Source organism: Mycobacterium sp. MYCO198283 (assembly GCF_021213805.1).
Classification (GTDB): Bacteria; Actinomycetota; Actinomycetes; order Mycobacteriales; family Mycobacteriaceae; genus Mycobacterium.
Map to the genome: position 1 here is coordinate 341,551 of NZ_JAJQJI010000003.1, position 54,933 is coordinate 396,483.

Sequence of the window (54,933 nt, forward strand, 5' to 3'; positions counted from 1 at the left end):
CCAGCGCGCTGCGCACCCGCGTCGCCGATTCGGTGGTGCACATCGGCGAATCGCTGCGCGACGACGCCGAACTGCAGGTCAAGGTCGACAACTGGATCGTGCGCGCCGCGCAGCACCTCGTCGGGCAGTACGGCGGCGAGATCACCGCGATCATCACCGAAACCATCGAGCGGTGGGACGCCGAGGAGGCGAGCCGTCGCATCGAGCTGCACGTCGGACGTGATCTGCAGTTCATCCGCATCAACGGCACGGTGGTCGGCTCCCTGGCCGGTCTGACGATCTACACGGTGTCGCAGCTGCTGTTCTGACCACCGGTGCTAGCTGAGTGCTTGCAAAAGTTAGCACTTGCGGTAACCTGGTATGCGTCAGTACCGGATACCCGTGCACCGAGGTGAGAACCATGCCGCAGGACGGTGACATCGCTGTTGCGGTGTCCACGGCTGCGCAAGACATCGGCGGCTTCATCCGAGCGCAGCGCGAAGCGGCTCAGGTATCGGTGCGGCAGCTGGCCGAAAAGGCCGGCGTCAGCAACCCGTACCTCTCCCAGATCGAACGCGGGTTGCGCAAACCGTCCGCCGAGGTGCTCAACCAGATCGCCAAGGCGTTACGGGTGTCCGCCGAGGTGTTGTACGTCCGGGCCGGGATCCTCGAGCCTGCCGACAGCAACGCGGTACGGGACGCGATCGTCAACGATCCGGCGATCAGCGAGCGGCAGAAAGAGGTCCTGCTGGACATCTACGCCTCCTTTTGTCAGCAGAACGAAGCCGCCCGGGAGGAGTCACAGCCTGCCTGACCTTCGTTCCAGCACGACGACATCACCGAGCATCACAGCCTGAAAGGAGCCATCACATGGCGCAAGAGCACAACAACCCCACCGCCGACGACCTGCGAGCCCCGCTGCTCGCCGCGGTCGGCGCCGCAGATCTCGCGCTGGCGACCGTCAACGAGATCCTCGCGAACCTCCGCGAGCGCGCGGGTGAGGCCCGCAACGACGCCGAGTCGCGCGTCGAGGAAACCCGCGGCCGGTTGAACACCCGCGTCGACGAGACCCGCGGCCGGCTCACCGAGCTGCAGGAGGACCTGCCCAAGCAGCTGGAGGACCTGCGCGGCCGGCTCAACTCCGAGGAGCTCCGCCGCGCCGCCGAGAGCTACGCCGAGGCCGCCCAGAGCACCTACGCCAACCTGGTCGAGCGGGGCGCCGCCGCGCTGGAGCGGCTGCGCAGCAACCCGCAGTTCGAAGACACCGCATCGCGCGCCGAGGGTGCGATCGACCGTGGCGTCGAGCTGACGCAGGAGGCGCTGGGCAGCGTCGCGGCGCAGACCCGCGCCGTCGGTGAGCGCGCCGCCAAGCTGGTCGGCGTCGAACTGCCGCGCAAGACGCAGGAGGCCGCCGAACCGGCGAAGCAGGCCGTCGAGCAGGCGCCGGTGAAGAAGGCGCCGGCCAAGAAGGCCGCCGTCAAGACGCCGCCGCCGGTGCCCGCGACCAAGGCGCCGACCAAGTCGCCGGCCGCGAAGACCCCCGCGGCCAAGACGCCGGCCGCGAAGACCCCCGCCGCCGAGGCCCCGATCACGCCGGCGAAGGTCGCGGCCAAGACCACGGCCAAGAAAGCCGCGCCGGCCAAGAAGGCGCCGGCCAAGAAGGTCACCCAGAAGTAAGCAGTCGGGTTCGACGGCCAGGCCGATATCCGCATAGGCTGCGTTCGTGGCAGCGTCTATGACCATCGTGGCTATCGTCTTGGCCGTCGTCCTGTTCGGCGTGCTGATCGCCGCCTGCTACGCCTTCGTCCACGCGGCGATGCAGCGGCCCGACGCCTACACCGCCACCGGCAAGCTCACCAAGAACGCCTGGCTCGCGATCAGCGGCGGCGCCTTCCTCGTCGCGATCCTCGCGTTCTTCACCACGAGCATCTTCCTGGGCTCGATCGCGGCCGTAGCCGCCGGTGTCTACATCGTCGATGTCCGGCCCAAACTGCTGGAGATCCAAGGGAAGTCGCGCTGACCATGCGTGCCGTCCTCGCCGCCGTGGCGGTGCTCTTCGCCCTGGCGACGCCCGCCACCGCGGCCGCCGAGCCCGTCCCGCCGCCCCCGTACGTCGAACGCGCCGAGTGGGTCCACTGGGGCGACCTGTCGAGTCTGCGGGTGTACCCCACCGCCGCCGCCCGCGCGGCGTCGGCACAGCGGGACCACTCGCCGGCCGGCGACGCCGCCTGGGCCGAAGTGCTGGCCGCCGCCCCCGACGCCGACCTGCCCGGCATGCGGGCGCAGTTCCTGTGCCACTGGCAGTACGCCGAATGGGCGCAGCCGGGCAAGACCAGCTGGAACCTGGAGCCGTGGCGGCCCGAGGTGAGCGCCACCGAGCTGGTGGAGTCGGGCTGCAACCCCGGCGGCACCGAGGAACCGTTCTGACGCACCGCACGCGCGCCGAACTCGCCGCGGTCGTCGACCACACCCTGCTCAAACCCGAGGCGACCGTCGACGACGTCCGCCGGTTGGTCGCCGACGCCGTCGAGCTCGGGGTGTTCGCGGTGTGCGTGTCGCCGTCACTGGTGCCGGCCGCCCGCGCCGCCCTGCCCGCCTGCGGACCGGCGCTCGCGGCGGTGGTCGGCTTCCCGTCCGGCAAGCACCTGCCCGCCGTCAAGGCGCACGAGGCGGCGCTCGCGGTGGCCGCCGGCGCCGCGGAGATCGACATGGTGATCGACGTCGGCGCAGCCGTTGCGGGCGAGCACGCCGCGATCGCCGCGGACATCGCCGCCGTGCGGGCCGCGGCGCCCGCCGCCACGCTCAAGGTGATCGTCGAGAGCGCGGCCCTGCTGACCCTTTCCGATGCGGACAACCTCGCGTCGGTGTGCCGGGTCGCCGAGGCCGCCGGCGCCGACTACGTCAAGACGTCCACCGGCTTCCACCCTGCCGGCGGCGCGTCGACCGCCGCGGTCGAGGTGATGGCCGGCGCGGTCGGCGGCCGGCTCGGCATCAAGGCCAGCGGCGGGATCCGCACGGCCACCGATGCGTTGGCGATGCTCGACGCCGGCGCGACCCGGCTCGGGCTGTCCGGCACCCGGGCCGTCCTCGACGGACTCTGACCGGCGGTCACGTCGCCGGCGGCGCGGCCTGCCGGTCGGCCGACAGCTGCGGCAGCACACCGGCGGCCACCAAGCCGTGGTAGCCGCCGGCCACGTCGGTGGCGTGACGCAGGCCGAGGTCCTGCAGCGCCGCCGCGGCCAAACTGGACGTGTAGCCCTCCGAGCAGAGCACCACCCACTCGACGTCGTCGCCGGTGGCCTGGGGCAGCCGGGCGTCGCTGGTGGGGTCGAGTCGCCACTCGAGGACGTTGCGCTCGACGACCAGCGCGACGGCCACTTCCCCCTCGCGCAGCCGTTGCGCGTGCGGCCGGATGTCGACGAGCAGCGCGCCGCGCGCCAGCGCCGCCGGCACGTCTTCGGGCCGCAGCCGGTGCAGCCGGCGGCGGGCAGTCGACAGCACCTCGTCGATGCGGCTCACCCTTCCGGCCCGTCGGTGAGCTCGGTTCGGCTGCGGCGCAACGTGTTTCGCTCAGTCACCTGGTAGTAGCTCATCACCGTCAGCGGCGGTGAATAGGCGTGCAGGCTGAGTGTCGACGTGCTTGTCGCCGGTGCCGGCTCGGGCGCCCAGACGACGTCGTGCACCCAGCCGAGCGGGAAGGCGGCTTGATCGCCCGCCACCAGCCGTCGCCGGCGCAACTTCTCGCCGTCCCAGCGGTGTTCGTCGAGCGCGCCGCTGAGCAGCGTGAGCGCACCCAGCGAGCCGCCGTGATCGTGCAGTTCGGTGCGGTGATCGGGCACCCAGCTGATCAGCCAGATGTCGAGCTCGTCGTCGCCGTGGATGCGGGCGTACCAGCGCTCATCGCGCGGGATGCCGGCGGCCGGCAGCAGGTGGGCGTAGCGGCCGCGCAGGTAGTCGTCGGCGGCACGGTCGGTGGCGTGGAGCAGGTCGGCCGGCCGTAGCCGGGTGGGCGCGGAGACGGCGGGCACGGCGACGGGGCGCGGTGAGGTGATGGCAACCATCGGGGGAGCTCCAGGGCGGGCAACGGGGGCAGGGCGGCGGCGGTTACGGCGCCGGACAACACTCCCGGTTGCAGCTGCGCTCCATCACACGGCGAAGTGTGGCACATGACGGCGGTGGCCGCAGGCACCGTTCGCACGGCATCGTCGGCTCAGCACTGCTCGGCACCGTCCCGGCGTCGCGCTCGTCGTGCGGTCAGCGGCGGGCGACGACCAGGTGACGCAGTTCGCGCCCCGTCCCGCGACGGGTGCGGTAGGGGAGCGTGCGCCGAGACCGGCAATTTCGGCGCAGGCTGGTCGAAATCCGGGCCGGCGGCCGCCGCGGCGTGCTCAGCAGACTGCTAGATCCCGGCGAAGCAGGGGTCTTCCTGCGACTTGGGCAGCTTGGCGTCGCGCGAGGCGAACTGGCTCACCACGCCGTCGGAGGTCACCTCGATGGTCTGCGGCGTGATGCCCAGCGGCAGGCTCTGCGCGATCTGCTCGGTGAACGCGTCGACGAACGGCTGCAGGCTCTCGCGGGGCAGCGAGAAGCCGAGCCCGGTGACGTTGAGCACCTCGAGCGACACCGCGTTGTTCACCACCTGCGGCCGGGCGGTCACCGTGCCCACCACGCCCTGCAGCGTCAGGGTGCCGTCGTCGGGGTTCGTCGTGACCCCGCTGACCGCGGCGCCGCCGATGAACGGGATCGAGCTCGCGACGGTCTGCTGGATGCCGGTCGTCGTCCAGGTGATCGTGGCGTCGACCGACCCGACCGTGCCGCCGGAGTCGGCGGTGTCGGCCACCTCGACGTCGTCGAGGCGCAGGTCGAGCTTCATGCCTTCTGCGTCGCGCAGCCGGTTGCCCGCCGTTTCGATCGAGATGCCGTCGTAGTGCTTGGTCAGGTGCTGCCAGAGGAACGGGGTGGCGCCGAAGGACACGGTGGCGTCGTCCTTGGCCACGCAGGACACCACCCGGGCGACGACGTCGTCGGCCCGGTTGCGGGCGTAGAGCTCGGCGCCCACCAGCCCGGCCAGCACCAGCGCCATCACGATCACCGCGATCAGCACCCACGACAGCGGGTCCTTGGGGGTGAACCGCCGGCGGCGTGACGAGGGCGCCGCGCCGCCGGCCGGATGGTCGGCCGGCGCGGCCGACGGGTCCTGCGGCGGTAGCGGCCGGGGCGCGTCCGGGGCGGGACGGCCCCACGCCGTGGCGTCGTCAGGTCCCTGCGGAGTGGTCACGCACTCGTTCCTTCCGGGTCGTCGCTCGGTGGTCGGTCCTGCGGCGATGCGTCGAGCTCGGCGAAGTATCTGCGGTTGCGGAGCACCCCGAGCGTGTCGCGCGCCTCGGTCACCTTAGCGAGGTCGACGTCGGCGACCACCAACTCCGGGTCAGCGCCGGCCTCGGCCACCACCTCGCCGTACGGCGACGCCAGCAGGCTGCCGCCCACCCCGGTCGGCGCCGACGTCGACGCCGCAACGTCGTCGCCGGGGTAGGCCTGCCCGGCGGCCGCGACGAAGCTGGAGCTGTCGAGCGCGCGGGCGCGGGTCAGGACGGTCCACTGCGCGAGTTTGCCCGGCCCGGATCCCCACGACGCGCTGACCGTGATCACCTGCGCACCGCGGTCGGCCAGCGCGCGGTACAGCTCGGGGAACCGCACGTCGTAACAGGTCGTGAGCCCGACCCGCACCCCGGCGACCTCGATGACGACGGGACGTCGACCGGGCGCCACCGTGCGCGACTCGGTGAACCCGTAGGCGTCGAACAGGAAGATCTTGTCGTAGTGGGTGTCGACGCCGTTTCCGGTGGCCAACAACGTGTTTCGCACCCGGCCGTCGGGCGCGGGGACGAACATGCCGGCCACCACCGTGATGCCGGCGGCCGCGGCGATCCGCCGCACCCCGCTCGCCCAGGGGCCGTCCAGCGGCTCGGCGACCGGCCCGAGCGACACCCCGAAGCGGCACATCGTCGCCTCGGGGAACACCACCAGGTCCGCGCCGGCGGCCGCAGCGCGCGACGTGTGGTCGGCGACCAGCTCGAGGTTCGCCGACGGATCGGTGCCCGCCGCCAGCTGTGCCAGCGCTATGCGCATCCCACGTCCTCCCGATCGGTGCGGGTGCGCCTGTCGGCCAGCGCGAACCACAGCAGCAGACCGAGCGCCACGAGCGCCCAGGCGTTGCCGACCGCGTGCTGCAGCGGCGACCACAGCCGCTCACGGTCGTCGGCGCTCGGCAGATAGGTCCACGGCGCCGCCACCGTCACCGCCGTCACCGCCACCGCCGCGACCGCGGTCCCGGCGCCGCCGGTCGCCGCCCAGCGCATCAGCAGGTACACCATCGCCGCGCTCAGCCACACCCAGTGATGCCCCCACGACACCGGCGAGCACAGCAGCCCGATGAACGCCGCCGAGAGCACCGCCGCGGGTACGTCCCCGCGACGGCGGCTGGCCAGGATGGCCGCGATCGCCAGCGCCAACACCAGCGCCACCGCGACGAGCCACAGCACCCCGCTGTGCGCATCGACCGCCGGAAAGCGTTCCAGCACACCGCGAATCGACTGGTTGGAGGCAAACGCCAGGCCGCCGATGCGCTCGGTGTCGAACAGCGTGGTACTGAAGTAGCGCACGGTGTCGGCGGGGATCACCAGCCAGGCGACGAGCACGGCGGCGGCGGCGGTCAGCAGCGACGTCACCATCGCCCGCCACTGCCGGGTGACGAAGAAGTAGCCGATGAACACCGCCGGTGTCAGCTTGACCGCGACCGCGATCCCCACCAGCAGGCCGCGCGGCCACCGCACCGTCGGCAGCAGCAGATCCACCGCCACCACCGCCGCCAGGATCATGTTGACCTGACCGTGGTTGAAGTTCTCGCGCACCGGCACGCTGAACCAGAACAGCACCGCCGCGGCCGCCAGCACCGACCCCGTGCGCACGCTGATCGGCGCGGTGAGCGCACCCCAGCTGCGCAGCCGCTGCCACCGGCCGGAGATCGCGAGCACGAACACCGCGAAGAACACCAGCCCGGCCACCGCGTTCGCCAGCGCCATCAGCACTTTCGCCGCCGACACCGGCACCAGCGCGAACGGCACGAACAGCAGACCCGAAAACGGCGGATAGGTGAACGGCAGGCCGTTGGGGGAGTCGTTGACACCGGCGAAATCGCCGGCGTAGATCGAGTTGCCGTGCAGGATCGCCGAGCCGCCGGCGCGGTAGACCAGCAGGTCGATGTAGCCCAGGTCGTCGCCGTGGACGGCGCTCAGCGCGACGGCGAGGTGGCCGAGCCACGCCACGGCCACCACCGCCAGCGTCGTCAGCGTCACCCGGCGATGCGCCGGCGCGAGGCGCCCGCCGCTCAGCGGCCCGCTGCGATCCACGCCGTCGTGAAGCGCTGCTCGGCGATCAGCAGCTCCACCAGGTTGTTGCCGATGAAGGACTCGATCTTGCCGCCCACCAGCGGAATGCGCACCTCGACCCGGGCGGTGAACCGCAGCCTGCAGCCGCCGGCCGTCGGTTCGAGCACGGCGTCGCCGGTGAGCGCCACCGGCGCGCCGGGGATGGAACCGGCGACGGCCGCGGTCGCGGTGCCGTCGACCACCGGCGACCAGCGTTCCTCCCGCACGATCGCGAGGTCGCCGCGATGGAACTGCGCGACGACGCCCGGGAGCCGGTCGGCCCGCAGCACCTGCGTCGTCCGGACGTCCACCCCGCCGTCGGCGTCGGCGACCAGCGCGTCCAGCGTCGCTTCGTCGGCACCGGAGTCGTCGAGCCGCGCCTGCCAGTAGTGCCGGTCGCGGAGCGCCTGGTGAACCCGCTCGACGCTGGCCGGATAGTCGGCCGACATGTCGAATGAACGCGGCATAGCTGGCCAGGCTACCGTTACGGCCCGTGGTCAGTTCGCCGCCGGGCACCGACGTCGCGGAGGCGGTGGCGCTCGGGCCGTTGACCACCCTGGGCGTCGGCCCGGTGGCCGACCGCGTCTACACCTGCCACACCACCGAGGCGTTGGCCGCGACGGTGACGGCGCTCGACCGCGCGGGTGCGGCGCCACTCCTGCTGGCCGGCGGCTCGAACGTGGTGCTGAACGACGAACTGACGGATCTCACCGTCGTGCGGGTGGCCAACGACGCCATCGAGGTCGACGGCGCGGCGCTGCGGGCCGAAGCCGGCGCCGGGTGGGACGACGTGGTTGTCGCGGCGCTGGGCGCCGGGCTCGGGGGCCTCGAATGCCTGTCGGGCATCCCCGGATCCGCCGGTGCCACGCCGGTGCAGAACGTCGGCGCCTACGGCGTGGAGGTGGCCGACACGCTGCGGCGGGCCCTGCTGCTGGACCGCGCGACGGGCCAACGGCGCTGGGCGGTCGCCGCGGAGCTCGACTTCGGCTACCGCACCAGCCTGCTGCGGAAGGCGCCGGGCCGGTATGTGGTGCTCGAGGTGGAGTTCGCACTGGACCCCGAGGGCCGCAGTGCGCCCATCCGCTACGGCGAGCTGGCCCGGGCGCTCGGCGTGCCGGCCGGCGCACGCACCGATCCGGCGCGGGTGCGCGAGACCGTGCTGGCGTTGCGGGCGGCGAAGGGCATGGTGCTCGACGCCGCCGATCCCGACACCGCCAGCGTCGGCTCCTTCTTCGTCAACCCCGTGGTGCCGGCGGAGGTCGTCGATGCCCTGGAGCGCCGGTTCGGCAGCGTCCCCCGGTTCCCGGCGCACGGCGGCGTCAAGCTGGCCGCCGCGTGGCTGGTGGAGCAGGCCGGGTTCGGGCGCGGCCATCCGGGCGCCGGCCCCGCCCGGCTGTCGACCAAGCACACCCTGGCGGTGACCAACCGCGGCGGCGCGACCAGCGCCGATGTGCTCGCGCTGGCGCGGGAGATCCGCGACGGCGTGGTGCGCGCGTTCGGGATCGAGCTGCACCCCGAGCCGACGCTGGTCGGTTGCCGGCTCTGACGCCGGTATCCTCGACCCACGTGACTGCCGCCGATCCGTTGCCGCCGATGAACCGGCGGCGAGCTCTCGCTGTGCTCGGCCTCGGTTTCGTGGCGCCGGGCGTGCTCGCGGCCTGCGGTGACGGATCGGTGCTCACGCCCGACGAACCGCCCCCGCCGCCCAAGCCCACGGTCACGCTGCGGCCCGCGGACCGCGCCGCCGACGTGGTGCCGACCGCGCCGGTCAGCGCCGAGGTGCGCGACGGCACGTTCGAGCGCATCGCGCTCACCAACCCCGACGGCAAGGTGGTCGCCGGGCGGCTCAACCCGGAGCGGACGGCGTTCACCACCGCCGAACCGCTCGGCTACGGCGTCGTCTACACCTGGAGCGGATCGGCCGTCGGCGTGGACGGCTCCACCGTGCCCGTCGCCGGCAGCTTCACGACCGTGCAGCCCGAGACCACCGTCAACGGCCAGTTCCAGCTCTCCGACGGCCAGGTCGTCGGGGTCGCCGCGCCGGTCATCCTGCAGTTCGACGCCGCGATCCCCGACGACGCCCGCGCCGCCGTCGAGAAAGCGGTCACCGTCACCTGCGAGCCCGCCACCGAGGGCAGCTGGGCCTGGCTGCCCGACGAAGCCGGCGGCTCCCGCATGCACTGGCGCAGCCGCGAGTACTTCGCGCCCAACACCAGCGTCCGGGTCGACGCCCGGCTCTACGGCGTGCCGTTCGGCGACGGCGCGTTCGGCGCGGCCGACTCCACGCTGCAGTTCAAGATCGGCCGCCGCCAGGTGGTCAAGGCCGAGGCGTCGTCGCACCGCATCCAGGTGCTCGACGAAGCCGGCGCGGTCGTCATGGACTTCCCCTGCAGCTACGGCGAGGGTGACCTCGATCGCAACGTCACCCGCAGCGGCATCCACGTGGTGACCGAGAAGTACGAGGACTTCTACATGAGCAACCCGGCCGCGGGCTACGCCAACGTCCGGGAGCGGTTCGCGGTGCGGATCTCGAACAACGGCGAGTTCATCCATGCCAACCCGGCGAGCTCCGGCGCCCAGGGCAACAGCAACGTCACCAACGGCTGCATCAACCTGTCGATCGGCGACGCCCAGCAGTACTTCAACACCGCGATCTACGGCGATCCCGTCGAGGTCACCGGCACCCGCATCGACCTGTCCTACGCCGACGGCGACATCTGGGACTGGGCGGTGTCCTGGGACGAGTGGAAGGCCATGTCGGCCGCATCGAACGCCGCGCCGCCCGCCGGCATGCCCGCATCGGCGCCGGCCACCCCCTCCGGTGCCCCGGTGCCCGGCCGCCCCGGCGGCTGAGCGCTCCCGCCGAGATCGACGAAAAGGCGGAATCCACTCGCACTTTCGCGCCCGTTCGTCGGTTTCGGCGCAACGGCTAGCGGCGGAAGAACCGGGTGGCACTGGCCTGGTCGCGCGGTCGGATGACGATCTGGTCGAGGTTGACGTGCGGCGGCCGCGAGGCGACGAACCCGATCACCTCGGCGACGTCCTCGGCGAGCAGCGGGGTGATGCCCTCGTACACCTTCTCGGCGCGTTCGGTGTCGCCGTCGAAGCGCATCAGCGAGAACTCCGTCTCCACCGCACCCGGCGCGATCTCGGTGAGCCGCACCGGTTTACCGAGCAGTTCGCCGCGCAGCGTGCGGTGCAGCGCGCCCTGGGCGTGCTTGGCGGCGGTGTAGCCGGCGCCGTTGTCGTAGGTCTCGAACGCGGCGACCGACGTCACGGTGACGATCAGGCCGTCCCCGGAGGCGATGAGCTTCGGCAGCAGCGCGCGGGTCACCCGCAGCGTGCCGAGCACATTGGTCTCCCACATCCACCGCCAGTGCTCCAGGTCGGCGTCGGCGACGGGTGCCAGCCCCCGCGCGCCGCCCGCGTTGTTCACCAGGACGTCGACGCGATCGAGGTCGGCGAGCGCCGCGACGTCGTCGTCGCGGGTGACGTCTGCCACAACGGCGCGCCCGTCGAGTTCGTCGGCGAGGGCGGTGATCCGGTCGGCGCGGCGGGCCACTGCCACGACGTAAAAGCCTTGCGCGGCAAGCGTTCTGGCCGTCGCGAGACCGATGCCCGAACTGGCTCCGGTGACGACGGCGACCCGGCGGTCGGCGGGGAGGTGCGTCATCGACACCACTCTAGTGAGCCGTGTTAAGTTTCTTCTCGTGTCCGTGAGTCGCAACCACTGTTGTTGCCCCTGTCGCCGTCGCGCCTGACCGCGCCCGCAGGGTAGTCACCGAGAGTCCCCTCGAGCCGGTCGGCACCGAAGCCCGCCCACGCCTCCGACTCGATTCCAAGGACATCCCCATGCTGCTCACCCGTCACCACGTCGTCGCCCCCTCGCTCCACATCGCTGACGCGGCGGCATCGCTGGTCTTCACCGCGGCCCGCGCCCGCGGCCCGATCGCCCGCGACAGCATCGCGCAGGTCACCAAGCTCAGCATCGCCACCGTGAACCGTCAGGTCAGCGCGCTGCTCGAGGCCAACCTACTGCGGGAGCGCGCCGACCTCGCCGTCTCCGGCGCCATCGGCCGACCGCGGGTGCCCGTCGAGGTCAACCACGAGCCGTACCTGACGCTCGGGGTCCACATCGGCGCCCGCACCACCAGCATCGTCGCCACCGACCTGTTCGGCCGGACGCTCGACGCCGTCGAGACACCGACGCCGCGGGGCAGCCAGAGCCAAGCGCTGGCGTCGTTGGCGACCAGCGCCCGGCGCTACCTGGCGCGCTGGCACCGCCGCCGCCCGCTGTGGGTGGGTGTCGCGATCGGCGGCGTCGTCGACGGCGCCACGGGCAGTGTCGACCACGAGCGGCTCGGCTGGTACGCCGCGCCGGTGGGACCGGTGTTCGGCGAGGCGCTCGGGTTGCCGGTCTCGGTGGCGTCGCACGTCGACGCGATGGCGGGCGCCGAACTGTTGCTGGGCATGCGCCGTCCCGGCAGCCAGAAGCTCACCAGCCTGTACATCTACGCCCGCGAGACGGTGGGCTACGCGCTGGTGATCGACGGCCGGGTGCACAGCCCGGCCAGCGGGCCGGGCACCATCGCGAACCTGCCCGTCGAGGCGGACCTGCTCGGCGGCTCGGGCCGGCTGGAGACCACCGTCAGCGACGAGGCGGTGCTGGCGGCGGCGCGGCGGCTGCGGGTGGTGCCGGCCGACGGCACCGGCTCGACCATGGCCGCGGTGTACCGGCAGGCCCGCGACGGCCAGCGCACCGCGATCGAACTGCTCGGTGAGCGTGCCCGGGTGCTCGGCGGCGCCGTGGCGCTGCTGCGCGACATGCTCAACCCGGACGACCTGGTGGTCGGCGGGCAGGCGTTCACCGAGTTCCCGGCGGTCATGACGGAGGTCGAGGCCACCTACACCGCACGCTCGGTGCTGGCCCCGCGCAGCATCCGGGTGACGGCCTTCGGCAATCGCGTCCAGGAGGCCGGCGCGGGCGTGGTGTCGCTCGGCGGGATCTACGCCGATCCGCTGGGCGCGATGCGGCGCGCGGCACACCGCCGCCCCGACGTCTCCGCCTGACCCTGGGGTAGACATGGCAGTGTGCGGACTTCCGACGCGGGACTCGACGGGCGCGCGGTTCCGGCGCGGGTAGCCGTGCTCTCGGTGCACACCTCGCCGCTGGCGCAGCCCGGCACCGGAGACGCCGGCGGCATGAACGTCTACGTGTTGCAGACCGCGCTGCACCTCGCCCGCCGCGGCGTCGCCGTCGAGATCTTCACGCGCGCCACGTCGTCGGCCGATCCGGCGGTGGTGCAGGTGGCGCCCGGTGTGCTGGTGCGCAACGTCGTCGCCGGCCCGTTCGAGGGGCTCGACAAGTACGACCTGCCCACGCAGCTCTGCGCGTTCACCGCCGGCGTGCTGCGGGCCGAGGCCACCCACGAGCCCGGCTATTACGACATCGTGCACTCGCACTACTGGCTGTCCGGACAGGTCGGCTGGCTGGCCCGCGACCGCTGGGCGGTGCCGCTGGTGCACACCAGCCACACATTGGCCGCCGTCAAGAACGCCTCGCTGGCCGACGGCGACGCCCCCGAACCGCCGTTGCGCGCCGTCGGCGAACAGCAGGTGGTCGACGAAGCCGACCGGCTCATCGTCAACACCGAAGACGAAGCGCAGCAACTCATCTCGCTACACCGCGCGCACCCGGCGCGCATCGACGTCGTGCACCCGGGCGTCGACCTCGACGTCTTCTCACCCGGCGACCGGACCGCGGCGCGGGCGGCGCTCGGGCTGCCGGCCAACGAGCCGATCGTCGCGTTCGTCGGCCGCATCCAGCCGCTCAAGGCGCCCGACGTGCTGCTGCGTGCGGCCGCCCGGCTGCCGGGGGTGCATGTGGTCGTCGCCGGCGGGCCCTCCGGCGCGGGTGTGATCCCGCACTCCGGCGCGGGCGGCCCGGGCGGGCTGGTGCAATTGGCGCACGAACTGGGTATCTCTGCGCGCGTGACGTTCCTTCCGCCGCAGCCGCGCGACGCGCTGGCCCAGGTGTACCGCGCCGCCGACCTCGTGGCCGTGCCCAGTTACTCGGAGTCCTTCGGGCTCGTCGCCGTGGAGGCCCAAGCTTGCGGCACCCCGGTGGTCGCGGCCCGTGTCGGCGGCCTGCCGGTCGCCGTCGCCGACCGGCGCAGCGGCACCCTGGTCGACGGCCACGACGTCGGCCGCTGGGCCGACGCCATCGACGGCGTGCTGACCGGCGACCGCGCGGCCATGAGCGCGGCGGCCGTCGAGCACGCCGCCACGTTCTCCTGGGACCACACGGTCGACGCGCTCCTCGACGCCTACGGCCGCGCGATCGCCGATCACCGGGCCGCGCGCGAGCGCAGTACCGCCGGAACGACGCCGGCCACCCGCCGCGCCGGCCGGCGGTGGACCCGGCGCCGCGGGGTGCGCGCATGAGCACCGAGCGGAGCCAGATCGTCGAGGACATCATCGAGACCGCGCTCATCGAGCGGGAACTGCCCTACACCCGGCATCGCGGCGCGCACGGCGGGCTGCCCGGGCTGATCGTGGCGCTGCCCGGGGAACGGCGGCTCAAGACCAACACGATCCTCACCGTCGGCGAGCACTCGGTGCGCGTCGAGGCGTTCGTCTGCCGCAAGCCGGACGAGAACTTCGAGGGCGTCTACCGCTTCATGCTCAAGCGCAACCGGCGGTTCTACGGCGTCGCCTACACGCTCGACAACCTGGGTGACATCTACCTGGTCGGGCGCATCGCGCTGGAGGCCGTGAGCGCCGACGAGATCGACCGCGTGCTCGGCCAGGTGCTCGAGGCCGTCGACACCGACTTCAACACCCTGCTGGAGCTCGGCTTCAAGTCGTCCATCCAAAAGGAGTGGGAGTGGCGCGTCAGCCGCGGCGAGTCGCTGAAGAACCTGCGGGCGTTCGCCCACCTCATCGACGAGGACGACGACGATGATCAGGGCGAGCGAAGCGACGGGGCTCGATAGGTCGCGACGCCGGGCCCTCGTGAGAAGATCCTGCGCATGGCTGACTCGACGCTGATCCTGCTTCGCCACGGCGAGAGCGAGTGGAACGCGCTGAACCTGTTCACCGGCTGGGTGGACGTCGACCTCACCGACAAGGGCCGGGCCGAGGCGGCGCGCGCCGGGGAGCTGATCGCCGAGCTCGACCGGCAACCCGACGTGCTGTACACCTCCCTGCTGCGCCGCGCCATCACCACCGCCAACATCGCGCTGGACAAGGCGGACCGGCACTGGATCCCGGTGCACCGCGACTGGCGGCTCAACGAACGCCACTACGGCGCGCTGCAGGGACTCAACAAGGCCGAGACCAAAGAGAAGTACGGCGAAGAGCAGTTCATGGCATGGCGGCGCAGCTACGACACGCCGCCGCCGCCGATCGAGGCGGGCAGCCGCTACAGCCAGGACACCGACCCCCGCTATGCGGGCATCGGCGGCGGCCCGCTCACCGAATGCCTCGCCGACGTCGTGGCGCGGTTCGTGCCGTACTTCGAGGAGACCATTGCCGCCGACCTGCGCGCCGGCAAGACCGTCCTGATCGCCGCCCACGGCAATTCGCTGCGGGCGCTGGTCAAATACCTCGACGGCATGAGCGACGAGGACGTCGTCGGCCTGAACATCCCGACCGGCATCCCGCTGCGCTACGACCTCGACGGCGATCTGCAGCCGCGTGTGGCCGGAGGTGTGTACCTCGATCCGGAGGCCGCCGCCGCCGGTGCTGCCGCGGTCGCCGGCCAGGGCGCCAAGTAGCTGCGGCAAACACCGCGTTAACGCCGACCGAACAGCCGCGCCGCGCGGTGTGACGTCTGACCGTCGGCGCGCTTGCGGCTGGGTTGACGGCGAACCGTCTGCGTACGATCTCGACGTGACTGTTCCGGCGGCCGTGGTCGTGGCCACCGTCTCGGCACTGCTCGCGCTGGCGATCGGTGTGGCTGTCGGCGCGCTCCTGCTGCCGAAGCTCGCCGAGCGCAATCGCCGCCAGGCCGCCGCCGAAGCCGGGATCACGATGTCGCAGATGCTGCAGCGGCTGGTGGCGCTGGCCCCCGCCGGGATCGCGGTCGTGGACGTCTTCCGCGACGTCGTCTACATGAACGCCCGCGCCCAGCAGCTGGGCCTCCTGCACGGCAGGCTGCTCGACGACCGGGCCTGGGCCGCCGCCCAGCGCACGCTCACCAGCGGGCAAAGCGTCGACTTCGAGCTCGGCCCGCCGCCCGAGGGGAGCTTGCTGGCGGTGCGGGGGCACGTGCAGTTGCTCACCGACTCCGACCGCCGGTTCGCGGTGATCTACGCGCTCGACGACTCCGAGCATGCGCGGGTCGAAGCCACCCGGCGCGACTTCGTGGCGAATGTCAGCCACGAGCTCAAGACGCCGGTGGCGGCGATGCGGGTGCTCGCCGAGGCGCTGCTGGAATCGGCCGACGACCCCGACACCGTCCGGTATTTCGGTGACAAGATGGTCGCCGAGGCCGAGCGGCTGGGCAACATGGTCAGCGAGTTGATCGACCTGTCCCGGTTGCAGGGCGCCGAACGGCTGCCGGAGCTGGAGGTGGTCGACGTCGACACCGTGGTGGCCGAGGCGGTCTCGCGGTCGAAGGTGGCCGCCGACGCCGCCGACATCGCGATCACCACCGACGCCCCGCAGGGATTCAAGGTCCTCGGCGACCAGACGTTGCTGGTGACGGCGCTGACGAACCTGGTGTCCAACGCCGTCAACTACTCACCGCCCGGATCGCCGGTGTCCATCAGCAGGCGGCGGCGCGGGGACGTCATCGAGATCGCGGTCACCGACCGCGGCATCGGCATCGCGAAGGAGAACCAGGAGCGCGTCTTCGAGCGCTTCTTCCGGGTGGACAAGGCGCGCTCCCGCGCCACCGGCGGCACCGGCCTGGGGCTGGCGATCGTGAAGCACGTCGCCGCCAACCACAACGGCAGCATCCGGCTGTGGAGCCAGCCGGGCACGGGCTCGACGTTCACGCTGTCGATCCCGGTGTATCGCGACATCGACGCCAATTCGGGTGCCTGACCAAACTGGAAGGAACAAAGCCGTGACCAGTGTGCTGATCGTGGAGGACGAGGAGTCCCTGGCCGATCCGCTGGCCTACCTGCTGCGCAAGGAGGGGTTCGAGGCCACCGTCGTCGCCGACGGGCCGTCCGCGCTGGCGGAGTTCGACCGCAGCGGACCGGACATCGTGCTGCTCGACCTGATGCTGCCCGGGATGAGCGGCACCGACGTGTGTCGGCAGCTGCGCGCCCGGTCCAGCGTGCCGGTCATCATGGTCACCGCCCGCGACAGCGAGATCGACAAGGTGGTGGGCCTGGAGATCGGTGCCGACGACTACGTCACCAAGCCGTACTCCGCCCGCGAGTTGATCGCCCGGATCCGGGCGGTGCTGCGCCGCGGCGGTGACGCCGACGACGCCGGTCTGGACACCGGTGTGCTGGAGGCCGGGCCGGTGCGGATGGACGTCGAGCGGCACGTCGTCAGCGTCAACGGCACGCCGATCACGTTGCCGCTGAAGGAGTTCGACCTGCTCGAATATCTGATGCGCAACAGCGGCCGGGTGCTCACCCGCGGCCAGCTGATCGACCGGGTGTGGGGCGCGGATTACGTCGGCGACACCAAGACGCTCGACGTGCACGTCAAGCGGCTGCGGTCGAAGATCGAGGCCGACCCGGCCAACCCGGTGCTGTTGGTGACGGTCCGGGGGTTGGGCTACAAGCTGGAGGGCTGAACGGAGTCCACGAACGCTCGGTGCAGCCGGTCGCCGAGCGCGATGAGCTCGGGGTCGAAGGTCGCGGTGTGCGCGGTGTCGACATAGAGGCACTGCTGGACGAGGCGGCCGCGCCCGGGGAGCGGTGAGCCGATCGCGTACAGGTTGTACTGCGCGCGGACCTCGCGGTCGCCGGCGCGGAACAACCCGCTGCCGCTCACCGCCGCAACGCCCGCCCCAGTCGGCACCGCGAGTTCGACGATCACGACGTTGTCGGCTCGAGAGGCGCGCAGCGCCGCCGTGCATTCGTCGACCTCACCGGTCAGCGCTTCACGCCGGGCGGCCAGCACCTGCAAGCCCGCGACGTCGACTCGCATTGATTTCACGGAAAGCCGCGTAAGCCTGTACGGAGGGCCGATCCGCGCACTAATCTCGCGTCGTCGGTCAGACCGTCAGCGGCATATCATCGGTCAGTGAGCAATGGTGTCGAGCCGACCTCCGCCCGGGACGAGGTGCTCCTTTGGGGACTGGTCGATTGGGTCGAATTTCTATGCGTACACAACTCGGTAGCTGCCGCTGATAGGGATGCGCCGACTAGCGTTATTCAGGCGGAAACCCTCGAATTACTGGAGTCGATCGTGGCAGAAGGGCTCTTCGTTATCGGCGACCTCAGCGGACCGGGGAGCCGCTTCGCTCCATGGTCCACACCACTGGACGAGTCAATTCGGCGGATTGAGAGCAAGTATGTGGATCGGTTCGACGATCGTCTTGAGTGGGCGTACGCCTGCTGGCTCGACCTGACGGACGAAGGCGCGCGGGTTGCCGAAGCGATCGAAGCGGAACGTGGAGACTGAGGACAACCCCGTGGACGACGCGGCTTGGGATGCGGCAACAGCAGGTGAAAAGTCTCCCTGTGGGGGCTGATTGATTGGGTTGAACTCGAGCGGGTTCACTTCTTCGTGACCGAGACATATCCCGGCGCGCCGCTATCCGTTATACAGAACGAGACGCTGAATGTGATTCGAACTCTGGTGGGCGACGGTCTGTGCACGATCGGGAGTGTCGTCGGGCCGCCTGGCAATCGATTCGTTCCTTGGAGAATGTCGCTTGACGATTCGCTGCGCACGATTCGTTCCGCATATGTCGATCGCTTCAACGACCGCATGGAATGGGCCTGGCTATGCTGGCTCGAACTCGCCGATGCCGGCATTCGGGCGGCCGAAGGCTTCGACGCCCAATTTGGGAGCTAGGACGTTCGGACTCGCAAGCGCCAGCGCAATATCGTCGCCTGGTGTCCGACGAGGTGACCGAGCCGACGTCGGCCCCAGAGGGGGGGCACTCCTATGGGGGCTCGTCGACTGGGTCGAGATCGAACGCGTCCACAACTTCGTGGCCGCCGAGAACCCGCACGCCGGTGACGCACGGACGTGCAGGACAAGACGCTCGGCCTCAGCCGTTCGCCGGTGAGCGACGGGCTGTTCGTCCTCGGGGACGTGTGGTCTTAGGTCCTGCTCATCGCCGGGCAGGGCGCGCGTGTCGCGGAGCAGTTGGAAGCTCAGTCAGCGACATGATCCGCCACCGAACGTAACGCCACGGCGGAAATTCGGGCCGAATCGCGCCGTGGCGTTACGTTCGGCGCGCTTCAGCCGGAAGCCGGACCCGTGATGCCGCCCAGGATCTCGAGCACCGCGTAGGTGTTGACGCCGGCGGTGACGCTGGGATCGGCGCCGCCGATGGCGACCGCTTTCCTGCTGCCAGTACGCCATGTGCGCGTCCATCGCGGCCTGCTCGTCGTCGGTCATGGTCTGCGCGAAGTCGGCGCGCGGCGGGATCAGCCGGAACAGGAACAGCGTCACTCCACCCGTGCCTTTGCGGTCGCCGGGTGGATGGCCAGCATCGGGAAACCGGTGCGGCGCTCGCACAGGGCCGCAAGTTCCCGGTAGGCGCCGGCGCCGATCAGCTGAGTGAGCTCGGGGCCGTAGGACTGCCACACCGGCCGGGTGCCGACGTGCGCGGCGGGATCGCCCGTGCAGTACCAGTGCAGGTCGTGCCCGCCTTCGCCCCAGCCGCGGCGGTCGTATTCGGTGATGGTGGTCTTGAGGATCTCCGAACCGTCGGGGCGGGTCACCCACTCCTGCGTTCGCCGCACCGGGAGCTGCCAGCAAACCTCCGGCTTCATGGTGAGCGGTTCGAGCCCGAGCTTCAACGCCTTGGTGTGCAGCGCGCAGCCGATCCCGCCGGGGAACCCCGGGCGGTTGAGGAAGATGCAGGCGCCCTTGTACTTGCGGGTGCGCAGGCTCGGCTCGCCCTCCAGCTCGTCGGGCTCCAGATAACCCTTGCGACCCAACCCTTTCTCCCGGAACTGCCAGTCCTCGTCGGTCAATTTGGTCACCGCGTCGTCGAGCGCCGCGCGATCGTCGTCGTCGGACAGGAACGCCCCGTGCGAGCAGCACCCGTCGTCGGGCCGGCCCTCGACGGTGCCGCGGCACGCAGCGGTGCCGAACACACACGTCCACCGCGACAGCAACCACGTCAGGTCGGCGGCGATCAGGTGCTCGGCGTTGTCGGGGTCGTAGAATTCGACCCACTCGCGCGCGAAGTCCAGACCGACCTCGCCGGGATGCTGCGACGTCATGAGGCACCCTTCGCGCAGGCCTTCACAGCGACCAACGGTAGACGCACTAGGTTGGGACGCGTGCGGTTGGGCGTCCTCGACGTGGGCAGCAACACTGTCCACCTGCTGGTGGTCGACGCCCGTCGGGGCGGCCACCCGACACCCATGAGTTCCACCAAGGCCACCCTGAAGCTCGTCCAGGCCATCGACGACTCCGGCAAGCTCACCAAACGCGGCGCAGACCAGCTGGTGTCGACGGTCGGGGAGTTCGCCGACATCGCGACCAGCTCCGGCTGCGCCGAACTGATGGCGTTCGCGACGTCAGCGGTGCGCGACGCCACCAACTCCGACGCGGTGCTGGCCCGGGTGCTCGCCGAGACGGGCGTCGATCTCCAGGTGCTCAGCGGCGTGGACGAGTCCCGGCTGACATTTCTTGCGGTGCGGCGCTGGTACGGCTGGAGCGCGGGGCGCATCCTCAACATCGACATCGGCGGCGGTTCGCTCGAGCTGTCGAACGGCGTCGACGAGGATCCCGACGTCGCGCTGTCACTTCCGCTGGGCGCCAACCGGCTCACTCGCGAATGGTTGCCCGACGATCCGCCGAACCGCCGGCGGGTGGCGATGTTGCGGGACTGGCTGGATCACGAGCTCGCCGAGCCGAGCCGTACGCTGCTCAAGGTCGGCAGTCCCGATCTGGCGGTCGCGACGTCCAAGACGTTCCGGTCGCTGGCACGGCTCACCGGTGCGGCGCCCTCGGGGGCGGGGCCGCGGGTGAAGAGGACACTCACCGCCGACGGATTGCGGCAGTTGATCGCGTTCATCTCGCGGATGACCGCCGCGGACCGGGCCGAGCTGGAAGGAGTGAGCACCGATCGCGCGCCGCAGATCGTGGCGGGCGCTCTGGTCGCCGAAGCAACGATGCGCGCTCTGTCGATCGACGTCGTGGATATCTGTCCATGGGCATTGCGGGAAGGCTTGATCTTGCGGAAACTCGACAGCGAAGCCGACGGGTCCGACCTCATGGAGATTAGCGTCCGGGATGCCGGCCGTCAGGTAGCCAGCGCAAAAGGCAGCACACGATGACTGATCCAGAGAACACCGACTCCCGCCCCATCTCGGTGGCGGAACTGCTGGCGCGCAACGGCACAATCGGCGCGCCGCCGGCGGGCGGTCAGCGCCGGCGCCGCCGCGGCAATCCGGACGCGGTCACCGTCGCCGAGCTCACCGGCGAGATCCCCGTCTACCAGACCGGCGAGATCCCGGTCGTCGACCGGGACGACACCGCGCCGGTGCCCAACGGCGCGGCCACCGCCACCGAGGCGCCGCCACGTCCCGAGCCGGCCCCGCGCGCCGAGCCGCGCACCGCCGAGCCGCGCACCGCCGACCGCCACGACGACCGCCACGACGACTACGTCGAGCACGCCGAACATGCCGAGCCGCGCGGCAGCTCCGACGCCGAGACCATGTCGCCGGACCCGTTCTACGCAGACGACTTCGCCGACGAGGACGACGACCTCGCGCTCGACGACGATTCCGTCGACCACCACCGGGACCGCCGCCGGCACGACGACCGCGATGTCGACCAGCACGGCGACGGGGACTCCGACGATCCCGACGACCGGCCGCCGTACCTGCACGGCGACGACCACCGGCTCTTCGGCGGACACGGCGCCGTCGCCGACGACGATCTGGACGACGACCGCACCGACGGGCGGTCGGCGCGGACCGCATTGGCGTTACGGGCCGGGATGGTCGTGCTGCAGTCGATCGTCGCGGTGGCGTTCGGGGCGGGCCTGTTCCTGGCGTTCGACCAGCTGTGGAACTGGAACAGCATCATCGCGCTCGTCCTGGCGGCGCTGGTGATCATCGGCCTCGTGGTGGCGGTCCGGCTGGTCCGCAAGACCGAGGACATCGCCAGCATGCTGATCGCCCTGGTGGTCGGGATGTTGGTGACGCTGGGCCCGCTGCCGCTGATGCTGATGAACTAGCGCGTGCGCCCCGCGATCAAGATCGGGCTGTCGACGGCGTCGGTCTATCCGCTGCGGACCGAAGCTGCCTTCGAGTACGCCGCCCGCCTCGGCTACGACGGCGTGGAGCTCATGGTGTGGGCCGAGCCGCTCAGCCAGAGCATCCCCGACGTCGCCAAGCTGTCGGAGCGCTACGAGCTGCCGGTGCTGGCGGTGCACACCCCCTGCCTGCTGATCTCGCAGCGGGTATGGGGCAGCGACCCGGCGGCGAAGCTGGACCGCAGCGTCCGGGCCGCCGAGGAACTCGGCGCGCAGACCGTCGTCGTCCATCCGCCGTTTCGGTGGCAGCGCCGCTACGCCGCTGGGTTCACCGAGCAGGTGGCGCGGCTGGAGGCCGAGAGCGGCGTCGTGGTGGCGGTGGAGAACATGTTCCCGTTCCGCACCGACCGCTTCTTCGGATCGCAGGCGGGTGCGCAGCGGCGACGACGGCGGGGCCGCCGGCCCGGTCCGGCCATCTCGGCGTTCGCGCCGTCCTACGACCCGCTCGACGGCGAGCACGCGCATTTCACCCTCGACCTGTCCCACACGGCGACCGCCGGGATGGATGCGTTGGACTTGGCGCAGCGGATGGGTTCGGGGCTGGCGCACCTGCACCTGTGCGACGGGACCGGCGCGCCCACCGACGAACACCTGGTGCCCGGCCGCGGCACCCAGCCGACCATCGAGGTGTGCCAGCTCCTGGCGGCGAGCGATTTCGCGGGCCATGTGATCCTGGAGGTCACCACCTCGGGTGCGCGCACCGAGGGCCAGCGTGAGGCGCTGCTCGCGGAGTCGCTGCAGTTCGCGCGCACCCACCTGCTGCGTTGAGCGGCACCACGACAGGAACGATGCCGAATGTCTGACGACGCCGTGTTCGCCGATGCGATGGCGCTGCGCGAGATCGAGGCCTCCGAGGGCGGTCCGGTTTACGAGGCCCAGCTGTCCGCACACTGGACGATCGGTCCGAAGGTGCACGGCGGCATGATGCTCGCGCTGTGCGCGGCGGCCGCGCGCGCCGCGCTGGGCGGCGAGGCGCAACCGGTCGCGGTGTCCGCCAACTTCCTCTGGGCACCCTCGCCCGGCCCGATGCGGCTGGAGACGCTGGTCCGCAAACGCGGCCGTCGCATCAACCTGGTGGACGTGGAGCTGCGGCAGGGCGACCGTGTCGCCGACGAGCGCTCGCGCGAGGAGTATCGGGCTTCCGACGAGCGCTCGCGCGAGGAGTATCGGGCTTCCGACGAGCGCTCGCGCGAGGAGTATCGAACCGCCGTGCGCGCCGAGGTCACGCTCGGGCCGCCCGAGCACGGCGAACCGCCGCTGCTGTCGGCCAACCCGGTTCCGACGCTGATGCCACCGGAGCCGCCGGCCGAGCTGGCGCCGATCGGTCCGGGCCATCCCAGCGCCGACGTCATGAACCTGTGGGCCGGCTGCGACATCCGGCCGGACCTGAGCACCTACACCCGGCCGGCGGACGGGTCCGCGCCCAGGTTCCAGCTGTGGATCCGTCCCCGCGACGCCGCCCCGGACGTGCTGTTCGCGCTCATGGCCGGGGACATCTCCGCGCCGGTCACCTTTGCCGTGGACCGCTTCGGGTGGGCGCCCACGGTGCAGATGACGGCCTATCTGCGCGGCATGCCGTCCGACGGCTGGCTGCGCGTTCTGTGCACCACCACCGAGATCGGCCGCGACTGGTTCGACGCCGATCACGTCGTCGTGGACAGCACGGGCCGGCTGGTGGTGCAGACGCGGCAGCTCGCGCTCGTTCCGGACTGAAGGCGGATAAGGTTCGCGGATGGCCAGAATCGCGATCATCGGCGGCGGCAACATCGGTGAGGCGCTGCTGGCCGGACTGCTGCGGTCGGGCCGCCAGGTCAAGGACATCGTCGTCGCCGAGAAGGCGCCGGCCCGGGTCCGTCAGCTGTCCGAGGAGTACTCGGTGCTGGTGACCGGCGTCGGGGACGCCGTCGACAACGCCGACTACGTCGTGGTGGCCGTGAAGCCGGACGACATCACCGCCGTGCTGGGCGAGATCGCCGACGTGGTGGCCCGCGCCGAGGAGGACAGCCCCGAGCAGGTGTTCGTGTCCGTGGCCGCCGGGGTCTCGACGACGCAGTTCGAATCGAGCCTGCCCGCCGGGTCGCCGGTGATCCGGGTGATGCCGAACGCGCCGATGATGGTCGGCGCCGGCGTGAGCGCGCTGGCCCGCGGGCGGTTCGCCACCGCCGAACAGGCCGCCGAGGTGGCCGGGCTCTTCAACGCCGTCGGCGAGGTGATCATGGTCGCCGAGTCGCAGCTCGACGTCGTCACCGCGATCTCGGGCTCCGGCCCCGCCTACTTCTTCCTGATGGTCGAGGCGCTGGTGGACGCCGCGGTCGCGAACGGCCTGACCCGCGCCGTCGCGACCGACCTCGCGGTGCAGACCATGGCCGGCTCGGCGGCGATGCTGCTCGAGCGCCTGGACGCCGGACCACGGTCGCCGGGAGACACCACCATGAGCAGCAACACCGACGCCACTCCGGCGCAGCTGCGGGCCATGATCACCTCGCCCGGCGGCACCACCGCGGCCGCTCTCGGCGAACTGGAACGCGGCGGTTTCCGCACTGCGGTGGCCGCGGGCGTGCGTGCCGCAAAGACCCGGTCAGCGGAGCTCGGAATCGCGCCCGAGTAATTTCTCGTCGCCGCCGATCAATTGGCCCACACCCGTCGCATCAACACCACTGGTCCCGCTATTCTCCTCAAGTGTAAGCACGGTTCGGTGCCACCGGTGGGGAAGCCGGTGGCACCCTCCGTGCCTGACGGAATGGGTTGCGATGTCGTCAACGAACGGGCCATCGGCGCGGGATTCGGGAAGCGGGAAGTCGGCACGAGACGCCGGCTCGTCGGACGGCCAGTCGCCGTCGCGCACGCAGTTCCTCACCGTCGCAGAGGTCGCCAGCCTGATGCGCGTCAGCAAGATGACGGTCTACCGCCTGGTGCACAACGGCGAGTTGCCCGCGGTCCGGGTGGGGCGTTCATTCCGCGTGCACGCCAAGGCGGTGCACGACCTGCTGGAGACGTCGTTCTTCGACGCCGGCTGACGCCGCCGCGGCGGCCACTTCAAGCGGCTGCGCGCTGCCGTTTTCGGTGACCGGTGGTGCCCGGGTAAAGTGTCCGGGATCGACAAAATCATCGCCGGACACTAGGTAGCGGAGTTCATGGGTTCAGTCATCAAGAAGCGGCGCAAGCGCATGTCGAAGAAGAAGCACCGCAAGCTGCTTCGGCGTACCCGTGTGCAGCGCAGAAAATTGGGCAAGTAGTCCTGCGCCCGCGTCGTTAGGCTGTTCGAGGTGACGTCGACCGGCTCCAAGGACGGGCACCCACCGCCACCGCATCCGGAGGTCGTGCTGGTGACCGGCGCCTGCCGGTTCCTCGGTGGTTTTCTCACCGCGCGCCTGGCGCAGAACCCGAAGATCGAGCGGGTCATCGCCGTCGACGCCGCTGCCCCCAGCAAGGACCTGCTGCGCCGGATGGGCCGGGCCGATTTCGTGCGGGCGGACATCCGGAACCCCTTCATCAGCAAGGTGATCCGCAACAACGACGTCGACACCGTGGTGCATGCCGCGGCCGCGTCGTACGCCCCGAGCTCCGGCGGCCGCGCGGCGCTGAAGGAACTGAACGTCATGGGCGCCATGCAGCTGTTCGCGGCCTGCCAGAAGGCGCCGTCGGTGCGGCGGGTGGTGCTGAAGTCGACGTCGGAGGTCTACGGCTCGCATCCGCGCGACCCGGTGGTGTTCACCGAAGACAGCCTGAGCCGCCGGCCGCCGCGCGACGGGTTCGCGCACGACAGCATCGACATCGAGGGGTACGTGCGCGGGCTGGGGCGGCGGCGCCCCGACATCGCGGTGACCATCCTGCGGCTGGCCAACATGATCGGGCCCGCCATGGACACCGCCCTGTCGCGCTACCTGGCCGGCCCGGTGGTGCCGACGGTCGCCGGCCGCGACGCCCGGCTGCAGCTGCTGCACGAGCAGGACGCCCTCGGCGCGCTCGAGCGGGCCACGGTGGCCGGCCGCCCGGGGACGTTCAACGTCGGCGCGGACGGCATCATCATGATGTCGCAGGCGATCCGGCGCGCGGGCCGCGTGCCGATGCCGGTTCCGGGCTTCGCGGTGTGGGCCATCGATTCGCTGCGAAAGGCCACCCGCGCGACAGAACTGAGTCGCGAGCAGATCGACTACCTCAGCTACGGGCGCGTCATGGACACCACGCGGATGCGCGCCGAGCTGGGGTACATCCCGAAGTGGACCACCGCCGAGGCGTTCGACGACTACGTCCGGGGCCGTGGTTTGACCCCGATCATCGACCCACGCTGGGTACGCTCGTTGGAAAGGCGCGCCGTCGCGGCAGCGCAGCGTTGGGGTAATTGAGTTCGTAGTGGACCGGTGGGGGAGAAGGTTTCATCGTGGCGGGTGAGTCGAAGGCGAAAGTGATTCCGCTGCACGGCAATTCGGGCCGTGCCGCGGCAGCGCGACGGGTGGGTGCCCGCCTGGACGCCGCCCGCCGGCATCCCTCGTTGCTGACCGACCCCGGCACCCGCGCCTCGGCCGAGCAGATCGCCGCGGTCGTCCGGGAGATCGACGAGCGGCGCGGCGGCGCCGGTGCCGGCGACGACGTCGGGTCCGCGCCGAACGAGCTCGCCCAGCGCATCTCCGCGGCGGCCGCGTTCGTGCGCGAACGGCTCACCGGCGACTACTCCGTGGACGAGTTCGGCTTCGATCCGCACTTCAACTCGGCAATCGTCCTTCCTTTGCTGCGGGTGTTCTATCAGTCCTGGTTCCGGGTCGAGGTCTCCGGTGTGGAGAACCTGCCGGAGACGGGTGCGGCGCTCGTCGTCGCCAACCACGCCGGTGTGCTGCCGCTCGACGGGCTGATGCTCTCCGTCGCGGTGCACGACCACCACCCGGCGCACCGCGACCTCCGGCTGCTCGCGGCGGACCTGGTCTTCGACTCGCCGGTGCTGGGAGTTGCCGCCCGCAAGGCCGGCCACACCATGGCCTGCACCACCGACGCCCACCGGCTGCTCAGCAAGGGCGAGCTCACCGCGGTGTTCCCGGAGGGCTACAAAGGCCTGGGAAAGCCGTTCCGCGACCGCTACAAGCTGCAGCGTTTCGGCCGCGGCGGGTTCGTGTCGGCCGCCCTGCGCACCAAGGCGCCCATCGTGCCGTGCTCCATCGTGGGCTCCGAGGAGATCTATCCGATGCTCACCGACCTGAAGCTGGTGGCGCGGCTGCTCGGGTTGCCGTACTTCCCGGTGACGCCGCTGTTCCCGCTCGCCGGGCTGGGCGGCCTGATCCCGCTGCCGTCCAAGTGGCACATCGAGTTCGGGACGCCGATTCCCACCGAGGACTACGACGACTCCGCCTCCGACGACCCGATGGTGACGTTCGAGATCACCGACCAGGTGCGCGAGACCATCCAGCAGACGCTGTACCGGCTGCTCGCCGGCCGGCGCAACACTTTCCTCGGCTGAGGTTGCTCAGCGACGCCGGCGTCAGGCGCCCGGGGTCGCCTGGCCGAGCAGCCGCGCGCGGATGGCGGCCACCTGCTCGGCCGAGGCCTCGTCGCTCTCGGCCTCGCCGATCATCGTGACGACGGTGGTCATCACCGGCTCGCCGTCGGCGTCGGTGACCTCGCTGCGCAGCTGGGTGATCACCGTGCCGTGCGACTGCAGCACCGAGTCGAGGTAGGTGTCGAAGAACAGCTTGTCGCCGACCTTGACCGGCCGGTGAAACAGCAGCTTCTGGTCCCGGTGGATCACCCGTGCGATGTTGATGCCCACGTCGAACTTCTCGAACATCGCCAGCTGCACCCGGCGGCCCGCCACCGCGATGAACGTCAGCGGCGCCACCAGGCCGTCGTACCCGAGCTCGGCCGCCGCGGCCTCGTCGTGGTGGGCGGGATGGTCGGCCTGCACCGCGGCGCTGTACTCGCGGACCTTCTCGCGACCCACGGCGAAATAGTCGGGATGGCGGTAGTGCGTACCGATGATCTCCTCGGCGAGAGCCATGGGTGAACTGCTTCCTTCGTCGGCGGGCGGACCGGCGAAGAGCCTATCGGAACCTCAACAGCGGGCCGTCGCGCCGCGAGGCGACCGCGGCGAGTGCGCCGCCCGCCGCGCCGAGCGCCAGCGCCGACGGCACGCCGATGCGGGCGGCCTTGCGCGCGGTGCGGTAGTCGCGGATCTCCCAGCCGCGTTCGCGCGCCAGGTCACGCAGGTCGGCGTCGGGGTTGATGGCGACCGCCGTGCCCACCAGCGACAGCATCGGGACGTCGTTGAAGCTGTCGGAGTAGGCGGTGCAGCGGCGCAGGTTCAGCCCTTCGCGGATGGCGAGCGCGCGCACCGCGTGTGCCTTGCCGGGCCCGTGCAGGATGTCGCCGACCAGCCGCCCGGTGAACACGCCGTCGACCGATTCGGCGACGGTGCCGAGCGCGCCGGTGAGCCCCAGCTTCCTGGCGATGGTGATGGCGAGCTCGTAGGGCGTGGCGGTCACCAGCCACACCTGCTGCCCGGCGTCGAGGTGCATCTGCGTCAGCGCCCGGGTGCCGGGCCAGATCTTGTCGGCGATGATCTCGTCGTAGATCTCCTCGCCCAGCGCCATCAGCTCGGCGGTCGAGCGGCCCTCGATGAACGCGAGCGCCTTGCGCCGCCCGGCGGCGACGTCGTCGCTGTTCTCGCGGCCGGTGAGCTGGAACTTGGCTTGCGCGTACACGAACTTTGCGAGGTCGCCGTAGGTGAAGTACTGCCGGGCGGCGAGTCCGCGCGCGAAGTGCACCAGCGACGAGCCGTGCACCAGCGTGTTATCCACGTCGAAGAAGGCCGCCGCCGTGAGGTCGGCCGGCGGCGGCGTCGTCGGCCGCTGTGCGACGGCCGCCTCCGCGCTGGCGTCGCCGGCCAGCTCGGCATCGCCGCCGGGTGCCAGAAGCGCGTCGGCGACGGCTTCCGGATCGGTCTTGTCCCTGCTGCCCACGGTCCTCTCCCTGCCAACCCCCTCACAACCCTAATAGCGACCCGCCGACGGATACTGGACGCCGTGCCCGAGCTGACGTTGTTGACCCGCGCCGGTTGCGAGATCTGCCGCCGGATCGCCGCGCAGTTGTCCGCGCTGGCCGCCGAGCTCGATGTCGCGCTGACGGTGACCGACGTCGACGAGGCGGCCGCGGCCGGGGACTCGACGTTGCGGGCGGAGTTCGGCGACCGGCTGCCGGTGGTGCTGCTCGACGGCGCCGAACACAGTTACTGGGAGGTCGACGAGCCGCGGTTGCGTGCCGATCTGGCGCGCCGTCGCGCCGGTTCGTGAACCCGCCCACTGATTTGTCCGGCCAGCTGGTAAACGATTACCGTGGATTGTGATCCCCCGATCATTCCGGCTGCAAGGGATACAGAGGTCGTGAGCAAGTCGTGAGCATCCTGCTTTTCGGTGTGTCCCACCGAAGCGCGCCGGTCAGCGTGCTGGAGCAGTTGAGCACCGACGAAGCCGAGCAGTCGAAGATCGTCGACCGGCTGCTGCAGTCCGCCGTCGTCAGCGAGGCGATGCTGCTGTCGACCTGCAACCGCGTCGAGGTGTACGCCGTCGTCGACGCCTTCCACGGCGGCCTCTCGGCCATCGGCCAGGTGCTGGCCGAGCAGTCCGGCATGTCGATGGGTGACCTCACCAAGTACGCCTACGTCCGCTACGCCGAGGCCGCCGTCGAGCATCTGTTCTCGGTTGCCAGCGGGCTCGATTCGGCCGTGCTGGGCGAGCAGCAGGTGCTCGGCCAGGTGCGGCGCGCCTACGCCGGCGCCGAATCGCAGCACGCCGTCGGCCGCGTCCTGCACGAGCTGGCGCAGCGCGCGCTGTCGGTGGGCAAGCGGGTGCACGCCGAGACGGGCATCGACGCCGCGGGCGCCTCGGTGGTGTCGGTGGCGCTCGGCATGGCCGACCGGCGGCTCGAATCCGGGCTCGCGGGCCGCACCGCGGTGATCGTCGGCGCCGGCTCCATGGGCGCGCTGGCCGCCAAGCACCTGATCCGCGCCGGGATCGGGCAGGTGCACGTCGTCAACCGGTCGCTGCCGCGGGCACACCGGCTCGTCGCCACGCTGCGGGAGGCCGGCGTCCGCGCCGACGCGCACGGGCTGGCGGACATGGCGGTCGCGCTGCGCGACGCCGACGTCGCCGTCTGCTGTACCGGCGCCGTCAGCCCGGTGGTGTCGCTCGCCGACGTCCACACCGCGCTGGCGGACCGCGCGCCGGCCGACCGCCGGACGCTGGTGTGCTGCGACCTCGGCATGCCCCGCGACGTCGACGCCGCGGTGGCCGGCCTGCCCGGCGTCGACGTCATCGACATGGACCGCGTGCAGCGCGAGCCGGCGGCCCACGCCGCCGCCGCCGACACCGAACTCGCGCGCCGCATCGTCGCCACCGAGGTGGCCACCTACCTGGCCAAGCAGCGCATGGCCGAGGTCACACCCACCGTCACCGCGCTGCGCCAGCGCGCCGCCGACGTCGTCGAGGCCGAGCTGCTGCGACTGGACAACCGGCTGCCGGGCCTGGGCACCGCCGACCGCGACGAGGTGGCGCGCACCGTGCGCCGCGTCGTCGACAAGCTCCTCCACGCCCCCACCGTGCGCGTCAAGCAACTGGCGAGCACGCCGGGCGGCGACAGCTATGCCGAGGCGCTGCGCGAACTGTTCGAACTCGACCCCACCGCCGTCGACGCCGTGGCCACCGCGGGCGAATTGCCAATGCTCGCAACGGATTACCGCATCGAACCGGCGACCGCACCGGATCTGCACGAGTAGCGCTTGAGCCCCGGCACGGTCGAGACCGACACCGCTCCGATCCGCATCGGCACGCGCGGGAGCCTGCTCGCCACCACCCAGGCCGGCATGGTCCGCGACGCGCTGGAGGCCAACGGCCATCGCGCCGAGCTCGTCGTCATCAAGACGGCGGGCGACGAGTCGGATGCGCCGATTGCCGAGATCGGCGTCGGCGTGTTCACCGCCGCGCTGCGCGAAGCCGTCGCCGACGGCCGCGTCGACGCCGCGGTGCACTCGTACAAGGACCTGCCGACGGCCGCCGACCCGCGCTTCACCATCGCCGCGATCCCGCCGCGGGAGGATCCGCGCGACGCGCTGGTGGCCCGCGACGGCCTGGTGCTGGGGGAGCTGCCGGTTGGCTCGGTGATCGGCACGTCGGCCCCGCGACGGATCGCGCAGCTTAGAGCACTGGGTCTCGGTTTGGAAATCCGCCCCCTACGGGGCAACCTAGATACCAGGTTGAACAGGGTAAGCAGTGGTGAACTCGACGCCGTCGTGGTGGCCCGGGCGGGACTGTCCCGCATCGGTCGCCGCCGCGATATCACCGAGACGCTGGAGCCGGTGCAGATGTTGCCGGCCCCGGCCCAAGGTGCGCTGGCCGTCGAATGCCGCGCCGGCGACACCCGGCTCGCCGCCGTGCTGGCGGAGCTGGACGACGCCGATACGCGCGCAGCGGTCACCGCAGAACGAGTCCTGCTCGCCGAACTGGAGGCGGGGTGCTCCGCACCGGTGGGCGCGATCGCCGAGGTGGTCGAGTCGATCGATGAGGACGGTCGCGTCTTCGAAGAGCTGTCGCTGCGTGCGTGCGCGGCGGCGGTGGACGGATCCGACGTGATCCGTGCGTCCGGCATCGGAACGCCCGACGCAGCCGCGGAGCTGGGAGCTGCGGTGGCGGCGGAGCTGTTCGAGCTGGGCGCGCGCGAGGTGATGGAGCAGGAGTGACACCAGAATGGTCATGAGCCGAGGCCGCAAAGCCCATCCGGGCCGCATCCTCTTCGTAGGGTCGGGTCCGGGCGATCCCGGCCTGCTGACCGTGCGGGCGAGATCAATCCTGGCGGGCGCCGACATGGTGCTCACCGATCCCGACGTGCCGCAGGCGGTGCTGACGCTGGTCGGCTCGGCGCTGCCGGCGGAGAAGACCACCCCGCCCGCGGACCCGGCCACCGGCGACGCGCCGCTGGTTCCGGAGATCCGCCCGGCGCTCGGCGATCCGGCCGAGGTGGCGCGGACGCTGATCACCGAGGCGAAGGCCGGCGGTGACGTGATCCGGCTGGTGGCGGGTGATCCGCTGTCGAGCGACGCCGTGCTGGCCGAGGTCAACGCCGTCGCCAAGACCGCGCTGCCGTTCGAGGTGGTGCCCGGGCTGCCGCCGACCACCGCGGTGCCCACCTATGCGGGTCTGCCGCTCGGCTCGTCGCACACCGTCGCCGACGTCCGCGCCGACGTCGACTGGGCGGCGCTCGCCGCGGCCCCCGGACCGCTGATCCTGCACGCCACCCCCGAACACCTGCCCGACGCGGCCCGCGCGCTCGTCGACTTCGGGCTCGAAGAGACCACCCCGTGCGTCGTCACCGCGCAGGGCACCACCTGCCAGCAGCGCTCCCTGGAGGCCACGCTGCTCGAGCTGACCGACCGCGCCGCGATCGGCGCCGCCGACCCGGCCGGCCCGTTCACCGGCGCGCTCGTGGTCACCATCGGCCGCACGGTGTCGCACCGGGCGAAGCTCAACTGGTGGGAGAGCCGGGCGTTGTACGGCTGGACCGTGCTCGTGCCCCGCACCAAGGACCAGGCCGGCGACATGAGCGACCGGTTGGTGTCCCACGGCGCCACCCCCGTCGAGGTGCCGACCATCGCCGTCGAGCCGCCGCGCAGCCCCGCGCAGATGGAGCGCGCCGTCAAGGGCCTGGTGGACGGCCGCTACCAGTGGGTGGTCTTCACCTCCACCAACGCGGTGCGCGCGGTGTGGGAGAAGTTCAGCGAGTTCGGGCTCGACGCGCGGGCGTTCTCGGGGGTCAAGATCGCCTGCGTCGGCCAGGCCACGGCGGACCGGGTGCGGGCGTTCGGCGTCACGCCGGAGCTGATCCCGTCCGGCGAGCAGTCCTCGCTCGGGCTGCTCGAGGAGTTCCCCGAGTACGACGACATCTTCGACCCGGTGAACCGGGTGCTGCTGCCGCGCGCCGACATCGCGACCGAGACCCTCGCCGAGGGGCTGCGGGATCGCGGCTGGGAAATCGAGGACGTCACCGCCTACCGCACCGTGCGCGCCGCGCCGCCGCCCGCGCAGACCCGCGAGATGATCAAGTCGGGTGGCTTCGACGCGGTGTGCTTCACGTCGAGCTCCACGGTCCGCAACCTGGTCGGCATCGCCGGCAAGCCGCACGCCCGCACCATCGTGGCGTGCATCGGGCCCAAGACCGCCGAGACCGCCGTCGAGTTCGGCCTGCGGGTCGACGTGCAGCCCGAGACCGCGGCGATCGGCCCGCTGGTCGACGCGCTGGCCGAGCACGCCGCCCGGCTCCGCGCCGACGGTGCGCTGCCGCCGCCGCGCAAGAAGAGCCGGCGGCGCTAGGTAGCGGTCCCGTGACATCGCTCCGGCAGCGGCCGCGACGGCTGCGGTCGACCCCGGCGTTGCGGCGGCTGGTCGCCGAGACCGACGTCGCGCCGCGGCACCTGGTGCTGCCGATGTTCGTCGCCGACGGGTTGCACGCTCCGCGGGAGATCGCCTCGATGCCCGGCGTCGTGCAGCACACCCGCGACTCGGCGCGCCGGGCGGCGCAAGCGGCCGTCGCCGCCGGCGTCGGCGGGCTCATGCTCTTCGGCGTCCCCCGCGACGACGACAAGGACGCGACCGGCTCCGGTGCCATCGACGCCGACGGCATCCTCAACGTCGCGCTGCGCGATCTGCGGGCCGACCTCGGCGACGCCACCGTGCTGATGGCCGACACCTGCCTCGACGAGTTCACCGACCACGGCCACTGCGGCGTCCTCGACGCGCGCGGCAGGGTCGACAACGACGCCACCAACGCCCAGTACGTCACGATGGCCGTCGCGCAGGCGGCGTCGGGCGCCCACGTCGTGGCGCCCAGCGGCATGATGGACGGCCAGGTCGCCGCCATCCGCGACGGCCTGGACGCCGCGGGCCACTCCGACGTGGTGATCCTCGCCTACGCCGCGAAGTTCGCCTCGGCGTTCTACGGCCCGTTCCGCGAGGCCGTCGCGTCGAGCCTGCAGGGTGACCGGCGCACCTACCAGCAGGACAGCGGCAACGGGCGCGAGGCGCTGCGCGAGGTGCGGCTCGACCTCGACGAGGGCGCCGACATCATCATGGTGAAACCGGCGATGGCCTACCTCGACGTGCTGGCCGCCGCCGCCGAGATCTCGTCGGTTCCGGTCGCCGCCTACCAGGTCTCCGGCGAGTACGCGATGATCGCCGCCGCGGCCGAGCGCGGCTGGATCGACGGGCGTGCCGCCGCGCTGGAGTCCGTGACGAGCATCCGGCGCGCCGGCGCCGACATCGTGCTGACCTACTGGGCCGCCGACATCGCGGAGTGGGTGTCGTGACCGACCGCGAGCACGGCCACGCCCCGGCCGGGCGGCCCGAGGACACGCCGGCGAGCCGGCCCGAGGACGTCGACACCGGATTCTGGCTGTGGCTGGCCGCGCTGCCGCTGCTGGCCACCGCCTACGTCGTCAACGCCGTCGCGCTGGCGCCCCGGTCCGGGGCCGGGCGCGTCGTCACCCTCGCCGCGACCGCGTTCGTCGTGGTGGTGCTCGCGTCGCTCGTCGTCACGTTCCTGTTCCTCATGCGCCAGGGCTACCGGTGGGCGCGCTCGGTGCTGGCCGGCGGCGGGCTGGCCGCGGTGGTGGTGTCGGTGAGCAACCTGTTCGGCGGCGACCGGCCGCCGGTGGTCGCCGTGGTGTACGCCGCGTGCGTCATCTTCGGATCGGTGCTGGTGGCGGGCGGGCTGGTGCTGGTGCACCGCAAGGACGCCGGCCAGTTCTTCACGCGCTGAGCACCGATAGGCTGAGGCTGCCATGACAACTCCTTCCCGACGGCCGCGGTCGGTGACCGTCGCCTTCGCGCTGTGGCTGGTGGCCGCCGTGCTGCTCGTGGCGCTGGGCCTGCTCCTGGTGTCGCCGCAGCACCCGGTGCCCTGGCTGATTCGGGGCTTCGGCGGCCTGTGGATCGCCACCGGCTTCGCGCTGGCCTATCTGGCGGGCAAGGCGTACCGCGGCGACGGCCGTCACCGGCGCGCGGCGGTCGCGCTGGTGGTGACGGTGTCGGTGCTGCTGGTGTTGTTCACGCCGACCTATCTGAGCCTGCTCATCACCGTGCTGGCGATGGTCGGCGCCATCGTGATCCACCGCGCCGGTGCGTCGGAGTGGTTCGCCGCGCCCGTGACGGAGGGAGACGGCGGTGGCTGACGAGTCGCCGCTGTTCTTCGAGCCGGGCGCGAGCTGGTGGTGGCTGCTCGCCGGGCCCGCCGCCGGCCTGACGATGGTGGGCATCCAGTACAACGCCGGCATGGGGTGGCAGCCGGTGGTGCCGCTGATCTTCTTCGTGCTGGTCAGCGGCTTCATCGCGCTGCAGATCCACGCCGCGCGCATCCACACCTCGGTGGAGCTGACGCCCGACTACCTGCGCCAGGGCGCGCAGCGACTGCCGATCAGCGAGATCGTGCGCATGTACCCCGAAGCGGAGAACACCGGTCGCGGCGGGCAGGAGACGGCCAAGTGGCAGTCGTCGCGGGCGCTCGGTGAGCTCAGCGGCGTGCCCCGCGGCCGCACCGGCATCGGCCTGGAGCTCACCGACGACCGGACCGTGCAGGCCTGGGCCCGCAACCACCGCGGGCTGCGGGCGGCGCTCGTCGAGGTGCTCGCCCGGCGGGAGGCGTGACCGTGCGGCGGGCGGTGCTGGTGCCGGCCGCGGCGGCCGTCGGCTGCTTCGCCGCCGCGGTGTTCTGTTGGCTGTCGGCCCCGTCGCGCGTCGACATCGAGCCGCTGGCGCCGGGCGAACCGGCGCAGACCGGGTTGCAGTACGACGCGTCGCTGATGGCGCTTTCGGTGGCGTTGGCGACGCTGGGCGGGCTGTGCGTCGTCGCGGCGTTCACCCGCTGGTACCGGGGCCGCTCGTAAGCCCCTATCGGGTACCCCCCGGGGGTATCATTGTCCGCATGGGATCGCCTGCCGTCACCGACCTGGAACTGCGCGGCATGTCGTGCGCCTCGTGCGCGGCGCGCGTCGAGCGCGGGCTGAACGACCTCGACGGCGTCCGGGCGACGGTCAACTTCGCCGTCGAACGCGCCCACGTCGAACACGCGTCCACCGTCACCCCGGCGGACCTGGTGGCCGCCGTCCACGAGATCGGCTACCAGGCGACCGTCGTCCCGGCCGCACCGGTCGACACCGACCCAGAGCCGGCGCCGCCGCTGAACGCCCGGCTGGTGGTCTCCGCCGCGCTGGCCGTGCCGGTCCTGGCGCTGTCGATGGTGTCGGTCCTGCACTTTCCGGGCTGGGAGTGGCTGGTCCTCGCGCTCAGCGCACCGATCGTCGGCTGGGGCGGCTACCCGTTCCACGCGGCGGCGCTGCGGGCGGCGCGCCACCGGGCGGCGACCATGGACACCCTGGTGTCCATCGGCACGCTCGCCGCGTTCGGCTGGTCGACCGTTGCCCTGTTGACCCGGTGGTCGGACCACGTCTACTTCGAGGTCGCGGCCGTCGTCACGGTGTTCCTGCTGGCGGGCCGCCACGCCGAGGCCCGCGCCAAACGGTCCGCCGGCGCGGCGCTGCGCGAGTTGCTGTCGCTGGGAGCCAAGGACGCCGCGGTGTTGCGCGACGGCGTCGAGCAGCGGGTGCCGGTGGCGCAGCTGCGCGTCGGCGACGAATTCGTGGTGCGGCCCGGCGAGCGGATCGCCACCGACGGGGTGGTGACCGGCGGCGCGTCGGCGCTCGACACCTCGGCGCTGACCGGCGAGGCCGTGCCCGTCGACGTCGGCGTGCGCGACCCGGTGCTCGGCGGCGCCGTGAACACCTCCGGCCGCATCACGGTGCGGGCGACGCGGGTGGGCGCCGACACGCAGCTAGCCCGGATGGGCCGCCTGGTCGCCGACGCGCAGAACGCCAAGGCGTCGGTGCAGCGGCTGGCCGACCGGGTGTCGGCGGTGTTCGTGCCGGTGGTGCTGGCGATCGCGGCCGTCACGCTCGCGGGCTGGCTGCTCGCCGGCCACAGCGCCGCCGACGGGTTCACCGCCGCGGTGGCGGTGCTGATCATCGCCTGCCCGTGCGCGCTCGGCCTGGCCACGCCGACCGCGATCCTGGTCGGCACCGGCCGCGGCGCGCAGCTGGGCGTCCTGCTCAAGGAGCCGCAGGTGCTCGAGGCGGTGACGCGGGTCGACACGGTGGTCTTCGACAAGACGGGCACCGTGACCACCGGCGTCATGGCGGTCACCGACGTGCGGCCCGAGGAGGGCGAGGACGCCGGGGAGGCGCTGCGGCTCGCGGCCGCCGTGGAGTCGGCGTCCGAACACCCGATCGCCACCGCGATCGTCGCCGCCGCGCGCGAGCGGGGCCTGTCGGTGCCGCCGGTCACCGACTTCGTCAGCGTCCCGGGCGAGGGTGTCCGCGGCACCGTGGCCGGCCGCGAGATCACGCTCACCCGCGCCGGCGGCGGCGACACCGGCGTCGCGGTCAACTGGGACGGCGGGCGCCGCGCGGTGATCGAGCTCGCAGACACCGTCAAGGACAGCAGCGCCGCCGCGATCGCGGAGCTCGCGGCGATGGGCATCCGACCGATGCTGCTCACCGGCGATGCGCGCGGCGCCGCCCACCGGGTGGCCCGCGAGGTCGGCATCGCGCCCGAGGACGTGATCGCCGAGGTGCTGCCCGACGAAAAGGCGGGCGTGATCGCCGACCTGCAGGCCCGCGGCCACCGGGTCGCGATGGTCGGCGACGGCGTCAACGACGCCCCGGCGCTCGCGACGGCCGACATCGGCATGGCGATGGGCACCGGCACCGATGCGGCCATCGAGGCCGGCCACATCACGCTGGTGCGGGGCGACCTGCGCACCGTGCCCGTCGCGCTGCGGCTCGCCCGCCGCACGCTCGCGACCATCCGCGGCAACCTGTTCTGGGCGTTCGCCTACAACGTCGCCGCCCTGCCGCTCGCGGCGTTCGGGTTGCTGAACCCGATGATCGCCGGCGCCGCGATGGCCGCGTCCTCGGTGCTCGTCGTCGGCAACAGCCTGCGGCTGCGGCGCGTCCCCGGCTGACCGCGATTTCGTGCCCGCCGGCGGGTGCGGCGTCTGTTTGGATGGCAGGCGTGGACGAGGCGACTGCTGCGGCCCGCACGCGCGACGCGCTGGCCCGTGCGCGCGGCGGCGACCTACCCGTGGCGATCTACGACCTGCAGCAGTTGCTCGCCGACCAGTGGCCGGGATACGACACCGCCGAGACGCTGTCCACCCGGGTGATGCTGGCCTATGCCCAGGGGCTGGCCGGCGAACTGCCCGACCCGGTGGTCGAGTGGGAGCGGCTGTGGGCCGAATGCGTCCGAATTCTGGGCCCGGACCACCCGACCGGCCTGGTCGCGCAGTACAACCGGGCGGCGGCGCGCGCGCAGGCCGGCGACTTCGACGCCGCCATCCGCGAGGGCGAGGAGGTGTTGGCCGGCCGCACCCGGGTGCTCGGCGCCGACCACCCCGACACCGTGACGACCCGCAGCGCCATCGCGAGCTGGCGGTGGCACTCCGGGGACATCGGCGCCGCCACGGCCGAGTTCGCGGCGATGCTGCCCGACTTCGAGCAGGTGCTGGGCGGCGACCACCCCGAGACCGTGACCGTGCGGCACCACCTGGCGCACGCCGGCGGCGACGACGCCGAACCCGGCGCCGCCCTCACCGAATGGGTCCGGTTGCTGGCCGACGAGCAGCGCATCCTGGGCCCGGACCACCCCACCACGCTCGCCGCGCGCTACAACGTCGCGGTCTTCCGCCGCCGGCTCGGGGATTTCCTGGGCGCCATCGCCGAGGGCGCCGAGGTGCTGGCCGGGCGCTGGCGGGTGCTCGGCGCGCAGCATCCCGACACCCTGGCCAGCCGGTTGGCCGTCGCCACCTGGCAGGGCGAGTCCGGCGACGTGCCGGCCGCCGTCGCGGCGCTTCGCGAGCTGGTCGGCGACTATGCGCGGGCGGCGGGACCGGACGCGCCGGGCACCCTGGTCGCGCGTCACCTGCTGGCGGCCTGGGGGCAGCGGCGCGCCGACGCGATGGAGGCGGTGAGCGAGTGGGAGCTGCTCGCCGCCGACGAGGCCGCGGTCTTCGGGCCGCAGCATCCGAACACCGCCGCGGCCCGCCAGGCGCTGGCGCAATGGCAGGCCTGGTGGCGCGAGTCGGTCGGGGACGACGGCGCCGCGGACAGCCTGCTCGCCGAGGTGGTCGCGGCCAAGCGGCACATCGCCGCGCTGCGGCGCGACCTCGGCGACGGCCACCCGGACGTTCTCGGCGCCCGCTACGAGCTCGCCGTGCGGCGCCGGCACCACCGCGATCCGACCGGCGCGGCGGCGGAGGCCGAGGCGCTGGTCGCCGATTGCGTGCACGCGCTGGGAGACCAGCACCAGCTCACCGCCCGGGCCCGCGCCCACCTGTCGGCCGTCGTGCACAGCACGCCGCCGGTGTGACCTGCGCCGCCCGTTTCGGTACAAAGTACAAATTCTGTAACATCGTGCGTATGACTGAGCTCGCGGATACTCCGACCGCTGCCGACGACGCCCTCCCGCTGGGCCCGGACTCCCTGGTCTGGCGGTACTTCGGCGACAACCGGATGTATCTCATCGGGCCGCGGCCGGCGGTGCTGCAGAACATGCTCGAGCCGCTCGGGCAGGGTGTCCTCGACCACTCGGTGTTCTTCTCCGACACCTCCGCGCGCGTCAAGCGCTCGCTGCCGCCGATCTTCCGGACGGTCTACGGATCGGACGACGAGAACGCCGGCCGGCAGGTCCGCGACTTCCACCACCAGATCAAGGGCGACATGACCCTTCCCGACGGGAGGACCGCCCGCTACCACGCGCTGGATCCCGAGACGTACTTCTGGGCGCACGCGACGTTCGTCGAGCAGGTGCTGTACTTCGCCGACACCTTCGTCAAGCGGCTCTCGCGCGCCGAGAAAGAGCAGATCTACTCCGAGTCGAAGACCTGGTACCGCCGCTACGGCGTCAGCGAGCGGCCGATGCCCGCCGATTACGCCGCCTTCGAGCGCTACTGGGACCACATGCTCGACGAGGTCGTCGTCGCCCACAAGACGGCCCAGTACGGCGTCGGCTACGTCACCAAGGGCTTCCCCAAGCCCAAGGCGGTGCATCCGCTGGTGTGGCGGCTGGTGGCGCCGGTGTTCAACCCGCTGGCGGCGTTCCTGACGACGGGCGGGCTGCCGCCGCGGGCCCGCGCGCTGCTCGGCCTGCCGTGGAGCGATGCCCAGGAGCGGCGCTACCAGCGGTTCGCGGCGTGCTGGCGGTCGCGCCCGGTCAACTGGGTGTGGGACCGGCTGCCGATGCGCGTGCGCTACAACTCCTATGCGCGGGCCGGCTATGCCCGGCGCTGACGCCGCCACGGACGCGATCCTCGACGCCGCCGTCGCGGAGTTCGAGCAGCACGGCTTCCGGCGGGTGGCGCTCGACGACGTCGCGCGGCGCGCCGGTGTCAGCCGCACCACCATCTACCGCCGCTTCGCGGGCCGCGACGAGCTGGTGGCCGCGGTGATCGACCGCGAGAACGCCGCGCTGTTCGCCGAGATCGCCGACGAACTGCGAAGTGCCGGGCCGCAGGCGAACTACTACGTCGAGGCGTTCACGGCGGCGATCCTGCGCTTCCGCCGGCACCGGGTGCTCAACCGCATGATCGTCGACGAGCCGGGGCTCACCGTGGAGCTGGCGCACGCCCACTACGGCGCGGCGCTGCTGCGGATGACCGAGGCGCTGCGGGTGATCATGCCCGCGGGCTTCGTCGCGCGGGTCGGTGACGCCGCGGTGGCCGAGCTCGGCGACACGATCCTGCGATATGCGCTGATGGCGTTGCTGCTGCCCGGCGCCGGCGCGCTCGACACCGCCGACGACATCCGCGCTTTCGCGCAGCGGCACTTCCTGCCCAGCCTGCCGGCGTCGCTGCGCAGCCAGCCGGTGTGAGGCCGCCTGCCCTACCGGTCCACGCTGAGCAGCAGCGTCTCCTTGACGCCCAACCGGCCGAGGATGAGCTTCCACGGCTGCCCCAGGTGCGCGACGGCCTCCGACGTCGGCACCACGCGCGGATCGCTGACGCCGAGCGTCGTCCCGGTCATGGTGATCCGCCCGCCGCCGGCGGCCCGCAGGTTGCGCACCCAGTCGGTGTCGCGGCCGTAGGGGAGCAGGATCGCCACACCGTCGTCGGTGCGGAACATCGTGACGGGCGTGCGGTACACGCGGCCGGAGCGGCGGCCGGTGTGCTCGACGACCGACCACAGCGGAACATGGCCGGACAGCGGCCCGACGAGCCGGTTGACCACCTGGCGGTTGAACTGGGCGCGCCGGCGCGCACCCAGCCATTGCGGGAGTTGCATGGGCACCATCACACTCGGTGACCATGGCGTACCTCAAGCCCCCGTGGCTCACCGCCAAGGTGTTCAACCGGCTCGCCATGGCCACCGGCGTCTCGCACACCGTGGTGCTGACCGTCACCGGTCGCCGGACGCGCTACCCGCAGCGGGTGCCCGTCATCCCGGTCGACGTCGACGGCGCGACCTACCTGGTGTCGACGCGCGGGGAGTCGCAGTGGGTGCGCAACGCCCGCGCCCGCGCGACGGTGACGCTGACCCGAGACGGTCGGCAGAGCCGGCACACCGCGGTGGAGATCGCCGCCGCCGAGCGGCCGCCGATCATCGAGGCGTACCGGGCGGCGGCGGGCCGCGCGGTGGAGGCGTACTTCCGCCGGCTGCCCGATCCGGCCGATCACCCGGTGTTCCGCCTCGACCCCGCTGATCGCTGACAGCGGACAACTACACCCTGTAGTCGACATCGCGCGCCGAGCTGGGACACTGGAAGCCATGCGCAGCACGGACCAGACCGCGGCGAACACCGCGACGTCGGCGCGGTTGTTCGCCGAGGCCGCCGCGGTCATCCCGGGTGGGGTGAACTCGCCGGTGCGGTCGTTTCGCTCCGTCGGCGGCACACCCCGCTTCATCACCGAGGCCAGCGGTTACCTGCTCACCGACGCCGACGGCAACCGCTACGTCGACCTGGTGTGCTCGTGGGGCCCGATGATCCTCGGGCACGCCCACCCCGCGGTGGTGGAGGCGGTGCAGCGCGCGGCGGCGTCGGGGCTGTCGTTCGGGGCGCCCACGCCCGCCGAGAGCGAGCTGGCCGCCGAGCTCGTCGCGCGCGTCGAACCGGTCGAGCGGGTGCGGCTGGTGAACTCCGGCACCGAGGCCACCATGAGTGCGGTGCGGCTGGCCCGCGGGTTCACGGGCCGCGCGAAGGTGATCAAGTTCTCCGGCTGCTACCACGGCCACGTCGACGCGCTGCTCGCCGACGCCGGTTCGGGCGTCGCGACGCTGGGGCTGCCGTCCTCGCCCGGCGTCACCGGCGCCACGGCCGCCGACACGCTGGTGTTGCCCTACAACGACGTGGCGGCCGTCGAAGAGGCCTTCGACCGCTTCGGCCCCGAGATCGCCTGCGTCATCTCCGAGGCCTGCCCCGGCAACATGGGGACCGTGCCGCCGCAGCCGGGTTTCAACGCCGCGCTGCGCCGCGTGACCGCCGATCACGGCGCGCTGCTGATCCTCGACGAGGTGATGACGGGTTTCCGCATGAGCCGCTCGGGCTGGTACGGCCTGGAGGGGGTCGCGGCCGACCTCTACACGTTCGGCAAGGTGATGAGCGGCGGGCTGCCCGCGGCGGCGTTCGGGGGCCGCGCCGAGGTCATGGAGCGGCTCGCCCCGCTGGGCCCGGTGTACCAGGCGGGCACGCTGTCGGGGAACCCGGTGGCGGTGGCCGCCGGGCTGGCGACGCTGCGGGCCGCCGACGACGGCGTGTACGCCGCGTTGAACACCGCCGCCGACCGGGTCACCGCGCTGCTGTCCGAGGCGCTGACCGAACACGGTGTGTCGCACACGATCCCGCGCGCCGGCACCTTCTTCTCGGTGTTCTTCGGCGACGGGCCGGTCGCGGACTTCACCGCCGCCCGCGCCAGCGAGACGTGGCGGTATCCGGCGTTCTTCCACGCGCTGCTCGACGGCGGCGTGTACGCACCGCCCAGCGCGTTCGAGACGTGGTTCGTTTCCGCGGCCCTCGACGACGACGCGTTCGGTCGGATCGCCGACGCGCTGCCGGCCGCGGCCCGCGCCGCGGCCGAGGCGACGGCGACGTGAGCGCGGTGCGCACCGTGGTGCACGTGATGCGCCACGGCGAGGTCGAGAACCCCGACCAGATCCTCTACGGCCGGCTGCCCGGCTACCACCTGTCGGCCCGCGGCCGGGCGCAGGCCGCGGCCGTCGCCGGCTGGCTCGCCGGGCGCGACATCGTCTACGTGGTGGCCTCCCCGCTGGAGCGGGCGCAGGAGACCGCCGCGCCGATCGCGGCGGCGCGCGGGGTGTCGATCGACACCGACGCCGATCTCATCGAGTCGGAGAACGTCTTCCAGGGCAAGAAGGTCTCACCCGGCGACGGCGCGCTGCGCAACCCGCTCAACTGGCGGTATCTGCGCAATCCGCGCACCCCGTCGTGGGGCGAGCCGTACGCGCAGGTCGCCGAGCGCATGACCGCGGCGCTGCACCGGGCGCGGGACAAGGCGGCGGGCCACGAGGCGGTGTGCGTCAGCCACCAGCTGCCGGTCGAGACGCTGCGCCGCTCGATGCGGGGGCAGCCGCTGCACCACCTGCCCACCCGGCGGATGTGCAACCTGGCGTCGGTGACGTCGTTCTACTTCTCCGGCGACGACTGCGTCGGCTGGGGGTACGCGGAGCTGGCCGGACAGTGAAGCGGCTCGTCGTCGGGGTGGTGTGCGCGGTGGCCGTGCTCGCCGGGTGCGCCACCGGTGACGACGCCGTCGCCCAGGGCGGGACGTTCGAGTTCGTCGCTCCGGGCGGCCAGACCGACATCCGCTACGACCCGCCGGCCGACCGCGGCCGGCCCGGCCCGATCAGCGGGCCGGACCTGCGGAATCCGGCCATGACCCGGTCGCTCGACGACTTCGCCGGGCAGGTCGTCGTCCTCAACGTGTGGGGTCAGTGGTGCGGGCCGTGCCGCACCGAGATCACGCAGCTGCAGCGGGTGTACGACGCGACCCGCGATCGTGGGGTGGCGTTTTTGGGCATCGACGTCCGCGACCAGAACCGCGACGCCGCGGTCGACTTCGTCACCGACCGCCGCATCACGTTCCCGTCGATCTACGACCCGCCGATGCGGACGCTGATCGCGTTCGGCGGAAAGTACCCCACCACGGTCATCCCGTCGACCGTGGTTCTCGACCGCCGGCACCGGGTGGCGGCGGTCTTCCTGCGCGAGCTGCTGGCGCAGGACCTGCAGCCGGTGGTGGAACGCGTTGCCGCCGAACCGGATACGGGTGCGGCGTGACCGGCTTCGCCGACACCGCGGCCGCCGGGCCGCTGCTCGTCGCGCTGGCGGTCTCCGCGCTGGCCGGCCTGGTGTCGTTCGCGTCGCCGTGCGTGGTGCCGCTGGTGCCCGGCTACCTGTCGTATCTGGCTGCCGTCGTGGGTGTTTCGGACGACAGTGGCACGGTGCAGGCGCCGCCGGCGGTGCGGTGGCGCGTCGCCGGCTCGGCCGCGCTGTTCGTCGCCGGCTTCACCGCGGTGTTCCTGCTCGGCACCGTCGCGGTGCTCGGCATGACGACCACGCTCATCACCAATCAGCTGCTGCTGCAACGGATCGGCGGCGTCGTCACCATCGGCATGGGCCTGGTGTTCCTCGGCATGGTCCCGGTGCTGCAGCGGCAGGTGCGGTTCAGTCCCCGGCAGGTGTCGACGCTGGCGGGCGCGCCGCTGCTCGGCGCGGTGTTCGCGCTGGGCTGGACGCCGTGTCTGGGGCCGACGCTCACCGGCGTGATGACGCTGGCGGCCGCCAGCGACGGGCAGACCGTCGCGCGCGGGGTGGCGCTGGTGGTGGCCTACTGCCTGGGCCTCGGGCTGCCGTTCATCGCGCTGGCCCTCGGATCGGCCCGGGCCGTGCAGGGCGTCGGCTGGCTGCGCCGTCACGGCCGCGCGATCCAGATCTTCGGCGGGGTGCTGCTCGTCGTCGTCGGCGCCGCCCTGGTCACCGGCGTCTGGAACGACTTCATCTCCTGGGTGCGCGACGCGTTCGTCACCGACGCGCGGCTGCCGATATGACGCGCGCGCTGGCGACGCTGCGCAACCTGTGGCGGGCGCTGACGTCGATGGGCACCGCGCTGGTGCTGCTGTTCCTGCTGGCGCTCGCCGCGGTCCCCGGCGCCCTGCTGCCGCAGCGCAACCTCAACGAGGCCAAGGTCGACGAATACCTCGCCGAGCACCCGACGCTGGGGCCGTGGCTGGACCGGGTGCAGGCGTTCGACGTGTTCTCCAGCGCCTGGTTCACCGCCATCTACGTGCTGCTGTTCGTCTCGCTGATCGGCTGCCTGCTGCCGCGGCTGGTCGAGCACGCGCGCTCGCTGCGGGCGGTGCCCGTCGCCGCGCCCCGCAACCTGTCCCGGCTGCCGAAGCACCACGAGCAGACCGTGGCGGCCGAGCCGGACGAGGTGGCCGCCGCGGTCGCGCAGCGGCTGCGCGGCTGGCGGACCGTCACCCGCCGGACCGACGACGCGACCGAAGTCTCGGCGGAGAAGGGCTACCTGCGCGAGTTCGGCAACCTCGTCTTCCACTTCTCGCTGCTCGGGCTGCTGGTGGCCGTCGCGGTCGGCCGACTGTTCGGCTACGAGGGCAACGTCATCGTGGTCGCCGACAGCGGTCCGGGCTTCTGCTCGGCGTCGCCGGCGGCGTTCGACTCCTTCCGTGCCGGCAACACCGTCGACGGCACGTCGCTGTACCCGATGTGCGTGCGCGTCAACAGCTTCGACGCCGACTACTTGCCGAGCGGCCAGGCGCTGTCGTTCGCCGCCGACATCGACTACCAGGCCGGCGACGACCTGGCGGCCGGCACGTGGCGGCCCTACCGGCTCAAGGTCAACGAGCCGCTGCGCGTCGGCGGCGACCGGGTGTACCTGCAGGGCCACGGCTACGCCCCGACGTTCACCGTCACCTTCCCCGACGGCCAGACCCGCACCCAGACCGTGCAGTGGCGACCCGACGACCCGACCACGCTGCTGTCGAGCGGCGTGATGCGGTTCGACCCGCCCGCCGGCACCTACCCCGACCCCGACGAGCGCCGGAAGAACCAGATCGCGATCCAGGGCCTGTTCGCGCCGACCGAGCAGCTCGACGGCACGCTGCTGTCGTCGAGCTTCCCGGCGCAGAACAAGCCCGCCGTCGCCGTCGACATCTACCGCGGCGACACCGGGCTGGACACCGGCCGGCCGCAGTCGCTGTTCACGCTCGACGCCCGGCTGATCGGGCAGGGCCGGCTGACCCGGGAGCAGCGGGTGAACCTGCGCGCCGGCCAGGACGTGCGGCTCGCCGACGGCACCAGCGTGCGTTTCGACGGTGCGACGCCGTTCGTCAACCTGCAGGTGTCCCACGACCCCGGCCAGCTGTGGGTGCTGGTGTTCGCGATGACGATGATGGGCGGGCTGCTGGTGTCGCTGATCGTGCGCCGCCGCCGCGTCTGGATCCGGCTGACACCGGGGGGCGGCCGTCCACGCGAGGAGCAAGAAGCGCCCAGTACCGTGAAAGTAGAGGTAGGCGGCCTGGCGCGCACCGACAACTCCGGCTGGGGTGACGAGTTCGAGCGGCTGGTGTCCCGGTTGCTCGACGGGTTCGCAGAGCCGGTGAAGGAGAAGGTGTCATGAATACCCCCCACGTGGACATCGGGCTGTCCCGGTACTCCGACTGGGCGTTCACGTCGTCGGTGGTGCTGCTCGTGCTGGCGCTGCTGCTGTTGGCGGTCGAGCTCGCCTACAGCCGCGGCCGCAAGGTGGAGGCGCGCGAACTGGTGGGCGCGTCGACCGGCGCGGTGACCCGCGACAGCGCCATCCCGGGCGTCGTGCAGGAGGCGCCCCGGCGGCCGTTCGACGAGCGGGTCGGCGGGGCGGGGCTGGCCTTGACCTACGTCGGCATCGCGGCGCTGGCGGTGTGTGTGGTGCTGCGCGGGCTCGCGACCTCGCGGGTGCCGTGGGGCAACATGTACGAGTTCATCAACCTGACGTGCCTGTCGGGGCTGGTGGCGGCCGCCGTGGTGCTGCGGCGGCCGCAGTACCGGGCGCTGTGGGTGTTCGTGCTGGTGCCGGTGCTCGTGCTGCTGACGGTGTCGGGCCGCTGGCTGTACGCCAACGCCGCACCCGTCATGCCGGCGCTGCAGTCCTATTGGCTGCCGATCCACGTGTCGGTGGTGAGCCTGGGATCCGGGGTGTTCCTGGTGGCGGGCGTCGCGAGCATCCTGTTCCTGTTGAAGACCTCGCGCCTCGGGGATCCGCAGACCGGTGGCTCGCCGGCGCGGGTGCTGAGCCGGTTGCCCGACGCCCAAGCGCTCGACCGGATCGCCTACCGCACCACGATCTTCGCGTTCCCGGTGTTCGGTTTCGGCGTGATCTTCGGCGCCATCTGGGCCGAGGAGGCATGGGGCCGCTACTGGGGCTGGGATCCGAAGGAGACGGTGTCGTTCATCGCGTGGGTCGTCTACGCCGCCTACCTGCACGCCCGCTCGACGGCCGGCTGGCGCGACCGGAAGGCGGCCTGGATCAACGTCGTCGGCTTCGTCGCGATGGTCTTCAACCTGTTCTTCATCAACCTGGTGACGGTCGGGCTGCACTCCTACGCCGGGGTGGGCTAGGCACTAATCTCGGGTGTCGACGTGTCCTGCGTGACCACCAGCGGAAGGAACCCGTGTCCGACTTCCGGGACGAAAAGCACCACCACGGCCGCCACGAGCGGGACCTGTCATCGGGCGGCGGCGCCGTCGAGGGCGGCTATCGCAGCGTCGAATCCGCGGGCGGACAACTGTTTCCGGGCTATGCGACGCCGGACGTGACCGAGCAGACGGTGTCTCCGCCCGCAGCGGCTGCGTCGCCGTATCCGTCGGCCGGCGGTTTCCGCGCCGAGCGGCGCTTCACCGATCCCGCCGACGCCCCGCCGCCCGAGTGGACGGCCGACACCCCGCCGACGGGTTTCGCCGCACCGGTCACCACGGCGTCACCGCCTGCGGCTCAAGCCCAGCCGCCGGCGGCGCAAGCCCAGCCGCCTGCCCCGCCGCACTTCGGCGGCTACCCGAACCCGATCCCGCCGCCGGTGGCGCAGGCCCAGCCGCCGGCGGCGCAAGCCCAGCCGCCTACGGCGCAAGCCCAGCCGCCTGCCCCGCCGCACTTCGGCGGTTACACGAACCCGATTCCGCCGCCGGTGGCGCCCGGCGGCCCGCTGCAGGCGCCGAGCACACCCACCTCGCGCGACCTGTCGACGTCGGCGCTGCTGCGGCAGTCGAAGCCCGCGCCGTCGGGAGGTTGGCGGCGATGGCTGTACCTCGCGACCGGCCGGCTGGTGAACGTCGGCGAGAGCCCGAAGCACAGCCACCGGCAGGCGCTGCTGGCCCAGGTCAACGCGCCGCTGCAGGGCTGCTATCGGATCGCCCTGCTGTCGCTGAAGGGCGGTGTCGGCAAGACGACCATCACCGCGACGCTCGGCGCGACGTTCGCCTCGATCCGCGGCGACCGGGTGATCGCCGTGGACGCCAACCCCGACCGCGGCACGCTCAGCCAGAAGGTGCCGTTGGAGACGCCCGCGACGGTGCGCCACCTGCTGCGCGACGCCGAGGGCATTTCGCGCTACAGCGACGTCCGCAGCTACACCTCGCAGGGGCCGAGCCGCCTGGAGGTGCTCGCATCGGAGAGCGATCCCGCGGTGTCGGAGGCGTTCTCGGCCGAGGACTATGCGCGCACGCTGGAGATCCTGGAGAAGTTCTATTCGCTGGTGCTCACCGACTGCGGCACCGGGCTGATGCACTCGGCGATGTCGTCGGTGCTGTCCAAGGCCGATGCGTTGATCGTGGTGAGCTCCGGCTCGGTGGACGGCGCCCGCAGCGCATCCGCGACGCTGGACTGGCTCGACGCGCACGGCTATCAAGACCTGGTGCGGCGGTCGGTGGCGGTGGTCAACGCGGTGCGGCCGCGGTCGGGCAAGGTCGACATGCAAAAGGTGGTGGACCACTTCTCGCGCCGGTGCAAGGCGGTGCGGTTGGTGCCCTTCGACCCGCATCTCGAGGAGGGAGCCGAGATCGACCTCGACCGCCTGCGGCGCGAAACCCGCGAGGCGCTGATCGAGCTGGCGGCCGTGGTGGCCGACGGATTTCCGGAAGCCGACCGCACCCGGCAGCTGTTCGCCTAGGCCTGCGGCGAATCCTTCGAATTGCCACCGGCGTCGCGGCCGAGGCGCCACAGGAAATCGGGGTCGTCATCCGGGCCGACGACCCGGGGTTGCGGCCGGTGGGCCTTCGCGCGCAGCAGCCGCCAGCCCGTATAGACCACTACGGCGACGGCGAGCAGAAGAAGCAGGTAAACCACGAAATCCCTCCTGTCACCGAATATACGCGCGTCGGTAAGCTCGCCGGGTGAGTGATGAGCAGCCCTCGGCGCCGAGCGGCGGCCGGGTTTTCGCCGACGTGGCGGTGTACACGCTGGCCCGGCTCCTGCTGACCGTGGCGCTCGCGGCCGTCATCTACGGGGCCTTCCGGATCGCCGGCGTCGACGACTTCCCGGTCTACGTCGCGATCGCGTTCGCGATCGTGATCGGCCTGCCGCTGGGCATCTGGTTGTTCACCCCGCTGCGGCGCCGGGCGACCGCCAGTGTCGCGGCGATCGACGAGCGACGGCGGCGGGACCGCGCGGAGCTGGAGGCGCGGTTACGGGGCGAGCGAAGCGACGGGGGATTGACACCGGGCGAGCGGAGCGACGGGGGATTGACACCGGGCGAGCGGAGCGACGGGGGATCGGGACCGGGCGAGCGAAGCGACGGGGGCAAGATCGACTCATGACCGATGCTGCTGACCTGTACCGACGCTGGATCGACGAGTTGTGGGCGGGCGCTCCGGTGGCCCGCGAGCTGGTGTCCGACGACTTCGTCGGGCATTGGCCGCAGCGCGACGTGCGCGGCCCGGACGAGCTGGCCGACGTCGTCGCCGAGACGCATCGAATGCTCGCGGACCTGACGTTCACCGTCGTCGTCGGCCCGATCGTCGACGGCGATCTGCTCGCCGCCCGGTGGGAGGGCAGTGGCCGCACGCCGGAGGGCCCGATGGCGTTCACCGGCAACGACATCCTGCGGTTCGCCGACGGGCGGTTCGTCGAATACTGGACCGGGACGTCGACTCAGTAACGGACCGCGGCCAGCGCCACCGCGACCGCCGTCGCCCACACCAGGAGCGTCAGGCCGCTGTCGCGGAGCACCGGGATCAGCGCGGCCCCGGCGGCCCCCGATCGCACCGGCCGCACCGCCCGCAGCGCCAGCGGGGTCGCGCCGAATCCGACCAGGCACCACGGCGTCGCCACCACCGCGAGCGCGACCGTGATGACCGCGGTGTCGATGAACAGCGATTGGTGGAAGGTGCGGGTTTTCGCGTCGCCCATCCGGACCGCGAGCGTCCGCTTGCCGGTCTGCGCGTCGGTGGGGATGTCGCGCAGGTTGTTGGCCACCAGGACGGCCGACGACAGCGCGCCCGCACCGGCCGCCAGCAGCAGGCCCACGCCGTCGACGCGCAGCGCCTGCACGTATTGCGTGCCGAGCACCGCGACGAGCCCGAAGAACACGAACACCGCGATCTCGCCGAAGCCGGCATAGCCGTAGGGGCGGGAGCCGCCGGTGTAGAGCCAGGCGCCGGCGATGCAGGCCGCGCCGATCGCCAGTAGCCACGGCCGGCTCGCGAGTGCCAGCACGACGCCGGCGGCGGCCGCGACCGCGAGGGCGACGACGGCCGCGGTGAGCACGGCGCGCGGTGCGGCGAGGCGCTGGCCGACCAGCCGCACGGGCCCGCTGCGGACCTCGTCGGTGCCGCGGATGCCGTCGGAGTAGTCGTTGGCGTAGTTCACCCCGACGATCAGGGCGACCGAGACGACCAGCGCCAGCAGCGCCTTCCACCACACGACCGCCTCGAGCCACGCCGCCGCGCCGGTGCCCGCGATGACCGGGGCGACGGCGTTGGGCAGTGTCCGGGGCCGTGCCCCCTCGACCCATTGCGCCAGGCTTGCCACGGGCGTCATCGTCGCATGACCCACAATGGCGTGATGCTCGGAGTCATCGGCGGTAGCGGGTTCTACTCGTTCTTCGGCCCCGACGCGCGCAGCGTCGACGTCGACACCCCCTACGGGGCGCCGAGCGCGTCGATCACGGTCGGCAGCGTCGGCCGTCACGAGGTCGCCTTCTTGCCGCGCCACGGCGTGCGCCACGAGTTCTCGCCGCACACGGTGCCCTACCGCGCGAACATGTGGGCGCTGCGGTCGCTGGGCGTGCGGCGGATCTTCGGGCCGTGCGCGGTGGGCAGCCTCACGCCGGAGCTGGGGCCGGGTGCGACCGTGGTGCCCGACCAGCTCGTGGACCGCACATCCGGCCGCGCCGCAACGTATTTCGATTCCGGCGGCATCCACGTCAGCTTCGCCGACCCCTACTGTCCGCAGCTGCGCGCCGCGGTGTGCGCGCTGCCCGACGTGGTCGACGGCGGCACGATGGTGGTCGTCGAGGGTCCGCGGTTCTCCACCCGCGCCGAGAGCCAGTGGTTCGCGCGACAGGGCTTCACGCTGGTCAACATGACCGGCTATCCGGAGGCGGTGCTCGCCCGCGAACTGGAGATCTGTTACGCCGCGATCGCGTTGGTCACCGACCTCGATGCGGGCATCGAGACGGGCGCGGGGGTGCGGGCGGTCGACGTCTTCGCCGAATTCGAGCGGAACCTGCCGGGCTTCAAGCAGCGGGTGCAGCAGGCCATCGATCGCGTCGCCGACGAGCGCAGCTGTGACCACTGCTCGCCGCACGCCGGGGTGACGTTGCCGTTCGAGCTGCCGTGAGGGTGCTGCTCACCGGCGCGGCCGGGTTCATCGGCGGCCGGATCGCCGCGCTGCTGCGCGACGCGGGGCACGAGGTCGTCGGCGTCGACGTGCTGCTGCCCGCCGCGCACGGTCCCGCCGCGCAGCTGCCGGCCGGGGTGGTGCGTGCCGACGTCCGCGACGCCGAGGCGCTGGCACCGCTGCTGGCCGGCGTCGACGTGGTCTGCCACCAGGCGGCGATGGTCGGCGCCGGGGTCGACGCCGCCGATGCGCCGGCCTACGGCAGCCACAACGACTACGCGACGACGGTGCTGCTGGCGGCCATGTACGCCGCGGGCGTGCGGCGGCTGGTGCTGGCGTCGTCGATGGTGGTCTACGGGCAGGGCCGGTTCCGCTGCCCGGCGCACGGCGAGGTGGACCCGCTGCCGCGGCGGCGGGCGGACCTCGACGCCGGCGTGTTCGAGCACCGCTGTCCGGTCGGGGGCGAGGAGCTCGACTGGGCGCTGGTCGACGAGAACGCGCCGCTGCGGCCGCGCAGCCTGTACGCCGCGAGCAAGACCGCGCAGGAGCACTACGCGCTGGCGTGGGCCGACGCGGTGCCCGGCTCGTCGGTGGTCGCGCTGCGCTACCACAACGTCTACGGGCCGGGCATGCCGCGCGACACCCCGTACTCCGGGGTGGCGGCGATCTTCCGGTCGGCGCTGGAGCGGGGCGAGCCGCCCAAGGTGTTCGAGGACGGCGGGCAGATGCGCGACTTCGTGCACGTCGACGATGTCGCGGCGGCCAACCTGGCGGCGATCGACGCGCGGCCGGACGGCTTCCTGGCGGCGAATGTGTGCTCGGGACAACCGGTGTCGATCGCCGACGTGGCGCGGCGGCTGTGCGAGGCGCACGGGGACTTCACCCCGCAGGTCACCGGCGCGTATCGCAGCGGCGACGTGCGCCACATCGTGGCCGATCCGGCGCGGGCCCGCGAGACGCTCGGGTTCGTCGCCCGCATCATGCCCGCACAGGGCTTGCGCGAGTTCGCGACCGCCCCGCTGCGCGCCTGACCTTCCGCGCGAACGTGGATTACCCGTCGCGACACGCCGTGGCGATACGGCGGGTAATCAACGTTCGCGCGGGTGGGGGGCTACGAGGCAGGCGCCGAGGCCAGCTCCGGCTCGCGGTCGTCGGACCAGTCGCGCTGCATCAGCACCCGGTGCGCGATGCGTTCCAGGGCCGCCTCGACCTGCACGCGGTCGGGCCGGCCGTCGAACGCCGGTGACGCGCTGAGCTTCTCGACGATCCAGCTGACGATCTGGCTCGACAGGAATTCGACCTGCCGCGCGCCGGCTCCGGTCAGCCACAGCTGGTCGCCGGTGCGCAGCGCGTAGCCGTCGTCGACGAGCCGGCAAAACGTCGGCTCCAGCACCTCGACGGGTATCCGCAGCCGTTCGGCGATGTCGGACAGCCGTGCGGTGCCGATGGCCTGGGCGTAGCGGTAGATCTGCAGCACGCCCCACAGTCCCGCGACGTCGAGCTCGCATCCGGGCCGGCCGATCAGCGACCGCAGCCGCACGCCCGGCGCACCGCGCAGCATCCGGCCGATCGCCATCTCTAGCATCTTCTCGGGCCGCTCGTTGCTGGGCATGGCAAAGCCTTCGCCGAGGTCCAGCACGTTCGCGGGCTCGGCGTCGCGCAGCGGCACCTCCTTGAGCAGCAGGGCCAGCACGAACCCGACGACGGCGACGGGCACGGCGTAGAAGAACACCAGGCCCAGCGAGTCGGCGTAGGCCCCGATGATGGGTGCGGCCTGGGCGGCGGGCAGCTGGTGCAGCGCGTCGGGTGACTGCGCGGCCACCGGCGGCGCCTGAGCGGCGATGAGCGCCGGGCCGATGCGGTCGGCGAGGAAGTTCGCGAACAGCGAGCCGAAGATCGCCGCGCCGAACGAGCTGCCGATGGTGCGGAAGAACGTCACGCCCGAGGTGGCGACGCCGAGGTCGGCGAACGCTGAGGTGTTCTGGACGATCAGCACCAGCACCTGCATGCACAGGCCGATGCCGGTGCCGAGGATGAACAGGTAGAGCGACTGCCGCCACACCGGCATCCCGGCGTCCATGGTGGACATCAGGAAGAACGCGACGCTCATGATCGCGGTGCCGACGATGGGGAAGATCTTGTAGCGGCCGGTGCGGCTGACGATGATGCCGCTGGTCATCGACGTCGTCAGCAGTCCAGCGACCATGGGCAGGGTGCGCAGCCCGGACTCGGTGGCCGAGACGCCGTCGACGAACTGCATGAAGGTCGGCAGGAATGTCAGCGCGCCGAGCATCGCGAACCCGACGACGAAGCTCAGCGCGCAGCTGACCGCGAAGACGGGGTTTCTGAACAGCCGCGTCGGCAGGATCGGCTCGGCGGCGCGGGCTTCCACCCAGACGAACACCACAAGCGCGATCGCCGACCCGACGAACAGGCCGATGATGGTCGGCGAGCCCCACGGATATTCACTGCCGCCCCAGCTGGTGGCGAGCGTGAGGCCGCCGGCGCCGAGGCCGACGAACAGGATGCCGAGGTAGTCGATGGCGGGTCGGCCGGTGCGCCCGAGGGCGGGGATCGCCACGGCGGCGACGATGAAGACGACGACGGCGACCGGCACGTTGATCCAGAACGCCCACCGCCAGCTGAGGTGGTCGACGAAGAAGCCGCCGAGCAGCGGGCCGATGACGGTGGTGACCCCGAAGACGGCGCCGAGCGCGCCCTGGTAGCGGCCGCGGTCGCGCAGCGGGATCACCTCGCCGATGACGGCGGTCGCGGTGACCATGATGGCGCCGCCGCCGATGCCCTGCAGCGCGCGCGACCCGACGAGCGCCGCCATCGAGTCGGAGATGCCGCACAGCACCGAGCCGAGGAAGAAGAAGACGATCGCGGCCTGGAAGACCCGCTTGCGGCCGAACAGGTCGCCGAGCTTGCCGACGATCGCGGTGACGATGGTCGAGGCGAGTAGGTAGCTGGTGACCACCCACGACTGGTGGCCGGCGCCGCCGAGGTCGGCGACGACGCTGGGCAGTGCGGTGGCGACGATGGTCTGGTCGAGCGCGGCGAGCAGCATGCCGAGCACCACCGCGAGGAAGACCAGGTTGCGGCGCTGGGGACTGATGAGCGCGCTCGGGGATTCCGGGTCGGCGACGGTGGTCTTCGGTGGCGAAGTCATTAGCTGTCCTTACT

Annotated in this window: 65 protein-coding genes and 1 pseudogene (1 of these 66 only partly in view); 50 read left to right on the top strand and 16 right to left on the bottom strand. The window is 72.0% G+C overall.

Translation table 11 applies throughout. From position 1 onward, the window contains the following. The 6 genes from LV457_RS08260 to deoC all read left to right on the top strand — a co-directional run. Window positions 1-308: the 3' portion of a DUF445 domain-containing protein gene (locus LV457_RS08260; protein ID WP_232170453.1), read on the top strand. The gene continues 964 nt to the left of window position 1, outside the view; the window shows 308 of its 1,272 coding nt (coding positions 965-1,272); the start codon falls outside the window, past its left edge; the stop codon is at window positions 306-308. A 92-nt stretch (window positions 309-400) separates the two neighbouring features. After that, window positions 401-793 carry a helix-turn-helix domain-containing protein gene (locus LV457_RS08265; protein WP_232170288.1) on the top strand — a complete coding sequence of 131 codons (393 nt, stop codon included), beginning with the start codon at window positions 401-403 and terminating at the stop codon, window positions 791-793. 56 nt (window positions 794-849) lie between these two features. Then, window positions 850-1,656 carry a heparin-binding hemagglutinin gene (locus LV457_RS08270; RefSeq protein ID WP_232170289.1) on the top strand — a complete coding sequence of 269 codons (807 nt, stop codon included), beginning with the start codon at window positions 850-852 and terminating at the stop codon, window positions 1,654-1,656. 58 nt (window positions 1,657-1,714) lie between these two features. Continuing rightward, window positions 1,715-1,999 (top strand): DUF2516 family protein, encoded by a 285-nt coding sequence (locus LV457_RS08275; protein WP_232170290.1) that lies wholly within the window; start codon window positions 1,715-1,717, stop codon window positions 1,997-1,999. A gap of 2 nt (window positions 2,000-2,001) precedes the next feature. Continuing rightward, a complete protein-coding gene (locus LV457_RS08280; protein ID WP_232170291.1) occupies window positions 2,002-2,406 on the top strand; it encodes a DUF2599 domain-containing protein in 405 nt (134 codons plus the stop codon). Next, window positions 2,403-3,080, top strand: a complete 678-nt coding sequence (deoC, locus tag LV457_RS08285) for a deoxyribose-phosphate aldolase (RefSeq protein ID WP_232170454.1) — start codon at window positions 2,403-2,405, stop codon at window positions 3,078-3,080. The genes LV457_RS08280 and deoC overlap by 4 nt, the downstream gene beginning before the upstream one ends. 7 nt (window positions 3,081-3,087) lie before the next feature. Here deoC and LV457_RS08290 read toward each other — a convergent pair whose 3' ends face one another. The 6 genes from LV457_RS08290 to LV457_RS08315 all read right to left on the bottom strand — a co-directional run bounded on the left by LV457_RS08290 (window position 3,088) and on the right by LV457_RS08315 (window position 7,873). Beyond that, window positions 3,088-3,498: a rhodanese-like domain-containing protein gene (locus LV457_RS08290; RefSeq protein WP_232170292.1), complete on the bottom strand. Its 411-nt coding sequence runs from the start codon at window positions 3,496-3,498 to the stop codon at window positions 3,088-3,090. Continuing rightward, on the bottom strand, window positions 3,495-4,040 hold the full coding sequence (locus LV457_RS08295; protein WP_232170293.1) for a cysteine dioxygenase family protein: 546 nt from the start codon (window positions 4,038-4,040) through the stop codon (window positions 3,495-3,497). The genes LV457_RS08290 and LV457_RS08295 overlap by 4 nt, the downstream gene beginning before the upstream one ends. Window positions 4,041-4,378: 338 nt before the next feature. Continuing rightward, window positions 4,379-5,257 carry a DUF2993 domain-containing protein gene (locus LV457_RS08300; RefSeq protein ID WP_232170294.1) on the bottom strand — a complete coding sequence of 293 codons (879 nt, stop codon included), beginning with the start codon at window positions 5,255-5,257 and terminating at the stop codon, window positions 4,379-4,381. Further along, window positions 5,254-6,108: a carbon-nitrogen hydrolase family protein gene (locus tag LV457_RS08305; RefSeq protein WP_232170295.1), complete on the bottom strand. Its 855-nt coding sequence runs from the start codon at window positions 6,106-6,108 to the stop codon at window positions 5,254-5,256. The genes LV457_RS08300 and LV457_RS08305 overlap by 4 nt, the downstream gene beginning before the upstream one ends. After that, window positions 6,099-7,334, bottom strand: coding sequence for a glycosyltransferase 87 family protein (locus tag LV457_RS08310; protein ID WP_232170296.1), 1,236 nt, complete (start codon window positions 7,332-7,334; stop codon window positions 6,099-6,101). Before LV457_RS08310 ends, LV457_RS08305 begins: the two co-directional genes overlap by 10 nt. A gap of 32 nt (window positions 7,335-7,366) precedes the next feature. Next, window positions 7,367-7,873, bottom strand: a complete 507-nt coding sequence (locus LV457_RS08315) for a DUF2505 domain-containing protein (RefSeq protein WP_232170297.1) — start codon at window positions 7,871-7,873, stop codon at window positions 7,367-7,369. Window positions 7,874-7,899: 26 nt separating this feature from the next. On the opposite strand from LV457_RS08315, the gene LV457_RS08320 reads away from it, so the two are divergent. Beyond that, window positions 7,900-8,952, top strand: coding sequence for a UDP-N-acetylmuramate dehydrogenase (locus LV457_RS08320; protein ID WP_232170298.1), 1,053 nt, complete (start codon window positions 7,900-7,902; stop codon window positions 8,950-8,952). Between the two features lie 20 nt (window positions 8,953-8,972). Then, window positions 8,973-10,259: an Ig-like domain-containing protein gene (locus tag LV457_RS08325; RefSeq protein WP_308192177.1), complete on the top strand. Its 1,287-nt coding sequence runs from the start codon at window positions 8,973-8,975 to the stop codon at window positions 10,257-10,259. 76 nt (window positions 10,260-10,335) lie between these two features. Here the strand turns inward: LV457_RS08325 and LV457_RS08330 are convergent, their stop codons facing one another. Next, complete coding sequence (locus tag LV457_RS08330) at window positions 10,336-11,079, bottom strand: SDR family NAD(P)-dependent oxidoreductase (protein WP_232170299.1); 744 nt, start codon at window positions 11,077-11,079, stop codon at window positions 10,336-10,338. 179 nt (window positions 11,080-11,258) lie between these two features. Here LV457_RS08330 and LV457_RS08335 point away from each other — a divergent pair, with 179 nt between their 5' ends. The 6 genes from LV457_RS08335 (at window position 11,259) to regX (ending at window position 17,166) form a co-directional block, all read left to right on the top strand. Then, a complete protein-coding gene (locus LV457_RS08335; RefSeq protein WP_232170300.1) occupies window positions 11,259-12,476 on the top strand; it encodes an ROK family protein in 1,218 nt (405 codons plus the stop codon). Window positions 12,477-12,497: 21 nt separating this feature from the next. Beyond that, window positions 12,498-13,850 carry a D-inositol-3-phosphate glycosyltransferase gene (mshA, locus tag LV457_RS08340; RefSeq protein WP_232170301.1) on the top strand — a complete coding sequence of 451 codons (1,353 nt, stop codon included), beginning with the start codon at window positions 12,498-12,500 and terminating at the stop codon, window positions 13,848-13,850. Then, complete coding sequence (locus tag LV457_RS08345; protein WP_232170302.1) at window positions 13,847-14,401, top strand: YbjN domain-containing protein; 555 nt, start codon at window positions 13,847-13,849, stop codon at window positions 14,399-14,401. The genes mshA and LV457_RS08345 overlap by 4 nt, the downstream gene beginning before the upstream one ends. Before the next feature lie 36 nt (window positions 14,402-14,437). Further along, entirely contained in the window at window positions 14,438-15,184 is a 747-nt protein-coding gene (locus tag LV457_RS08350; RefSeq protein ID WP_232170303.1) for a phosphoglyceromutase, read from the top strand. 115 nt (window positions 15,185-15,299) lie between these two features. Next, window positions 15,300-16,457, top strand: a complete 1,158-nt coding sequence (locus LV457_RS08355) for a cell wall metabolism sensor histidine kinase WalK (RefSeq protein WP_232170304.1) — start codon at window positions 15,300-15,302, stop codon at window positions 16,455-16,457. Between the two features lie 22 nt (window positions 16,458-16,479). Next, window positions 16,480-17,166, top strand: a complete 687-nt coding sequence (gene regX / locus LV457_RS08360; RefSeq protein WP_232170305.1) for a two-component sensory transduction protein RegX — start codon at window positions 16,480-16,482, stop codon at window positions 17,164-17,166. On the opposite strand, the gene LV457_RS08365 is transcribed toward regX, so the two are convergent. Next, window positions 17,148-17,522, bottom strand: coding sequence for a hypothetical protein (locus tag LV457_RS08365; protein ID WP_232170306.1), 375 nt, complete (start codon window positions 17,520-17,522; stop codon window positions 17,148-17,150). The genes regX and LV457_RS08365 overlap by 19 nt on opposite strands. Window positions 17,523-17,618: 96 nt before the next feature. Here LV457_RS08365 and LV457_RS08370 point away from each other — a divergent pair, with 96 nt between their 5' ends. Next, window positions 17,619-17,999 carry a hypothetical protein gene (locus LV457_RS08370; protein WP_232170307.1) on the top strand — a complete coding sequence of 127 codons (381 nt, stop codon included), beginning with the start codon at window positions 17,619-17,621 and terminating at the stop codon, window positions 17,997-17,999. Between the two features lie 105 nt (window positions 18,000-18,104). Then, window positions 18,105-18,395 carry a hypothetical protein gene (locus tag LV457_RS08375; RefSeq protein ID WP_232170308.1) on the top strand — a complete coding sequence of 97 codons (291 nt, stop codon included), beginning with the start codon at window positions 18,105-18,107 and terminating at the stop codon, window positions 18,393-18,395. A gap of 309 nt (window positions 18,396-18,704) precedes the next feature. Here LV457_RS08375 and LV457_RS08380 read toward each other — a convergent pair whose 3' ends face one another. Together LV457_RS08380 and LV457_RS08385 are read right to left on the bottom strand one after the other, a co-directional pair. Next, entirely contained in the window at window positions 18,705-19,001 is a 297-nt protein-coding gene (locus LV457_RS08380; RefSeq protein WP_232170468.1) for a hypothetical protein, read from the bottom strand. Then, window positions 18,998-19,780, bottom strand: a complete 783-nt coding sequence (locus LV457_RS08385) for a hypothetical protein (RefSeq protein WP_232170309.1) — start codon at window positions 19,778-19,780, stop codon at window positions 18,998-19,000. The genes LV457_RS08380 and LV457_RS08385 overlap by 4 nt, the downstream gene beginning before the upstream one ends. 60 nt (window positions 19,781-19,840) lie before the next feature. Here LV457_RS08385 and LV457_RS08390 point away from each other — a divergent pair, with 60 nt between their 5' ends. From LV457_RS08390 to LV457_RS08430, 9 genes are all read left to right on the top strand, one after another. Then, on the top strand, window positions 19,841-20,842 hold the full coding sequence (locus LV457_RS08390; protein ID WP_232170310.1) for a Ppx/GppA phosphatase family protein: 1,002 nt from the start codon (window positions 19,841-19,843) through the stop codon (window positions 20,840-20,842). Beyond that, window positions 20,839-21,747, top strand: coding sequence for a hypothetical protein (locus LV457_RS08395; RefSeq protein WP_232170311.1), 909 nt, complete (start codon window positions 20,839-20,841; stop codon window positions 21,745-21,747). The genes LV457_RS08390 and LV457_RS08395 overlap by 4 nt, the downstream gene beginning before the upstream one ends. Window positions 21,748-21,750: 3 nt before the next feature. Next, on the top strand, window positions 21,751-22,593 hold the full coding sequence (locus LV457_RS08400; RefSeq protein WP_232170312.1) for a sugar phosphate isomerase/epimerase: 843 nt from the start codon (window positions 21,751-21,753) through the stop codon (window positions 22,591-22,593). 27 nt (window positions 22,594-22,620) lie between these two features. Then, window positions 22,621-23,538, top strand: coding sequence for a thioesterase family protein (locus LV457_RS08405; RefSeq protein WP_232170313.1), 918 nt, complete (start codon window positions 22,621-22,623; stop codon window positions 23,536-23,538). 19 nt (window positions 23,539-23,557) lie between these two features. Then, entirely contained in the window at window positions 23,558-24,433 is an 876-nt protein-coding gene (gene proC, locus LV457_RS08410) for a pyrroline-5-carboxylate reductase (RefSeq protein ID WP_232170314.1), read from the top strand. 142 nt (window positions 24,434-24,575) lie between these two features. After that, window positions 24,576-24,842: a helix-turn-helix domain-containing protein gene (locus LV457_RS08415; protein WP_232170315.1), complete on the top strand. Its 267-nt coding sequence runs from the start codon at window positions 24,576-24,578 to the stop codon at window positions 24,840-24,842. Window positions 24,843-24,959: 117 nt separating this feature from the next. Continuing rightward, on the top strand, window positions 24,960-25,061 hold the full coding sequence (locus LV457_RS08420; protein WP_003402602.1) for a 30S ribosomal protein bS22: 102 nt from the start codon (window positions 24,960-24,962) through the stop codon (window positions 25,059-25,061). Window positions 25,062-25,091: 30 nt separating this feature from the next. Then, window positions 25,092-26,171: an SDR family oxidoreductase gene (locus LV457_RS08425; RefSeq protein ID WP_232170316.1), complete on the top strand. Its 1,080-nt coding sequence runs from the start codon at window positions 25,092-25,094 to the stop codon at window positions 26,169-26,171. Between the two features lie 35 nt (window positions 26,172-26,206). Further along, entirely contained in the window at window positions 26,207-27,274 is a 1,068-nt protein-coding gene (locus tag LV457_RS08430; RefSeq protein WP_232170317.1) for a lysophospholipid acyltransferase family protein, read from the top strand. A 21-nt stretch (window positions 27,275-27,295) separates the two neighbouring features. On the opposite strand, the gene LV457_RS08435 is transcribed toward LV457_RS08430, so the two are convergent. Both LV457_RS08435 and LV457_RS08440 read right to left on the bottom strand, forming a co-directional pair. After that, entirely contained in the window at window positions 27,296-27,811 is a 516-nt protein-coding gene (locus tag LV457_RS08435) for a MaoC family dehydratase N-terminal domain-containing protein (protein ID WP_232170318.1), read from the bottom strand. Between the two features lie 43 nt (window positions 27,812-27,854). Continuing rightward, complete coding sequence (locus LV457_RS08440; protein ID WP_232170456.1) at window positions 27,855-28,700, bottom strand: HAD family phosphatase; 846 nt, start codon at window positions 28,698-28,700, stop codon at window positions 27,855-27,857. A gap of 135 nt (window positions 28,701-28,835) precedes the next feature. On the opposite strand from LV457_RS08440, the gene LV457_RS08445 reads away from it, so the two are divergent. The 13 genes from LV457_RS08445 to LV457_RS08505 all read left to right on the top strand — a co-directional run bounded on the left by LV457_RS08445 (window position 28,836) and on the right by LV457_RS08505 (window position 40,772). Continuing rightward, window positions 28,836-29,102, top strand: a complete 267-nt coding sequence (locus LV457_RS08445; RefSeq protein ID WP_232170319.1) for a glutaredoxin family protein — start codon at window positions 28,836-28,838, stop codon at window positions 29,100-29,102. 101 nt (window positions 29,103-29,203) lie between these two features. Next, entirely contained in the window at window positions 29,204-30,583 is a 1,380-nt protein-coding gene (locus LV457_RS08450; RefSeq protein ID WP_232170320.1) for a glutamyl-tRNA reductase, read from the top strand. A gap of 39 nt (window positions 30,584-30,622) precedes the next feature. Beyond that, window positions 30,623-31,543, top strand: coding sequence for a hydroxymethylbilane synthase (gene hemC / locus LV457_RS08455; protein WP_308192179.1), 921 nt, complete (start codon window positions 30,623-30,625; stop codon window positions 31,541-31,543). A gap of 13 nt (window positions 31,544-31,556) precedes the next feature. Continuing rightward, window positions 31,557-33,170: a bifunctional uroporphyrinogen-III C-methyltransferase/uroporphyrinogen-III synthase gene (locus LV457_RS08460; RefSeq protein WP_232170321.1), complete on the top strand. Its 1,614-nt coding sequence runs from the start codon at window positions 31,557-31,559 to the stop codon at window positions 33,168-33,170. A gap of 11 nt (window positions 33,171-33,181) precedes the next feature. After that, window positions 33,182-34,162 carry a porphobilinogen synthase gene (gene hemB, locus LV457_RS08465; protein ID WP_232170322.1) on the top strand — a complete coding sequence of 327 codons (981 nt, stop codon included), beginning with the start codon at window positions 33,182-33,184 and terminating at the stop codon, window positions 34,160-34,162. Beyond that, window positions 34,159-34,614, top strand: a complete 456-nt coding sequence (locus tag LV457_RS08470; protein WP_232170323.1) for a hypothetical protein — start codon at window positions 34,159-34,161, stop codon at window positions 34,612-34,614. Before hemB ends, LV457_RS08470 begins: the two co-directional genes overlap by 4 nt. A 22-nt stretch (window positions 34,615-34,636) precedes the next feature. Then, window positions 34,637-35,026, top strand: coding sequence for a hypothetical protein (locus LV457_RS08475; RefSeq protein WP_232170324.1), 390 nt, complete (start codon window positions 34,637-34,639; stop codon window positions 35,024-35,026). Next, window positions 35,019-35,498, top strand: a complete 480-nt coding sequence (locus tag LV457_RS08480) for a DUF3093 domain-containing protein (protein ID WP_232170325.1) — start codon at window positions 35,019-35,021, stop codon at window positions 35,496-35,498. Before LV457_RS08475 ends, LV457_RS08480 begins: the two co-directional genes overlap by 8 nt. Next, window positions 35,495-35,737, top strand: a complete 243-nt coding sequence (locus LV457_RS08485; protein WP_232170326.1) for a hypothetical protein — start codon at window positions 35,495-35,497, stop codon at window positions 35,735-35,737. Before LV457_RS08480 ends, LV457_RS08485 begins: the two co-directional genes overlap by 4 nt. A 38-nt stretch (window positions 35,738-35,775) precedes the next feature. Then, window positions 35,776-37,869 carry a cation-translocating P-type ATPase gene (locus LV457_RS08490; RefSeq protein WP_232170327.1) on the top strand — a complete coding sequence of 698 codons (2,094 nt, stop codon included), beginning with the start codon at window positions 35,776-35,778 and terminating at the stop codon, window positions 37,867-37,869. A gap of 50 nt (window positions 37,870-37,919) precedes the next feature. Then, on the top strand, window positions 37,920-39,272 hold the full coding sequence (locus tag LV457_RS08495; protein ID WP_232170328.1) for a tetratricopeptide repeat protein: 1,353 nt from the start codon (window positions 37,920-37,922) through the stop codon (window positions 39,270-39,272). A gap of 50 nt (window positions 39,273-39,322) precedes the next feature. Further along, window positions 39,323-40,192, top strand: a complete 870-nt coding sequence (locus LV457_RS08500) for an oxygenase MpaB family protein (protein WP_232170329.1) — start codon at window positions 39,323-39,325, stop codon at window positions 40,190-40,192. Next, entirely contained in the window at window positions 40,179-40,772 is a 594-nt protein-coding gene (locus LV457_RS08505) for a TetR/AcrR family transcriptional regulator (protein WP_232170330.1), read from the top strand. The genes LV457_RS08500 and LV457_RS08505 overlap by 14 nt, the downstream gene beginning before the upstream one ends. Window positions 40,773-40,783: 11 nt before the next feature. Here LV457_RS08505 and LV457_RS08510 read toward each other — a convergent pair whose 3' ends face one another. Next, window positions 40,784-41,182, bottom strand: coding sequence for a nitroreductase family deazaflavin-dependent oxidoreductase (locus LV457_RS08510; RefSeq protein WP_232170331.1), 399 nt, complete (start codon window positions 41,180-41,182; stop codon window positions 40,784-40,786). A gap of 23 nt (window positions 41,183-41,205) precedes the next feature. Between LV457_RS08510 and LV457_RS08515 the strand changes: the two genes are divergently transcribed. The 8 genes from LV457_RS08515 (at window position 41,206) to LV457_RS08550 (ending at window position 49,078) form a co-directional block, all read left to right on the top strand. Then, complete coding sequence (locus tag LV457_RS08515) at window positions 41,206-41,607, top strand: nitroreductase/quinone reductase family protein (RefSeq protein WP_232170332.1); 402 nt, start codon at window positions 41,206-41,208, stop codon at window positions 41,605-41,607. A gap of 58 nt (window positions 41,608-41,665) precedes the next feature. Beyond that, the gene (gene hemL / locus LV457_RS08520) at window positions 41,666-42,988 is read left to right on the top strand and encodes a glutamate-1-semialdehyde 2,1-aminomutase (protein WP_232170333.1); all 1,323 of its coding nucleotides are present in this window, start codon (window positions 41,666-41,668) and stop codon (window positions 42,986-42,988) included. Between the two features lie 26 nt (window positions 42,989-43,014). After that, entirely contained in the window at window positions 43,015-43,596 is a 582-nt protein-coding gene (locus tag LV457_RS08525; protein ID WP_232170458.1) for a histidine phosphatase family protein, read from the top strand. Next, window positions 43,593-44,192 carry a TlpA disulfide reductase family protein gene (locus tag LV457_RS08530; RefSeq protein WP_232170334.1) on the top strand — a complete coding sequence of 200 codons (600 nt, stop codon included), beginning with the start codon at window positions 43,593-43,595 and terminating at the stop codon, window positions 44,190-44,192. Before LV457_RS08525 ends, LV457_RS08530 begins: the two co-directional genes overlap by 4 nt. After that, window positions 44,189-44,962, top strand: a complete 774-nt coding sequence (locus LV457_RS08535) for a cytochrome c biogenesis CcdA family protein (RefSeq protein WP_232170335.1) — start codon at window positions 44,189-44,191, stop codon at window positions 44,960-44,962. The genes LV457_RS08530 and LV457_RS08535 overlap by 4 nt, the downstream gene beginning before the upstream one ends. Before the next feature lie 26 nt (window positions 44,963-44,988). Then, window positions 44,989-46,554 (top strand): cytochrome c biogenesis protein ResB, encoded by a 1,566-nt coding sequence (locus LV457_RS08540; RefSeq protein ID WP_232170459.1) that lies wholly within the window; start codon window positions 44,989-44,991, stop codon window positions 46,552-46,554. Beyond that, a complete protein-coding gene (gene ccsB / locus LV457_RS08545; protein ID WP_232170336.1) occupies window positions 46,551-47,534 on the top strand; it encodes a c-type cytochrome biogenesis protein CcsB in 984 nt (327 codons plus the stop codon). The genes LV457_RS08540 and ccsB overlap by 4 nt, the downstream gene beginning before the upstream one ends. Before the next feature lie 104 nt (window positions 47,535-47,638). Next, complete coding sequence (locus tag LV457_RS08550) at window positions 47,639-49,078, top strand: MinD/ParA family protein (protein WP_374198772.1); 1,440 nt, start codon at window positions 47,639-47,641, stop codon at window positions 49,076-49,078. Here the strand turns inward: LV457_RS08550 and LV457_RS08555 are convergent. Continuing rightward, a complete protein-coding gene (locus LV457_RS08555; protein WP_232170337.1) occupies window positions 49,075-49,254 on the bottom strand; it encodes a hypothetical protein in 180 nt (59 codons plus the stop codon). The two genes, LV457_RS08550 and LV457_RS08555, sit on opposite strands and share 4 nt — an antisense overlap. A 47-nt stretch (window positions 49,255-49,301) precedes the next feature. Between LV457_RS08555 and LV457_RS08560 the strand changes: the two are divergent. Both LV457_RS08560 and LV457_RS08565 read left to right on the top strand, forming a co-directional pair. After that, window positions 49,302-49,634: pseudogene (locus LV457_RS08560) on the top strand (DUF4229 domain-containing protein); the annotation flags it as partial. A gap of 86 nt (window positions 49,635-49,720) precedes the next feature. Next, on the top strand, window positions 49,721-50,065 hold the full coding sequence (locus tag LV457_RS08565; protein ID WP_232170338.1) for an ester cyclase: 345 nt from the start codon (window positions 49,721-49,723) through the stop codon (window positions 50,063-50,065). Here LV457_RS08565 and LV457_RS08570 read toward each other — a convergent pair. Then, window positions 50,059-50,937: a 1,4-dihydroxy-2-naphthoate polyprenyltransferase gene (locus LV457_RS08570; RefSeq protein WP_232170339.1), complete on the bottom strand. Its 879-nt coding sequence runs from the start codon at window positions 50,935-50,937 to the stop codon at window positions 50,059-50,061. The two genes, LV457_RS08565 and LV457_RS08570, sit on opposite strands and share 7 nt — an antisense overlap. A gap of 30 nt (window positions 50,938-50,967) precedes the next feature. Here LV457_RS08570 and LV457_RS08575 point away from each other — a divergent pair, with 30 nt between their 5' ends. After that, on the top strand, window positions 50,968-51,747 hold the full coding sequence (locus LV457_RS08575; protein ID WP_232170461.1) for an S-methyl-5'-thioadenosine phosphorylase: 780 nt from the start codon (window positions 50,968-50,970) through the stop codon (window positions 51,745-51,747). Continuing rightward, entirely contained in the window at window positions 51,744-52,778 is a 1,035-nt protein-coding gene (locus tag LV457_RS08580) for an NAD(P)-dependent oxidoreductase (RefSeq protein ID WP_232170340.1), read from the top strand. The genes LV457_RS08575 and LV457_RS08580 overlap by 4 nt, the downstream gene beginning before the upstream one ends. Before the next feature lie 80 nt (window positions 52,779-52,858). Here the strand turns inward: LV457_RS08580 and LV457_RS08585 are convergent, their stop codons facing one another. After that, window positions 52,859-54,919: an MDR family MFS transporter gene (locus tag LV457_RS08585; protein WP_232170341.1), complete on the bottom strand. Its 2,061-nt coding sequence runs from the start codon at window positions 54,917-54,919 to the stop codon at window positions 52,859-52,861. Between the last annotated feature and the right edge of the window lie 14 nt (window positions 54,920-54,933).

Bases quoted from the DNA above. Each gene is read 5' to 3' on its own strand.
- LV457_RS08275 (WP_232170290.1), top strand. From the start codon at position 1,715: ATGACCATCGTGGCTATCGTCTTGGCCGTCGTCCTGTTCGGCGTGCTG.
- LV457_RS08345 (WP_232170302.1), top strand. From the start codon at position 13,847: ATGAGCACCGAGCGGAGCCAGATCGTCGAGGACATCATCGAGACCGCG.
- LV457_RS08435 (WP_232170318.1), bottom strand. From the start codon at position 27,811: ATGGCTCTCGCCGAGGAGATCATCGGTACGCACTACCGCCATCCCGAC.
- LV457_RS08365 (WP_232170306.1), bottom strand. From the start codon at position 17,522: ATGCGAGTCGACGTCGCGGGCTTGCAGGTGCTGGCCGCCCGGCGTGAA.
- LV457_RS08270 (WP_232170289.1), top strand. From the start codon at position 850: ATGGCGCAAGAGCACAACAACCCCACCGCCGACGACCTGCGAGCCCCG.
- LV457_RS08350 (WP_232170303.1), top strand. From the start codon at position 14,438: ATGGCTGACTCGACGCTGATCCTGCTTCGCCACGGCGAGAGCGAGTGG.
- LV457_RS08490 (WP_232170327.1), top strand. From the start codon at position 35,776: ATGGGATCGCCTGCCGTCACCGACCTGGAACTGCGCGGCATGTCGTGC.
- LV457_RS08420 (WP_003402602.1), top strand. From the start codon at position 24,960: ATGGGTTCAGTCATCAAGAAGCGGCGCAAGCGCATGTCGAAGAAGAAG.
- LV457_RS08315 (WP_232170297.1), bottom strand. From the start codon at position 7,873: ATGCCGCGTTCATTCGACATGTCGGCCGACTATCCGGCCAGCGTCGAG.
- LV457_RS08395 (WP_232170311.1), top strand. From the start codon at position 20,839: ATGACTGATCCAGAGAACACCGACTCCCGCCCCATCTCGGTGGCGGAA.
- LV457_RS08585 (WP_232170341.1), bottom strand. From the start codon at position 54,919: ATGACTTCGCCACCGAAGACCACCGTCGCCGACCCGGAATCCCCGAGC.
- LV457_RS08475 (WP_232170324.1), top strand. From the start codon at position 34,637: ATGACAACTCCTTCCCGACGGCCGCGGTCGGTGACCGTCGCCTTCGCG.
- LV457_RS08295 (WP_232170293.1), bottom strand. From the start codon at position 4,040: ATGGTTGCCATCACCTCACCGCGCCCCGTCGCCGTGCCCGCCGTCTCC.
- LV457_RS08330 (WP_232170299.1), bottom strand. From the start codon at position 11,079: ATGACGCACCTCCCCGCCGACCGCCGGGTCGCCGTCGTCACCGGAGCC.
- LV457_RS08510 (WP_232170331.1), bottom strand. From the start codon at position 41,182: ATGCAACTCCCGCAATGGCTGGGTGCGCGCCGGCGCGCCCAGTTCAAC.
- proC (WP_232170314.1), top strand. From the start codon at position 23,558: ATGGCCAGAATCGCGATCATCGGCGGCGGCAACATCGGTGAGGCGCTG.
- LV457_RS08515 (WP_232170332.1), top strand. From the start codon at position 41,206: ATGGCGTACCTCAAGCCCCCGTGGCTCACCGCCAAGGTGTTCAACCGG.
- hemL (WP_232170333.1), top strand. From the start codon at position 41,666: ATGCGCAGCACGGACCAGACCGCGGCGAACACCGCGACGTCGGCGCGG.
- LV457_RS08415 (WP_232170315.1), top strand. From the start codon at position 24,576: ATGTCGTCAACGAACGGGCCATCGGCGCGGGATTCGGGAAGCGGGAAG.
- LV457_RS08305 (WP_232170295.1), bottom strand. From the start codon at position 6,108: ATGCGCATAGCGCTGGCACAGCTGGCGGCGGGCACCGATCCGTCGGCG.
- LV457_RS08460 (WP_232170321.1), top strand. From the start codon at position 31,557: ATGAGCCGAGGCCGCAAAGCCCATCCGGGCCGCATCCTCTTCGTAGGG.
- ccsB (WP_232170336.1), top strand. From the start codon at position 46,551: ATGAATACCCCCCACGTGGACATCGGGCTGTCCCGGTACTCCGACTGG.
- LV457_RS08265 (WP_232170288.1), top strand. From the start codon at position 401: ATGCCGCAGGACGGTGACATCGCTGTTGCGGTGTCCACGGCTGCGCAA.
- LV457_RS08385 (WP_232170309.1), bottom strand. From the start codon at position 19,780: ATGACGTCGCAGCATCCCGGCGAGGTCGGTCTGGACTTCGCGCGCGAG.
- LV457_RS08525 (WP_232170458.1), top strand. From the start codon at position 43,015: ATGCGCCACGGCGAGGTCGAGAACCCCGACCAGATCCTCTACGGCCGG.
- LV457_RS08280 (WP_232170291.1), top strand. From the start codon at position 2,002: ATGCGTGCCGTCCTCGCCGCCGTGGCGGTGCTCTTCGCCCTGGCGACG.
- LV457_RS08565 (WP_232170338.1), top strand. From the start codon at position 49,721: ATGACCGATGCTGCTGACCTGTACCGACGCTGGATCGACGAGTTGTGG.
- LV457_RS08335 (WP_232170300.1), top strand. From the start codon at position 11,259: ATGCTGCTCACCCGTCACCACGTCGTCGCCCCCTCGCTCCACATCGCT.
- LV457_RS08505 (WP_232170330.1), top strand. From the start codon at position 40,179: ATGCCCGGCGCTGACGCCGCCACGGACGCGATCCTCGACGCCGCCGTC.
- LV457_RS08405 (WP_232170313.1), top strand. From the start codon at position 22,621: ATGTCTGACGACGCCGTGTTCGCCGATGCGATGGCGCTGCGCGAGATC.
- LV457_RS08500 (WP_232170329.1), top strand. From the start codon at position 39,323: ATGACTGAGCTCGCGGATACTCCGACCGCTGCCGACGACGCCCTCCCG.